57 protein-coding genes (2 of these 57 cut by a window edge) are annotated in these 55948 nt (G+C 68.0%); 23 read left to right on the top strand and 34 right to left on the bottom strand.

Features of this window, described 5'->3' with window-relative positions; translation table 11 throughout:
- The 4 genes in view from nirB to ACM6LU_RS00500 are tightly spaced (each overlapping or abutting the next) and all read right to left on the bottom strand, a layout consistent with a single transcriptional unit that may run on beyond the window.
- Window positions 1–1109, bottom strand: partial view of a nitrite reductase large subunit NirB gene (gene nirB, locus ACM6LU_RS00485; protein ID WP_414935577.1) — the beginning only. The gene continues 1396 nt to the left of window position 1, outside the view; only the first 1109 of its 2505 coding nucleotides appear in the window; the start codon lies at window positions 1107–1109; its stop codon lies off the left edge, out of view.
- The gene (locus ACM6LU_RS00490; RefSeq protein WP_414937040.1) at window positions 1109–2500 is read right to left on the bottom strand and encodes a nitrate/nitrite transporter; all 1392 of its coding nucleotides are present in this window, start codon (window positions 2498–2500) and stop codon (window positions 1109–1111) included. Before ACM6LU_RS00490 ends, nirB begins: the two co-directional genes overlap by 1 nt.
- Complete coding sequence (locus tag ACM6LU_RS00495; RefSeq protein ID WP_414935578.1) at window positions 2497–3924, bottom strand: FAD-dependent oxidoreductase; 1428 nt, start codon at window positions 3922–3924, stop codon at window positions 2497–2499. The genes ACM6LU_RS00490 and ACM6LU_RS00495 overlap by 4 nt, the downstream gene beginning before the upstream one ends.
- A complete protein-coding gene (locus tag ACM6LU_RS00500) occupies window positions 3921–5921 on the bottom strand; it encodes a molybdopterin oxidoreductase family protein (RefSeq protein WP_414937041.1) in 2001 nt (666 codons plus the stop codon). Before ACM6LU_RS00500 ends, ACM6LU_RS00495 begins: the two co-directional genes overlap by 4 nt.
- A 588-nt stretch (window positions 5922–6509) precedes the next feature.
- Here ACM6LU_RS00500 and ACM6LU_RS00505 point away from each other — a divergent pair.
- Genes ACM6LU_RS00505 through ACM6LU_RS00515 form a run of 3 tightly spaced genes read left to right on the top strand, consistent with a single transcriptional unit; the run spans window position 6510 to window position 9970 of the window.
- Window positions 6510–7034 carry a PadR family transcriptional regulator gene (locus tag ACM6LU_RS00505; protein WP_414935579.1) on the top strand — a complete coding sequence of 175 codons (525 nt, stop codon included), beginning with the start codon at window positions 6510–6512 and terminating at the stop codon, window positions 7032–7034.
- Window positions 7035–7049: 15 nt separating this feature from the next.
- Entirely contained in the window at window positions 7050–7730 is a 681-nt protein-coding gene (locus tag ACM6LU_RS00510; RefSeq protein WP_414935580.1) for an ABC transporter ATP-binding protein, read from the top strand.
- A complete protein-coding gene (locus tag ACM6LU_RS00515) occupies window positions 7727–9970 on the top strand; it encodes an FtsX-like permease family protein (RefSeq protein ID WP_414935581.1) in 2244 nt (747 codons plus the stop codon). Before ACM6LU_RS00510 ends, ACM6LU_RS00515 begins: the two co-directional genes overlap by 4 nt.
- A gap of 38 nt (window positions 9971–10008) precedes the next feature.
- Here ACM6LU_RS00515 and ACM6LU_RS00520 read toward each other — a convergent pair whose 3' ends face one another.
- The 4 genes from ACM6LU_RS00520 to ACM6LU_RS00535 all read right to left on the bottom strand — a co-directional run bounded on the left by ACM6LU_RS00520 (window position 10009) and on the right by ACM6LU_RS00535 (window position 14377).
- Window positions 10009–10806, bottom strand: a complete 798-nt coding sequence (locus ACM6LU_RS00520; protein ID WP_414935582.1) for a TIGR02569 family protein — start codon at window positions 10804–10806, stop codon at window positions 10009–10011.
- Between the two features lie 169 nt (window positions 10807–10975).
- Window positions 10976–12154 carry an adenylyltransferase/sulfurtransferase MoeZ gene (gene moeZ / locus ACM6LU_RS00525; protein WP_414935583.1) on the bottom strand — a complete coding sequence of 393 codons (1179 nt, stop codon included), beginning with the start codon at window positions 12152–12154 and terminating at the stop codon, window positions 10976–10978.
- Between the two features lie 117 nt (window positions 12155–12271).
- Window positions 12272–13438 (bottom strand): DUF3152 domain-containing protein, encoded by a 1167-nt coding sequence (locus tag ACM6LU_RS00530; protein ID WP_414935584.1) that lies wholly within the window; start codon window positions 13436–13438, stop codon window positions 12272–12274.
- An 81-nt stretch (window positions 13439–13519) separates the two neighbouring features.
- Window positions 13520–14377 (bottom strand): alpha/beta fold hydrolase, encoded by an 858-nt coding sequence (locus tag ACM6LU_RS00535; protein ID WP_414937042.1) that lies wholly within the window; start codon window positions 14375–14377, stop codon window positions 13520–13522.
- A gap of 244 nt (window positions 14378–14621) precedes the next feature.
- Between ACM6LU_RS00535 and ACM6LU_RS00540 the strand changes: the two genes are divergently transcribed.
- Window positions 14622–15245, top strand: a complete 624-nt coding sequence (locus ACM6LU_RS00540; protein ID WP_414935585.1) for a TetR/AcrR family transcriptional regulator — start codon at window positions 14622–14624, stop codon at window positions 15243–15245.
- A 49-nt stretch (window positions 15246–15294) separates the two neighbouring features.
- On the opposite strand, the gene ACM6LU_RS00545 is transcribed toward ACM6LU_RS00540, so the two are convergent.
- Window positions 15295–15537, bottom strand: a complete 243-nt coding sequence (locus tag ACM6LU_RS00545) for a hypothetical protein (RefSeq protein ID WP_414935586.1) — start codon at window positions 15535–15537, stop codon at window positions 15295–15297.
- A gap of 154 nt (window positions 15538–15691) precedes the next feature.
- Here ACM6LU_RS00545 and ACM6LU_RS00550 point away from each other — a divergent pair, with 154 nt between their 5' ends.
- Entirely contained in the window at window positions 15692–16222 is a 531-nt protein-coding gene (locus ACM6LU_RS00550; protein ID WP_414937043.1) for a carboxymuconolactone decarboxylase family protein, read from the top strand.
- Between the two features lie 77 nt (window positions 16223–16299).
- Here the strand turns inward: ACM6LU_RS00550 and ACM6LU_RS00555 are convergent, their stop codons facing one another.
- A complete protein-coding gene (locus tag ACM6LU_RS00555) occupies window positions 16300–17223 on the bottom strand; it encodes an alpha/beta fold hydrolase (RefSeq protein WP_414935587.1) in 924 nt (307 codons plus the stop codon).
- Window positions 17220–18128 carry an AurF N-oxygenase family protein gene (locus ACM6LU_RS00560; protein WP_414937044.1) on the bottom strand — a complete coding sequence of 303 codons (909 nt, stop codon included), beginning with the start codon at window positions 18126–18128 and terminating at the stop codon, window positions 17220–17222. The genes ACM6LU_RS00555 and ACM6LU_RS00560 overlap by 4 nt, the downstream gene beginning before the upstream one ends.
- A 50-nt stretch (window positions 18129–18178) precedes the next feature.
- Here ACM6LU_RS00560 and ACM6LU_RS00565 point away from each other — a divergent pair, with 50 nt between their 5' ends.
- Both ACM6LU_RS00565 and ACM6LU_RS00570 read left to right on the top strand, forming a co-directional pair.
- Window positions 18179–18946, top strand: coding sequence for a TetR/AcrR family transcriptional regulator (locus ACM6LU_RS00565; RefSeq protein ID WP_414935588.1), 768 nt, complete (start codon window positions 18179–18181; stop codon window positions 18944–18946).
- On the top strand, window positions 18943–19269 hold the full coding sequence (locus tag ACM6LU_RS00570; RefSeq protein WP_414935589.1) for a DUF4873 domain-containing protein: 327 nt from the start codon (window positions 18943–18945) through the stop codon (window positions 19267–19269). The genes ACM6LU_RS00565 and ACM6LU_RS00570 overlap by 4 nt, the downstream gene beginning before the upstream one ends.
- A gap of 418 nt (window positions 19270–19687) precedes the next feature.
- On the opposite strand, the gene ACM6LU_RS00575 is transcribed toward ACM6LU_RS00570, so the two are convergent.
- The 3 genes from ACM6LU_RS00575 to ACM6LU_RS00585 all read right to left on the bottom strand — a co-directional run bounded on the left by ACM6LU_RS00575 (window position 19688) and on the right by ACM6LU_RS00585 (window position 22025).
- Window positions 19688–20968, bottom strand: coding sequence for a heparan-alpha-glucosaminide N-acetyltransferase domain-containing protein (locus ACM6LU_RS00575; RefSeq protein WP_414935590.1), 1281 nt, complete (start codon window positions 20966–20968; stop codon window positions 19688–19690).
- Window positions 20969–21081: 113 nt separating this feature from the next.
- Window positions 21082–21312, bottom strand: a complete 231-nt coding sequence (locus ACM6LU_RS00580) for a DUF3107 domain-containing protein (protein WP_414935591.1) — start codon at window positions 21310–21312, stop codon at window positions 21082–21084.
- A gap of 59 nt (window positions 21313–21371) precedes the next feature.
- Window positions 21372–22025 carry a ferritin-like fold-containing protein gene (locus ACM6LU_RS00585; RefSeq protein ID WP_409492784.1) on the bottom strand — a complete coding sequence of 218 codons (654 nt, stop codon included), beginning with the start codon at window positions 22023–22025 and terminating at the stop codon, window positions 21372–21374.
- 432 nt (window positions 22026–22457) lie between these two features.
- On the opposite strand from ACM6LU_RS00585, the gene ACM6LU_RS00590 reads away from it, so the two are divergent.
- Together ACM6LU_RS00590 and ACM6LU_RS00595 are read left to right on the top strand one after the other, a co-directional pair.
- Window positions 22458–24092 (top strand): DEAD/DEAH box helicase, encoded by a 1635-nt coding sequence (locus ACM6LU_RS00590; protein WP_414935592.1) that lies wholly within the window; start codon window positions 22458–22460, stop codon window positions 24090–24092.
- 209 nt (window positions 24093–24301) lie between these two features.
- Entirely contained in the window at window positions 24302–25696 is a 1395-nt protein-coding gene (locus tag ACM6LU_RS00595) for a hypothetical protein (RefSeq protein WP_414935593.1), read from the top strand.
- A 49-nt stretch (window positions 25697–25745) separates the two neighbouring features.
- On the opposite strand, the gene ACM6LU_RS00600 is transcribed toward ACM6LU_RS00595, so the two are convergent.
- From ACM6LU_RS00600 to ACM6LU_RS00630, 7 genes are all read right to left on the bottom strand, one after another.
- Window positions 25746–26357, bottom strand: coding sequence for a hypothetical protein (locus tag ACM6LU_RS00600; RefSeq protein ID WP_414935594.1), 612 nt, complete (start codon window positions 26355–26357; stop codon window positions 25746–25748).
- A gap of 116 nt (window positions 26358–26473) precedes the next feature.
- Window positions 26474–26818, bottom strand: a complete 345-nt coding sequence (locus ACM6LU_RS00605; RefSeq protein ID WP_414935595.1) for a hypothetical protein — start codon at window positions 26816–26818, stop codon at window positions 26474–26476.
- A gap of 31 nt (window positions 26819–26849) precedes the next feature.
- Entirely contained in the window at window positions 26850–27710 is an 861-nt protein-coding gene (locus ACM6LU_RS00610) for a PD-(D/E)XK nuclease family protein (protein ID WP_414935596.1), read from the bottom strand.
- A gap of 607 nt (window positions 27711–28317) precedes the next feature.
- Window positions 28318–28947, bottom strand: a complete 630-nt coding sequence (locus ACM6LU_RS00615; protein ID WP_409492778.1) for a MarC family protein — start codon at window positions 28945–28947, stop codon at window positions 28318–28320.
- Window positions 28944–29807, bottom strand: coding sequence for a PHP domain-containing protein (locus ACM6LU_RS00620; protein WP_414935597.1), 864 nt, complete (start codon window positions 29805–29807; stop codon window positions 28944–28946). The genes ACM6LU_RS00615 and ACM6LU_RS00620 overlap by 4 nt, the downstream gene beginning before the upstream one ends.
- Before the next feature lie 205 nt (window positions 29808–30012).
- The gene (locus tag ACM6LU_RS00625) at window positions 30013–30573 is read right to left on the bottom strand and encodes a PH domain-containing protein (RefSeq protein ID WP_414935598.1); all 561 of its coding nucleotides are present in this window, start codon (window positions 30571–30573) and stop codon (window positions 30013–30015) included.
- A 24-nt stretch (window positions 30574–30597) separates the two neighbouring features.
- The gene (locus ACM6LU_RS00630; protein ID WP_169812906.1) at window positions 30598–30759 is read right to left on the bottom strand and encodes a hypothetical protein; all 162 of its coding nucleotides are present in this window, start codon (window positions 30757–30759) and stop codon (window positions 30598–30600) included.
- 186 nt (window positions 30760–30945) lie between these two features.
- On the opposite strand from ACM6LU_RS00630, the gene ACM6LU_RS00635 reads away from it, so the two are divergent.
- A complete protein-coding gene (locus ACM6LU_RS00635; RefSeq protein ID WP_414935599.1) occupies window positions 30946–31374 on the top strand; it encodes an NUDIX hydrolase in 429 nt (142 codons plus the stop codon).
- A 104-nt stretch (window positions 31375–31478) separates the two neighbouring features.
- On the opposite strand, the gene ACM6LU_RS00640 is transcribed toward ACM6LU_RS00635, so the two are convergent.
- The gene (locus tag ACM6LU_RS00640; RefSeq protein ID WP_414935600.1) at window positions 31479–32585 is read right to left on the bottom strand and encodes a DUF2332 domain-containing protein; all 1107 of its coding nucleotides are present in this window, start codon (window positions 32583–32585) and stop codon (window positions 31479–31481) included.
- A gap of 31 nt (window positions 32586–32616) precedes the next feature.
- The gene (locus ACM6LU_RS00645) at window positions 32617–33120 is read right to left on the bottom strand and encodes a MaoC family dehydratase (RefSeq protein ID WP_414935601.1); all 504 of its coding nucleotides are present in this window, start codon (window positions 33118–33120) and stop codon (window positions 32617–32619) included.
- Between the two features lie 324 nt (window positions 33121–33444).
- Here ACM6LU_RS00645 and corA point away from each other — a divergent pair, with 324 nt between their 5' ends.
- The 3 genes from corA (at window position 33445) to ACM6LU_RS00660 (ending at window position 36195) form a co-directional block, all read left to right on the top strand.
- Window positions 33445–34533 (top strand): magnesium/cobalt transporter CorA, encoded by a 1089-nt coding sequence (gene corA / locus ACM6LU_RS00650; protein ID WP_414935602.1) that lies wholly within the window; start codon window positions 33445–33447, stop codon window positions 34531–34533.
- Between the two features lie 178 nt (window positions 34534–34711).
- The gene (locus ACM6LU_RS00655) at window positions 34712–35359 is read left to right on the top strand and encodes a metallophosphoesterase family protein (protein ID WP_414935603.1); all 648 of its coding nucleotides are present in this window, start codon (window positions 34712–34714) and stop codon (window positions 35357–35359) included.
- On the top strand, window positions 35356–36195 hold the full coding sequence (locus tag ACM6LU_RS00660) for a chromosome partitioning protein ParB (RefSeq protein WP_414935604.1): 840 nt from the start codon (window positions 35356–35358) through the stop codon (window positions 36193–36195). Before ACM6LU_RS00655 ends, ACM6LU_RS00660 begins: the two co-directional genes overlap by 4 nt.
- 79 nt (window positions 36196–36274) lie before the next feature.
- On the opposite strand, the gene ACM6LU_RS00665 is transcribed toward ACM6LU_RS00660, so the two are convergent.
- On the bottom strand, window positions 36275–37789 hold the full coding sequence (locus ACM6LU_RS00665) for an MFS transporter (RefSeq protein ID WP_414935605.1): 1515 nt from the start codon (window positions 37787–37789) through the stop codon (window positions 36275–36277).
- Between the two features lie 122 nt (window positions 37790–37911).
- Here ACM6LU_RS00665 and ACM6LU_RS00670 point away from each other — a divergent pair, with 122 nt between their 5' ends.
- Complete coding sequence (locus ACM6LU_RS00670; protein ID WP_414935606.1) at window positions 37912–38589, top strand: TetR/AcrR family transcriptional regulator; 678 nt, start codon at window positions 37912–37914, stop codon at window positions 38587–38589.
- A gap of 280 nt (window positions 38590–38869) precedes the next feature.
- Here ACM6LU_RS00670 and ACM6LU_RS00675 read toward each other — a convergent pair whose 3' ends face one another.
- Window positions 38870–39796, bottom strand: coding sequence for a hypothetical protein (locus ACM6LU_RS00675; protein WP_414935607.1), 927 nt, complete (start codon window positions 39794–39796; stop codon window positions 38870–38872).
- A gap of 230 nt (window positions 39797–40026) precedes the next feature.
- Here ACM6LU_RS00675 and ACM6LU_RS00680 point away from each other — a divergent pair, with 230 nt between their 5' ends.
- Window positions 40027–40227, top strand: a complete 201-nt coding sequence (locus ACM6LU_RS00680; protein WP_414935608.1) for a PspC domain-containing protein — start codon at window positions 40027–40029, stop codon at window positions 40225–40227.
- 77 nt (window positions 40228–40304) lie between these two features.
- Here the strand turns inward: ACM6LU_RS00680 and ACM6LU_RS00685 are convergent, their stop codons facing one another.
- The 6 genes from ACM6LU_RS00685 to ACM6LU_RS00710 all read right to left on the bottom strand — a co-directional run bounded on the left by ACM6LU_RS00685 (window position 40305) and on the right by ACM6LU_RS00710 (window position 46686).
- Window positions 40305–41483: an ABC transporter ATP-binding protein gene (locus ACM6LU_RS00685; protein WP_414935609.1), complete on the bottom strand. Its 1179-nt coding sequence runs from the start codon at window positions 41481–41483 to the stop codon at window positions 40305–40307.
- A gap of 3 nt (window positions 41484–41486) precedes the next feature.
- Complete coding sequence (locus tag ACM6LU_RS00690; RefSeq protein WP_414935610.1) at window positions 41487–42329, bottom strand: carbohydrate ABC transporter permease; 843 nt, start codon at window positions 42327–42329, stop codon at window positions 41487–41489.
- Entirely contained in the window at window positions 42329–43279 is a 951-nt protein-coding gene (locus tag ACM6LU_RS00695) for a carbohydrate ABC transporter permease (RefSeq protein WP_414935611.1), read from the bottom strand. Before ACM6LU_RS00695 ends, ACM6LU_RS00690 begins: the two co-directional genes overlap by 1 nt.
- On the bottom strand, window positions 43276–44598 hold the full coding sequence (locus ACM6LU_RS00700) for an ABC transporter substrate-binding protein (RefSeq protein WP_414935612.1): 1323 nt from the start codon (window positions 44596–44598) through the stop codon (window positions 43276–43278). Before ACM6LU_RS00700 ends, ACM6LU_RS00695 begins: the two co-directional genes overlap by 4 nt.
- 244 nt (window positions 44599–44842) lie before the next feature.
- The gene (locus ACM6LU_RS00705) at window positions 44843–45352 is read right to left on the bottom strand and encodes a general stress protein (RefSeq protein ID WP_414935613.1); all 510 of its coding nucleotides are present in this window, start codon (window positions 45350–45352) and stop codon (window positions 44843–44845) included.
- Window positions 45353–45489: 137 nt separating this feature from the next.
- The gene (locus tag ACM6LU_RS00710) at window positions 45490–46686 is read right to left on the bottom strand and encodes an acyl-CoA dehydrogenase family protein (protein WP_414935614.1); all 1197 of its coding nucleotides are present in this window, start codon (window positions 46684–46686) and stop codon (window positions 45490–45492) included.
- A 158-nt stretch (window positions 46687–46844) separates the two neighbouring features.
- Here ACM6LU_RS00710 and ACM6LU_RS00715 point away from each other — a divergent pair, with 158 nt between their 5' ends.
- The 3 genes from ACM6LU_RS00715 to ACM6LU_RS00725 all read left to right on the top strand — a co-directional run bounded on the left by ACM6LU_RS00715 (window position 46845) and on the right by ACM6LU_RS00725 (window position 48237).
- Window positions 46845–47162 carry a DUF4190 domain-containing protein gene (locus ACM6LU_RS00715; RefSeq protein WP_414935615.1) on the top strand — a complete coding sequence of 106 codons (318 nt, stop codon included), beginning with the start codon at window positions 46845–46847 and terminating at the stop codon, window positions 47160–47162.
- A gap of 207 nt (window positions 47163–47369) precedes the next feature.
- Entirely contained in the window at window positions 47370–47564 is a 195-nt protein-coding gene (locus tag ACM6LU_RS00720; protein WP_414935616.1) for a DUF4190 domain-containing protein, read from the top strand.
- Window positions 47565–47613: 49 nt separating this feature from the next.
- Complete coding sequence (locus ACM6LU_RS00725) at window positions 47614–48237, top strand: DUF4190 domain-containing protein (RefSeq protein ID WP_414935617.1); 624 nt, start codon at window positions 47614–47616, stop codon at window positions 48235–48237.
- Window positions 48238–48405: 168 nt separating this feature from the next.
- On the opposite strand, the gene ACM6LU_RS00730 is transcribed toward ACM6LU_RS00725, so the two are convergent.
- Complete coding sequence (locus tag ACM6LU_RS00730; RefSeq protein WP_414935618.1) at window positions 48406–49233, bottom strand: slipin family protein; 828 nt, start codon at window positions 49231–49233, stop codon at window positions 48406–48408.
- 92 nt (window positions 49234–49325) lie between these two features.
- Here ACM6LU_RS00730 and ACM6LU_RS00735 point away from each other — a divergent pair, with 92 nt between their 5' ends.
- The 4 genes from ACM6LU_RS00735 to ACM6LU_RS00750 are packed head-to-tail and all read left to right on the top strand — an operon-like array spanning window position 49326 to window position 53246.
- Window positions 49326–50237 (top strand): aminoglycoside phosphotransferase family protein, encoded by a 912-nt coding sequence (locus ACM6LU_RS00735; protein ID WP_414935619.1) that lies wholly within the window; start codon window positions 49326–49328, stop codon window positions 50235–50237.
- Window positions 50238–50281: 44 nt separating this feature from the next.
- Entirely contained in the window at window positions 50282–51589 is a 1308-nt protein-coding gene (locus ACM6LU_RS00740; protein WP_414935620.1) for a magnesium transporter MgtE N-terminal domain-containing protein, read from the top strand.
- Window positions 51582–52091, top strand: a complete 510-nt coding sequence (locus tag ACM6LU_RS00745; RefSeq protein ID WP_409492754.1) for a DUF1003 domain-containing protein — start codon at window positions 51582–51584, stop codon at window positions 52089–52091. The genes ACM6LU_RS00740 and ACM6LU_RS00745 overlap by 8 nt, the downstream gene beginning before the upstream one ends.
- Window positions 52092–52100: 9 nt before the next feature.
- Entirely contained in the window at window positions 52101–53246 is a 1146-nt protein-coding gene (locus ACM6LU_RS00750; protein WP_414935621.1) for an Mrp/NBP35 family ATP-binding protein, read from the top strand.
- Between the two features lie 113 nt (window positions 53247–53359).
- Here the strand turns inward: ACM6LU_RS00750 and tatB are convergent, their stop codons facing one another.
- The gene (tatB, locus tag ACM6LU_RS00755; RefSeq protein WP_414935622.1) at window positions 53360–53785 is read right to left on the bottom strand and encodes a Sec-independent protein translocase protein TatB; all 426 of its coding nucleotides are present in this window, start codon (window positions 53783–53785) and stop codon (window positions 53360–53362) included.
- Between the two features lie 55 nt (window positions 53786–53840).
- Entirely contained in the window at window positions 53841–55382 is a 1542-nt protein-coding gene (locus tag ACM6LU_RS00760; RefSeq protein WP_414935623.1) for a S1C family serine protease, read from the bottom strand.
- Between the two features lie 163 nt (window positions 55383–55545).
- Between ACM6LU_RS00760 and ACM6LU_RS00765 the strand changes: the two genes are divergently transcribed.
- Window positions 55546–55948 carry the 5' portion of a hypothetical protein gene (locus ACM6LU_RS00765; RefSeq protein ID WP_414935624.1) on the top strand. 242 nt of this gene lie beyond the right edge of the window, so the window shows 403 of its 645 coding nt (coding positions 1–403); the start codon lies at window positions 55546–55548; its stop codon lies off the right edge, out of view.

The following is a 55948-nucleotide window of genomic DNA, read 5'->3' on the forward strand; positions in this document are numbered from 1 at the left end:
CCCAGCAACGTTTTCGAGTCGTCCGACACGACGAGCTTCTTGTAGGTCCTGGCGACAGCGTCGTTGAACGCGACTTCGAGCGCGCCCTCGGTCGCCGCGTGCGCGTCGCCGAAACTGGCGACGTCGACACCCATGAGCTTCAGCTTCGTCGACATGTCCGGCTCGGGGAACGTGCCCTCGCCGCCGGTCAGCCGCGCGGCGACGATCTCCGCCATCGCGTAGCCGGGCGCCACGATGCCGTACACCTTTCCGGCGACGGCCGCGCATTCACCGATCGCGTACACCGCCGGGTCGGACGTCCGGCACGCGTCGTCGACCAGGATGCCGCCCCGCGCGCCGACTTCCAGCCCGGACGACCGGGCGAGGTCGTCGCGCGGGCGGATCCCGGCGGAGAATACGACCAGGTCGACGTCCAGCTCGGTTCCGTTGCCCAGCCGGGCGAGGTACCGCTCACCGTCCGGTTCGATGGCGTCGGTCGACGTTCCCGTGTGGACGGTCACGTCGAGTTCGGTGATCAGCCGCCGCAGCAGGCCACCGCCGCCCTCGTCGACCTGCAGTGGCATCAGCCGCGGCGCCATCTCGACCACGTGCGGCGAGAGACCCATGTCCCGCAACGCCTTCGCGGCTTCGAGACCGAGCAGGCCACCGCCGATGACGACCGCCGACCGCCGACCTCGGCCGGGCCGGTGAGCGGCTGCCCGGATGGCGTCGAGATCTTCGATCGTCCGGTAGACGAAGCAACCGGGAAGATCGTGACCGGGCACCGGCGGAACGAACGGCCTCGAACCGGTCGCGAGGACGAGCGCGTCGTACGACTGCTCGTACCCGGACTCGGTGACGACGACCTTGCGCTCCCGGTCCACCGAGACCACCGCGTCACCGAGCCGCAATTCGACCAGTGGGTCGTCTGCGTAGTCCGCGCCGGGAAGTGCCAGCGAAGCCGGATCCCAGGTGTCCACATAGGACGTCAGAGCGACGCGATCGTAAGCGGGCCGCGCCTCCTCGGCGAGGACCACCACCTGCCATTCGCCCGTCTTGTCCTCCGCGCGCACCGCTTCGACGAGCCGGTGCGCGACCATGCCGTGTCCCGCGACGACGAGTTTCCGCATCAGACCTCCGCTCCGGCGAGCGCCAGACCTCGGGTGCCCGCCACCTCCGTCTGCTGTTTGCGCAGGTACACCGCCCAGGTGACGGTGAAGCACAGCCCGTAGAAGACGAGGAAGGCGACGAACGCCGGCACCCCGCTCTTCGTGTCCGCGAACGACTGCCGGAAGGCCAGGTTGATGAACAGCCCGCCGAGCGCGCCGATCGCCCCGGCCAGCCCGATCAACGCGCCGGAGAGCTTGCGTGCCTTGAGCATCTCGAGGGTCTCGTCGGCGCCCTCGCTGATCGCCACCCTCGCCTTGGCGCGGAAGATCGCCGGGATCATCTTGTACGTCGAGCCGTTGCCGACGCCGGTGAGCACGAACAACACGATGAACGCGACGGTGAACAGCGCGAGCGAGTTCGACGTCGACGCCAGGATCAGCACCACGGTCGCCGCGGCCATCCCGGCGAACGTCACGAAGGTGACCTTGCCGCCGCCGATCCGGTCGGACAGCCAGCCGCCGGCCGGCCGCGAGAAGGAGCCGAGCAGCGGCCCGAGGAACGTCACCGCCGCCGCCTGCAACGGGGTCCGGCCGAACTGGTTCTGCAACACGAGGCCGAACGCGAAGCTGTAGCCGATGAACGAACCGAACGTGCCGACGTAGAGTAACGACATCACCCAGGTGTGCGGATCCTTGACGACCTCCCGCATCGCCTTGGTGTCGCCCTTCATCGAGGCGAGGTTGTCCATGAAGAAGTACGCGCAGGTCGCGGCGAGCACGATCAGCGGGAGGTAGATCGCGAGCACCAGCCGGGGCGCGGTCGCACCGACGGTGCCGATGACCAGCAGCCCGATCAGCTGGATCGCCGCCACGCCGAGGTTCCCGCCGCCCGCGTTGAGTCCGAGCGCCCAGCCCTTGTGTTTCTCCGGGTAGAAGGCGTTGATGTTGGTCATCGACGACGCGAAATTCCCGCCGCCGACCCCGCCCAGCGCGGCGATCAGCAGGAACGTGCCGAGCGAGGTGCCCGGTTCCATCGCGATCGCGGCCAGCACGGTGGGCGCCAGCAGCAGCATCGCGCTGACGATCGTCCAGTTCCGGCCGCCGAACCTCGCGACCGCGAAGGTGTACAGCGGCCGCATGAGAGCGCCGACCAGCGTCGGCGTGGAGACCAGGAGGAACTTGTCGGCTGGCGAGAAACCGTACTGCGGCCCCATGAACAGGACCATGACCGACCACAGTGTCCAGACGGAGAAGCCGATGTGCTCGGCCAGGACGGAGAACCAGAGGTTCCGCCGGGCCACCTTCTTCCCGGTCTCTTCCCAGAACCGCTCGTTCTCCGGATCCCAGTGCTCGATCCAGCGCTTTCCACGAGCTGCCACGAGGTCCTCCTTGGTGGATGCGTTCGGGTTCATTGGGCGGCCAGCCATTTCGCGACCCCGCCGACGGCGTCCTTGCAGCCACCGCAGCCGGTCGTCGCGCGGGTCGCCCCGGCGAGGGCGGGAACGTCGGTGGCACCGGCGCGCCAGGCCTCGACGAGCCGCCCCTTGGTCACCGCGTTGCAGCGGCAGATGACCGCCGACGCGGGCAGATCGGCCGGGCTCGACGCCGACGGCGCCCCGGCGGGCAGCGCACGTCCCAACAGGACGGCGAGCCGGTCTTCTGGGACCGGGGTACCCCGGTCGTAGAGTTGCGCGATCGTCGCGGCCGCGTCGGGCAGGCCGAGCAGGATCGCGCCCGCCACCCGGTTTTCGCGGACGACGAGCTTGCCGTAGCGGCAGCCGGCCGGGTCGCTGAAGGTGAGCACCTCCGCGGTCGGGTCGTCGGCGCCGGTCATCGTCTCACCGAGCGCGGTGAGGTCGATGCCGCGGGCCTTCAGCCGGGTCACGGGCTGGGTGCCGCGATAACGCGACGCGGACTTCGTCCCGGTGACCAGGTCCGCGACGACGGCGGCCTGTTCCCACGCGGGTTGCACGAGGCCGCCGAACGAGCCGGGATGCCGGGCGCAGTCACCGATCGCGTGAATCCGGCCGTCGCTGGTGCGCAGCAGATCGTCGACGACGATGCCGCCCTCGACGGTCAGCCCGGCGTCCACGGCCAGTTTCGTCTCGGCACGGACGCCGGTCGAGACGACGATCAGGTCGGCGGGCACATGCGTGCCGTCGTCGAGTTTGAGCCCGTCGCCACTGACATAGCGCGCGGCCCCGACACCGAGCCGGAAACCGACGCCGAGTTCTTCGAGCTTCCTGGTCAGCACCCGCGCGGATTCCGCGTCCAGCTGACGCTCCATGACGTGCGGCATCGGATGCACGACGGTGACGAGGTTTCCGCGTCCCGCCAGGCCTCGCGCGGCTTCCAGGCCGAGCAGCCCGCCGCCGAGCACGACGACCGGGGCACCCAGTTTGGCGGCGTCGAGAATACGGGCGCAGTCGTCGAGAGTGCGGAACGCGACGACGTCCGGGCCGGGTTCGAGTCCTTCGACCGGTGGCATCCACGGGTTGGCGCCGGTGGCGAGCACGAGCGCGTCGTAGTCCACAGTGGACCCGTCATCGAGGTGCACCCGCCGCGCCGCGCGGTCGATCGACGTCGCGGCGACCCCGCGTCGCAGGTCGGCCCCGGTACGGGACGACCAGTCGTCGTCGTGGAGCCGGACGACCTCGGGCCGCATGGTCCCGGCGACCACCGACGACAGCAGCACACGGTTGTAGGCGGCGTGCGTCTCCGCGCCGACGACGGTGAGCCGGACGCGTTCGCCGTCGGGATCGCGGCGGCGGATGTCGTCCGCCAGCCGCGCGCCCGCCATCCCGTACCCGGTGATGACCACCGACCGGGGGCTCACGCGACGACCTCGGCCGGGGCGAGCGCGACCGCGCACACCTTGAACTCGGGCATCCGGCTCGTCGGGTCGAGTGCCGGGTTGGTCAGCAGGTTCGCCCTTCCCGCACCGGGGAAGTGGAACGGCAGGAACACCAGGTCCGGGCGCAGTGACGGCACGCAGCGGACGCGGGCGACGGTCTCCCCTCGCCGGGACCGCACGACCGCGAGGTCGCCCTCCGCCAGTCCCGCGTGCGCGGCGGTGTCCGGATGAACTTCCACGAAGGCCTCCGCAGCGACGTCGTTCAGTTCCTTGACCAGCCGGGTCTGCGCGCCGGACTGGTAGTGCTGCAGGATCCGGCCCGTGGTGGCCTGCAAGGGGAATTCGGCGTCGGGTACTTCGGCTGGGCCGACGTGGTCCACCGGAACGAACCGTGCGCGACCGTCCGGGTGGGCGAAGGAGTCGAGGAACATCCGCGGCGTGCCGGGATGCGATTCCGAGGGAACGGGCCAGTACAAGGCCTCACCGTCACGGAGCCGGTCGTAGGTGATGCCGGAGTAGTCGGCGACGCCACCCTTGGACGCCCGGCGGAGTTCGGTGAAGACGGTCTCGGCGTCGGAAGGGAACCGGCCGTCCGGCTGCCCGAGCCGCCGGGCGAGTTCCGAAAGCACGTACAGGTCGGTCTTCGCTCCGGACGGCGGGTCGATCGCTTTGCGCCGAAGCAGGATCCGGCCTTCGAGGTTCGTCATCGTGCCGTCTTCTTCGGCCCACTGAGTGACCGGGAGGACGACGTCGGCCATCGCCGCGGTCTCCGAAAGGACAAGGTCCGAGACGACCAAGAAGTCCAAAGAGGACAACTTTTCTTGGATGCTCCCCGCCCGGGGCGCCGAAACGACGAGGTTGCTGCCGAACACCATCAACGCGCTCGGTCCGTCGTCGGTGCCGAGCGCTTCCAGCAGCTCGACGGCCGAGCGGCCCGGACCCGGCAGGGATTCCGGTGGCACACCCCAGACCCCGGCGACGTACTCGCGGGCGGCTGGGTCGTCGATCTTGCGGTACCCCGGAAGCTGGTCGGCCTTCTGGCCGTGTTCGCGGCCGCCCTGGCCGTTTCCCTGCCCGGTCAGGCAGCCGAAGCCGGAGCCCTGACGCCCTGGCAGGCCGAGGGCGAGCGCGAGGTTGATCCACGCGTTCACCATCGCCGTGCCGTTGGCGTGCTGTTCGGTGCCCCGCGCGGTGAGAACGTAGGCGTTGCGAGCGGCGGCGAGTTTCGCGGCGACGCGGCGCTGGTCAGCGGCGGAGACCCCGGTGATCTGCTCGACGCGCTCCGGCCACCAGGCCGCGACCGACCGCCACAGCTCCTCGAAACCGTTCGTTCGGGTGTCCACATAGGACTGGTCGAGCAGGCAATCGGCGACGACCGCGTGCAGAATTCCTTGCGCGAGGGCGACATCGGTACCCGGCGCGGGCGCGAGATGCAGTCCGGCGAGTTCGGCCGTCGGGGTACGTCGAGGGTCGATGACGATCAGGTCCGCGCCACGCAGATGCTGCGTGAACGGCGGCATCGTCTCGGCCGGGTTCGCCCCGACGAGCAGGACGGCGTCGGCGTCGGCGAGATCCGTGACCGGGAACGGCATCCCGCGATCGGCGCCGAACGCCATGACCGCGGCGGCCGCCGCCGACGACATGCAGAACCGGCCGTTGTAGTCGATCTGCGAGGTGCCCAGCGCGACGCGGGCGAATTTCCCCAGCAGGTAGGCCTTTTCGTTGGTCAGCCCGCCGCCGCCGAAGACGGCGACCGAGTCGGCGCCCTCGGCCGCCCGGATCTCGGTGAGCCTTCGCGCGACGAGGTCGAGCGCCTGTGCCCAGGTCGTCGGCCGGAGTTCGCCGTCGACCCTGATCAACGGTGTCGTCAGGCGGGAAGGTGAGGTCAGGAGCTCTCCCGACGTCCAGCCCTTCTGGCACAGGCCGCCGGCGTTGACCGGGAAGTCGCGCGGGGCGACGCGGGCGCCGTCGAGGCTCATCCCGCACTGCAGTGCGCAGTACGGGCAGTGCGTGGCCACGGCTCGGGCGGGGGCGGCGAGCGGCACGGGCACCTCCTCCAGGCGTCGATTTCGCTTGAAGGTAGGGAGGCCGTGTTACCTGAGAACTCCTGAATGTTTCAGGCGTTTGACATTGCCCGCCGCCGGTGGACGTCACACCGTGAGGTGAGCGTGGGGCGTGGAACGTGGGGCTGAAGGCTCCCTTCACCTCATGCGACGCGGCGAAGGGAGCTTTCACCTCATGCCACGCGGCGAAGGCTCCCTTCACCTCCAGACCTGGTGGCGGTCCGCCGCAGACGTCGCGAAAGCCACTTTCAGGACACCAGACGTCGCGAAAGCCACCTTCAGGACACCAGACGTCGCGAAAGCCACCTTGAGGAACCCCGAGCCCGCAAGGAGGCCTCAACCTCCCCGCCCGCACCCCGCACCGCACCCGAGCTGAAGGGGACTTTCCCCGCATGTCACGCGACGAAAGCTCCCTTCACCGCATGACATGCGGGGAAAGTCCCCTTCAGCAACTAGGCACTGGATGTATAGAGCGAGCGTATACACACTGTGTATAGTTGCCGCATGTCCATCGGGAACACCCTGCTCGGCCTGCTCGAAGCCGGCCCCAAGCACGGTTACGACCTCAAACAGCTCTACGACAAGCAGTTCCGGCAAGATCGCCCACTGCACTACGGGCAGGTCTACTCGACGCTGAACCGCCTGCTGAAGAACGGTCTCGTCGAAGAGAACGGCATCGAGGCAGGCGGCGGTCCGGACCGGAAGCGGTACGCGATCACCGAAGCCGGCGTCACCAACGTCGAGGAATGGCTGAAAAGCCCGGAGAATCCCTCCGTTTACCTGCAGAACACGCTCTACACCAAGGTCGTACTCGCCCTACTGTCCGGCCGAGGCGCCCAAGACCTGCTCGACGCCCAGCGCGGCTCCCACCTCCGCGCCATGCGCGAGCTCACCGCCCGCAAGACCGACGGCGACCTCGCCGACCAGCTCATCTGCGATCACGCGCTGTTCCACCTCGAGGCGGATCTGCGATGGCTGGAACTCACGGCCGCCCGTCTCGACGACCTCGCGCGTCAGTTGACGCGCTGACCTGGGGACCACAAAGTGGAAACACTGTTGTTACAAGGCTTGGGCCTGTACAAGGCTTTCGGCCCCGATCAGGCGCTGGCCGGGGCGGGCCTGACGCTCGAAGCCGGGGAGATCGTCGCGATCATGGGCCCGTCGGGCTCGGGGAAGTCGACCCTGCTGCACTGCCTGTCCGGCATCGTGCGGCCCGACGAAGGACGGGTGCTGTTCCGCGGCCGCGCGCTCTCTCAGATGGCCGACGCAGAACGCAGTGCCTTGCGGCGCACCGAGTTCGGCTTCGTCTTCCAATTCGGGCAGCTCGTCCCGGAACTGACGTGCCTGGAGAACGTCGCGTTGCCACTGCGGCTCGGCGGGATGAAACGCCGTCCCGCCGAGCGACTCGCGAAGGCCTGGCTCGACCGGCTGGAAGTCGGCGACTCCGAGGACAGCACACCCGCCCAGGTGTCGGGTGGGCAGAGCCAGCGGGTCGCCATGGCAAGAGCGCTGATCACCGAACCGTCGGTGGTCTTCGCCGACGAACCCACGGGCGCACTGGACACGCTCAGCGGCGAGCTCGTCATGCGCCTGCTTTCCGAGACGGCGAAACAGACGAACGCCGCCGTCGTCCTGGTCACCCACGAACCGCGGGTGGCCGCCTACTCAGACCGGGAGGTCATCGTGCGAGACGGCCGGACACGTGAACCGGTGGTGACCCGATGAGCGGGCGCGAAGACCTGCTGCTGGGGTTCCGGCTGGCCGTCGGGGGCGGCCGGGGCTCCATCGTCAGGCTCGTCCTGAGCGCCTTCGGCATCGGGCTCGCGGTGGTGATCCTGCTGACCGGCGCCTCCACGGGCACCGTCAAGGAGAACCGGGACCAGCGGGCGTTCGCCTCGTACGTGCGGAGCGAACCGATCCCTGGCGTCGCCCCGCTGGCCTACCGCCCGGCGACGACCGACTTCCGCGGTCAGGCGATCGCGCTCGTCCACCTGCGGCCCACCGGGCCGAACTCGCCGATCCCACCGGGCGTGGACCGGCTGCCCGCGCCGGGCGAGGTCTTCCTTTCGCCGAAACTGGAAGAACTCGTCGCAGCCGATACCAGTGGCCTGCTGCGGCCACTGCTGCCAGGCGAGCCGGTCGGGATCATCGCCGCGGGAACCGTGCTCAATCCGAACGACCTGGTCGCCTACGTCGGCTCGGACACGTTGCGGTCCGGCTCGATGGTCTACGGCTTCGGCGCCGAACGCGGCTACGACTACACGATCGAACAGGAAGTACTGGCGCTGCTGCTGATCGGGCTCTTCGTTCTGCTCACGCCGGTGTTCATCTTCATCGGGACGATCTCCCGGCTCGGCGGCGCCACCCGGGACCGGCGGCTCGCCGCGTTGCGGCTGGCGGGCTCGTCCGTCCGGCAGCTGCGCCGGATCACCGCGGCGGAATCACTCGCGGGCGCCGCCGCCGGGCTCGTCGTCGGCGCCGCGTTGTTCCTGCTCTTGCGCGGTGCGGTGACGAACTTCCAGGTGTTCCGCTTCGGGCTCTACCCAAGCGACCTCACCCCGCCGTGGCCACTAGTGGTGCTGATCGTGCTTCTCGTCCCCGCCCTGACCGTGGTGACGGCGTGGTTCGCCCAGCGGCACACGATCGTCGAACCACTCGGCGTCGTCCGCGAGGCCACGCCGCCGAAGCGGCGGTTGTGGTGGCGACTGTTGCCGATCCTCGCCGGAATCGCCTTGGTGCTCCCGGATTTCGGCATGGAAAGTGGTCTCGGCCGGGCGGCGCTGATCGCCGGGGTGGTGCTGCTGATGCTCGGGATCCCGGCGCTGCTGCCGTGGCTGCTGGAACGCGTCGTGTCCGGGATCAAGGGTGGGCCACCGTCGTTCCAGCTCGCGATCCGCCGGCTGCGGAGCGACAGCGGGACGCCGTCGCGGGTGGTCGCGGGGCTCTGCGTGGTGCTCGCCGGGGCGATCGGGCTGCAGAGCCTGGTGGCCGGCCAGGCGGCGCTGCAGGACGAGTACCAGGACACGACGGCCGGTCGGACGATCGTCACCGCGGAGGGCCCGGTGGCCGACAAGGCGGTGGCCGCGGTGCGCGCGGTTCCGGGCGCGGCCGATTTCCAGGCCATGCGCTCGATGTTCGTCACCACGGCCGGCGGGGACCACTCCTTCTCCTCGTTCGCTGTCGCCGACTGCCCCACGATCGAAGCGTCGACGGGGACGACGGGTTGCCGCGACGGCGACGTGTTCGCCGAAGCCCCTTCGTTCCACAAAGGACAGTCGGTGACGCTCACCGACCTCGACAAACATGAGCAGCCCTGGTCCGTTCCGGCCACACCGCGACCGCTCGACCCGAAGAAGTCGGGGATCGCCGAATACCTCGGGGTGCGCGTGCTCGCGACACCGGGCGCGGCAGGGGGCATCGATCTGACGGCCGCCTCGGTCACGGTGAGCCTGCGTGACGGGGCCGCGAACCCGGACTTCGTCGAACTGGTGCGGAATTCGGTCGCCCCGCTCGGCTGGGAGGCCACGGTGGCCACGTACAACAGGGAACGGGTCACCGACGAGGCACAGATGTTCGGGGACGCGCGGAACATCCTGCTCGGCGGCGTGCTGTTCGTCCTGCTGCTGGCGGGGGTGAGCCTGCTCGTGCTCGCCCAGGAACAGGTCCGGGAACGGCGGCGGGCCCTCGGCGCGCTGTCCGCCACCGGGGTCCCGGTGCGCGTGATCCTTCGATCAATGGTGTGGCAGAACGGGATCCCGCTGCTGCTGGGGATCGTGATCGCGACGGCGACCGGGATCGGCATCGCCGCGGTCGGCAGGCGGATGTTCTGGGACACGTTGTACATCGACTGGGCCGCTGTCGGGGTGCTCGCCTGCGCGGCGGTCGTGATGGTGCTGCTGGTGACGGCGTCGACGCTGCCGTCGGTGCGCTCGGCCGCGCGGTCGGAGAATCTGCGAACCGAGTGAAAGTCCGGGCAGGCCCCGGTTTCGGGGCCTGCCCGGCTCTACAGCACAGCGCTGACGTCGCGGGCCGCGGCGCGGAGCCCGTCGTGCGCCGCTCGCGTCGACCGCGGGTCGAGGGCGTTGGCGGCCAGGCGGAAAAGGATGGCCCGCAGGAGAAGCTGGGGCCATTCCGGCAGATGCGCCCAGCGTTCGAGAAGATCGATGGTGGCGCCGCCCCAGGCCAGCGCGTCGACCGCGACGATCGCGGCGCCCCATTCACCCGGCCGGTAGTACGGCACGAAATCGACGATGCCGGGGGCCGCGTCACCGTCGAACAGCACGCCGGCGAGAAGCTCCCCGTGGACGACTTGATCCGGCAGCTTGACCGGTCTTCGGGACCCCGCCAGCACCTCGAACCAACGGCCGCCCTTGTTCTCGTCGAGGGACATGTCCGCTTCGCCCCACGCGAGTTTGTCGGCCAAAGCCTCGATATCGGTGCGCCGTCCCAGGAAATCCGGCCGAGGCAACCCCGCCGTCGTCCGGTGCAACTTGACCGCCGCGTGCACGACCTCGTCGTAGCGGTGCTCTGCCGTCCCGGACACGAACCGGTTCGCCGACCAGCCGCCGAGCACCCACCGGCCGTCACTGGACCGGACGGGCTTCGCGACCCTCAGCCCCGGCTCGTCCACGGCTTCCAGCGCTCGGGCCGTCCACAGGGTCCGCGACTTGTCCACGACCGGCTTCAGCACGAGATCGCCGTAGCGCCAGGCGGTGGTGCCGGGCAGCGGCTCCCCGTCACCGGTACGTCCGCCGAACGCCGCGCGGACGTGAGCCGGAGGGCTTTCCAGGGTGGCACGCACGGCTCGGCACGTTACCCCGTCTTCCGCGCCACGAACGAGAAGACGCGCTGGTGGAAGGGCAACGTTCGGGGCGGCAGCCGTCGGCCCGTGATGGCTTCCTTGCCCAGTACAGGAAGGCCCCCTTCCTGTACCCAGACGCAAGGAAGGGGGCCTTCCTGTACTTCGACCGTCAGTAGGTCGGCAGGCTCTGGTCGATCTGCCGCGCCCAGGCCAGTACGCCGCCACCGAGGTGGGTCGCGTCCTTGAACCCGGCCTGGTGCAACGCCGCGAGCGCCTCCGCCGAACGCGCGCCCGACTTGCAGTGCAGCACGATCGGCTTGTCCTGCGGCAGTTCCGACAGCGCCTCGCCCGAGAGGATCTTGTCCTTCGGGATCAGCGTCGCGCCCTTGATGTTCACGATCTCGTACTCGTGCGGCTCACGGACGTCGATGAGGGCGAAGTCGTCGCCGTTGTCGAACTTGGCCTTGAGCTCCGCAGGAGTGATCGTGTGCCCCGAAGCGGCCGAAGCGGCTTCGTCGGACACGACACCACAGAACGCTTCGTAGTCGATGAGCCCGGTGATCTCCGGGGTCTCCGGATCCTTGCGGATCTTGACCTCGCGGTACTTCATCTCGAGCGCGTCGTAGCTGACGAGCCTGCCCAGCAGCGGCTCACCGATGCCGGTGATCAGCTTGATCGCCTCGTTGACCATGATCGAACCGATCGACGCGCACAGCACGCCCAGCACGCCACCCTCGGCGCACGACGGGACCATGCCGGGCGGCGGCGGCTCGGGGTAGAGGTCGCGGTAGTTGAGGCCCTTGCCGTTCGGCGCGTCCTCCCAGAACACGCTCGCCTGGCCCTCGAACCGGTAGATCGAGCCCCACACGTAGGGCTTGCCGGTGAGCACGGCGGCGTCGTTCACCAGGTAGCGCGTGGCGAAGTTGTCGGTGCCGTCGAGGATCAGATCGTACTGCTCGAACAGTTCCAGCGCGTTCGACGACTCGAGTCTGTCGGTGTGCAGGTGCACCTTCACGAAGGGGTTGATCTCGGCGATCGACTCCTGCGCCGACGCGGCCTTGAGCTTGCCGATGTCGGACTGGCCGTGGATGACCTGGCGGTGCAGGTTCGATTCGTCGACCTCGTCGAAATCGACGATGCCGAGCGTGCCGACCCCGGCCGCGGCCAAGTACAGCAGCGCGGGGCTGCCGAGGCCACCAGCACCGATGACCAGCACCTTGGCGTTCTTCAGCCGCTTCTGCCCGGTCATCCCGACGTCGGGGATGATCAGGTGACGGCTGTACCGGGCCACCTCTTCCTTGGTGAGCTCGGCGGCCGGCTCGACGAGCGGCGGCAGCGTGCCTGACATCGGGTCCTCCATCTCGCGTGGATCGCGGGTCGCATCCCAGTATCTACAACACCGACAGGCGGAAACGACTTCCCCTGTTTCAAATCCTGGGAAATTCCAGCAGATGGGAGGGCGTGACTAAGGTGTCTGATTCGGCCAGGAGCCCGGCTTGCAGACCTTGCCGTCCGCCGGCACCTTGCCGCGATCACCGCCGGGGAGATTGTTCAGCTGCGCCACGAAGTCGTTGGAGACGCCGAACGTCTGCTGCATCATCACCGGCGCGATCCCGCCGTTCACCTGACAACCCACGTGCTTTCCGCCAAGTGCATGCCCGACCTCGTGGTTGATGGCGTACTGGCGATACCCGGTCATGTCGCTCTCGAAGGCCAACGCTCCCCGCACCCAGCGGGCGAGGTTGATCACCACGCGCTTGTCGAAGCTCGATCGATAGCACGACGTCTCGTAGGTGATCTGGAACATGCAGACGTCCGCGCGGTGCGTCGTGTTCGGTGTGGTGAGACTCACCCGGAAGCTGGGGTTCGGGAAACTCGCATCCACGCGCTGGAGCGCTCTCTTTCCGTCCCACGTCCAGCTCTTGGAATTGGACAGGATGCCCTCCACCGTCGTGGCGAAGCTGTCGTCACCGGTGTAGCTGGCCGGATCAATGCCGTCCTCGACCTCGATCGTGTAGGTGAACAGCTGCCCCGTGCCCACCTTCTCGCCCTTGCCCGCCACCACGTGATAGGTGCCCTTGCCGGACTCGGTGAAGGGACCGCCCTTGGGCAGGTCCGCGGTCGGGATCTTGAGATCCACCGGTTTGGCCGGATTCTCCGGGAGGACGTCGCCACCCCCGTCGACACCCGCGCCCGGCTCGCCGCCGTTTCCCGCGGAGCCGTCGGCCGAGGCGAGACTCGCCCCGCCGGGGGCGATCGGCTCGGCCGGGCCGGTGGCGGTGTTGAACACGACCAGCGCGGTGATCACCACGAGGATCGGCAGCGCGTACACACGCCAGCCGTAAGTCTTGGCGAAGTGGCCGATGCCGCCTTTGCTCTTGCGCCTGGCGGTTTTGGCGGCGCCGGGCTCGTGCGGCTTCCAGGACGCGCTGAGCGGCTGGGCACTGGTCCGGCGACTGCCAGGGCGGTAGCGGTCTTCGTCGAGCCGCTGTGACGGCGGCGGCGACGGCCGGTACTGGCCGGTGCGCGGGACGTCGGAGGTCCGGGGCTGGGCGCGTGGCGAACGACGGGCGGAAGCCGGGTACTGAGACCGCCGACCTTCGCCCTGCGCGCCATGCTTCACCCGATCCACGGGCACCAGGGTGCCATAACCGAACTGTGATGTTGTGAGCGACCGCCGCATCGCACGGCGTGTCCTCCTCACCCGAATGGGCTACCAGGTGCCCGATTCGACCGATTCCCACATTCCCAAAACGGCCTTTGCCACCACATTCGGGCGTTCCATCTGCGCCACATGGCCGGTTCGGGGCAGAACCAGCAACCGGGCGTGCGGAAGTAGCCGAGCGGTGCGCTCGGCGCGCCGGACGGAGATCACCCGGTCGTGCTGCCCCCATACGACGAGCGTCGGCGTGGCGACCGTCGGCGCGACGGCCCACAGCGACGCGGGTCCGCGCGCGGACCACGTCCGGAAGATGCCGAACGTGCTGCGGGCCAGCGCGGGGGCGGCCCAGGCGAAGCCGGCACGGGCGTTGTGCTCCTCCTCCAGTTCGCTCAGCCTGCTCTCGGCGAAGCGGGTCGGATCGGCGAAGCACAGCTTGATGACCTGCATGGCGCGTTCGCGCGGACCGAGCGCGGCCAGTTGACGGCGCACCCTCGGACCGATCAGCGGCAGATACGCGAACGCCATCCGCGGATCGGACAGCCGGCTCATGCTGGGACGGAGATCCGGCATCGCGGGCGAGATCAGCGTCAGCGTCTTCACCAGCTTTGGACGGCGGGCCGCGACGAGCAGTGCGACCGCGCCACCCATCGAGTTGCCGAGCAGGTGCACCGGCCCGGTTCCGAGGCTCTCGATGTGGCTCGCGACGATCTCGGCGTGCGCGTCGAGACTGAAGCTGAAACCGTTCGGTGGCTCCGAATAGCCGAATCCCGGCAAATCGACCGAAGTGCCGGCCGCCTGGGGCGCCAAGAGCGCGGCGAGGTCGGTCCAATTCGTGGACGAACCGCCGAGCCCGTGGACGTAAACCGCCGTTTCGGGGCCGCCTGGAGTCCGGCGGATGTGCAATTTCACCCCGCCGACATCTATTGTTTCCCCGGGCCACGGCGGCGGCGCGGGATCCAGCGACGGCAATGACCTGCGCGACAGCGGTACGTGGGTCAGCGGTGAGCGGCCCACGGCGGCACGGGAAACTGGAGAAGACACAGCATCAAGGATGCCCGACCCTTGGCGGTTCGGCCGTACCGGCGAGTAATCTCGAGTTCACTTCACGCGGCGGTGATCCCGCCCTGCGGAGCCCCGCTCGACTGGAGGAACGATGACCGAAATGGCGCGACTGCAAGCCCGAGGCGTCCGCCTGCCCAGGACGGAACGCCGGGCCCAGCTGCTGGCCGCCGCCCAGCGGGTGTTCGCCGCGAACGGATACCACGCCGCCGCGATGGACGAGATCGCCGAAGAGGCCGGGGTCAGCAAGCCCGTCCTCTACCAGCACTTTCCCGGCAAGCTCGACCTCTACATCGCGCTGCTGGAGAGCCACGTCGACGAACTGGTGCGGCGGGTCAAGGACGCGCTCGACTCCACGACGGACAACAAGCAACGTGTCCCGGCGACCGTCGGCGCGTTCTTCGACTTCGTCGACAACGACGCCGGCGCGTTCCGCATGGTCTTCGAGTCCGACCTGCGCGGCGAGCCTGCCGTGCAGGAGGCCGTGGACCGGGCGACGTCGGCCAGCGTCGACGCGATCACCGAGACCATCACCGCCGACGCGGGCCTCGACGAGGACAAGGCACGGCTGCTCGCCGTCGGCCTCGTAGGTCTCTCGCAGGTCAGCGCGCGGTTCTGGCTGGCGCACCACAAGTCGATGAGCAAGGACGAGGCCGTCGCGCTCACCGCCAACCTCGCCTGGCGCGGCATCGGCGGTGGTTTCCCGCTGCAGCACTGACCCGCGTTTAGTCCTCTAGTTGCGATCCTTGCGCGTGCAACTACCGCAACTAGAGGACGAAACGCGTGGGTTCACCGGACGCGGACGCCCCGCAGGATGACCGCGACGGGGTGCTCCAGCCGCGCCAGGTCCTCACACGGATCTTCCGCATGGACGACGGCCCTGGCACCAGCCAGCCCTCCGCGACCGGCTCCGCACCGAGGACCGGATCGGCCGTCCAGCGGTCACCATCGGCGTGGAGATCGACGTACCCGCCGTCGGGAAGTGCTCGGCCTCGGACTCTGACGATCACGGTGCCCCCTCGTGAGTGGTGATTCGACTCAACCACGGACTGCCGGGGAGCAAGGGACCTTTGCTACCGCTTTCCACCATCCAGCGGCACCGCGACGGGCCGGGTTTCGGCTATGACTCGATCGACCGCGTTGCCGACCGGCGAGGAGTTCCCCATGCCCCACATCACGCTCGACGAGAACCTGCTCGGTATCAGAGCCCTGTTCGCCTACCGGCCCGAGACGGCGGCGCCGCTCGGACAACTCGCCGAAGTCCTGCTTCGCGGGCCGAGCAGCCTCAGCATTGGCGAACGCGAGCTGATCGGCGCTGTCGTTTCGCGCGGTAACGACTGCACGTTCTGCTCACGCAGTCACGCCGCCGTCGCCGCCGAAGCGCTCGAAGGCGGCATGCCGGTTGTCGAAGCAGCCTGGGAGGACATCGACGGCGCGCCCGTCTCGGCGAAGGTCAAGGCGCTCCTGCACATCGCGCTCGCCGTCCGTGAAGGCGGGAAATCCGTGAGCGAAGACCTGATCGCGGCGGCCCGTGCGGAAGACGCGACGGACATCGAAATCCACGACACGGTGCTGATCTCAGCGGCGTTCTGCATGTTCAACCGGTACGTCGACGGGCTGGGGACCATCGCCCCGGACGACCAAGACGCCTACCAGGGCGCCCGCCTCCTGGCGGGCGGCTATACCCGCCTCTGAGACAGCGAAACAGAGCAGGGGACCTTTGCTACCGCTTGCCCCACCGAGAGCGATAGCAAAGGTCCCCTGCTCCCTCTTCAGACCCTCGCGGCGCGGCGGACGAGTGCCGCGACGCGGTCCGAAACCTCCTGTGCCCGTTCCTGCGGAAGCATGTGCCCGGCACCCGGGTAGCGCACGAATTCGGCGTCCGGCAGCGCGTCGGCGATGACCTTGGCGTGGGTGGTCGGGCAGAGCCTGTCCCGCTCCCCCGACAGCACGATCACCGGTTTCCCGAGCAGCGCGGCCAGCGTGACACGGCAGTCGTGCCGTGAGATCGCGTCCTGGAATCCGGCGACGCTCGCCGGATGCGCGCACAGCAGCTGTTCCGCCACCGAATTGACGTCCTCCCGCCGCGGGCGCCGCCCGAAGACGAGCATTCGCGCGCCGGGGCGCACCACCGACAGCGGCAACGGCAAGGCGTCCCGGCGCTGTTTCGCGAGCAGTTTCGCGAGGCGCCGTTCGAACCTCGCCGCGCCGCTGCCCGCGATCCCCGGCAGGCCGAGGGTGATCCGGTCCATCTCACCGGACGACGTGGCGACGAAGGCGACACCGGCGACCCGCCGGGCCACGAATTCGGGGTGACTACGGGACAATTCCATGATCGTCATTCCGCCCATGGAATGGCCCGCGAGCACGATCGGCCCGTTCGGTACACGGTCTTCGATCAGCTCGGCGAGGTCGTTCGCCAGCGTCGGGATCGTCGCCGTGCCCGGTTTCGCCGGCGCGGAACCACCGTGCCCGCGCAGGTCGTAGCGCAGGATCCGGACGGAGTCGCCGAGCCGGGCCACCACGCCGTCCCAGGTCCGGAGGTCCTGTGTCCAGCCGTGCACCAGTACCAGCGTGAGTTCGGAGTCGGCGGGGCCGCTCGTCTCGACGTGCAGGGCGGTGCCGTCACCGGTCACGAACCGGTGTTCCCTGGACGGGTCCCAGGAAACGGTGCCGCGCTGTTCGACGCTCCTCATCGCTTCCCCGGCAGCAGGAAGGACTTGCGCCAGAAGTACATTCCCGGCTTCCCGACCAGACCGGCCTCCTGCAGGAACGGCATGATCTTCTCGCCGGCCCAGCGCACGCTGTCCTGCCAGTTCGGGTTGTTCATCGCGGCTTCGACGCCGTCACGCGGACGGATGCCGACGGCCTTGTAGACATGCGGGTTGATGAACGCCCGCGTCACGAAGTACGAGATCAGCGCGATGATGAACTGCTGATAGACGATTTCCTTCTTCGACAGCTTCGCCATCCCGCGAGTGACCTCTTCGCGGGCGAAGGTGACGTGACGGGCTTCTTCGAGCACGTGGATCCGGTTGACCATCCGCACCAACGGCTGGATGTCCGGGTCGTTCATCTGCTCGCGCTGAAGCCGGTCGAGGACCTCTTCGGCGACGAGGATCGCGCCGTAGCGCGCGGGCCCGTAGCTGATCGACGGCATCAGTTTCGCGAGGCGCCGCAGCCAAGGTACCGGCCCGTAGGACGGGCAACCGATCCGCGACGCCATCCGCGCGAACATCGTCGAGTGACGGCATTCGTCCGCGATCTCGGTCAGCGCGTACTGCGCGTGCGAACTGGTCGGGTCTTCTTCGTAGACCTCTTTGAGCAGCATCTGCATCAGGAGGATTTCGAACCACAGCCCGGTCGTCGCCACACTCGCGACCTCGTGCTTGCCGAGCTCGATGCGCTGCTCTTCGGACAGCGAGTCCCACAGCTTGGTGCCGTAGAGCGAGGAGCGATGTGCCGGGATGAAGTGCTTCCCGTCCACCAGCGGAGCGTTCCAGTCGATGTCGACGTCGGGGTCGTAGAACTTGTTTGCGGAGGACTTGAGCAGCCGCTCGGCCGTCTTCTCCCGGTCTGTTTCCTTCAGCGCCCGCGTCATGGCCGACACGCCCCTATCTGTAACTCGCGGTAACAGTTACCTCTGGTAGCATGACCGGGGTGATCGAACGTGTCAAGCGCAACAGCAAGCAGTCGAGCAAGCACCCCACGGCGGGTGAGGCCGACACGGGTGACGCCCGTCGCGATCGCTGGCGCAAGCACCGGATCGAGCGCCGCGCGGAATTCGTCGAGGCCGCCCTCCGCGCGCTCGACACCCACGGGCCGGACCTCGGCATGGAAGACGTCGCCGCCGAAGCGGGCGTCACGAAGCCTGTGCTGTACAGGCACTTCGACGACAAGGCCGACCTGTACGTCGCGCTCGGGCAGCGTGGCACCGAGATCCTCTTCCAGCGGCTGATCCCGGCCATCAACTCCGAGCTGGCCCCGGTCCCCCGGATCCGGATGGCGCTCGACGCGTTCTTCAGCGTCATCGAGGAGCACCCCAACCTGTACCGCTTGCTCGCGCGCGGTGGCCTGCAGGAGAAGGTACTCGTCAAGTCCGACGTCGTCGCCGAGGACAAGGAACTGATCGCCACCGCGCTGACCGCGCTGCTCGGCGACTACATGCGGATGTTCAACATGGACTCCGGCGCCGCCGAACCGTGGGCGCACGGCATCGTCGGCATGGTGCAGAGCACCGGCGAATGGTGGCTGGACCGGCGCTCGATGGGCCGCGACAGCGTCGTCGAATATCTGACGCAGATCATCTGGGCCGCGATCGACGGCCTCTCCCGGCAGCAGGGCATCGTCATCGACCCGAACCTGCCGCTCGAAGAGAACAAGGTCGTCCAGATGCGGAAGGAAGCAGAAGCACAATGAGCGAGCACGACGAAGACGGCTACTCCGGCGAAGCGGTCCTCGTGATCGACGGGACCGAGATCGCGGCCACGGTCGAACTGCGGGGCTACTTCCAGCCGATCGACGGCTACTACCGCTGGTACGGCCGCGTGGCCACCAGCGAGCAGGTGTCCGCGGCCGCCGACGGCAAGAAGACCGCTGTCGAGATCCGCGCGGGCGAGTACAGCGCGAAGGGCGAACTCTCCGACCCGGACCCGTGGGACCGCTACCGCATCATGGGCACCAGCACGCCGCCCTTCCACGTCCCCACCAGCCTCGAAGAGCTGAACGAACTCAACGCCTGACCGCGGCAGTACGTGAAGGCCCACTGGTCGGCGCCGCTCCCCGGCCCGAGGGCCGGTGATGTAGGAATGGGGACGTTCAGTGTCCCAACTCCTCCATCGTCACGAGGTCGCGCCGGTCTCGGACCTCGAGCAACGGAAGATCGAGCTCAGGCCAGTGGAGTGGGGAGGATTGGGGACGTTCACCGTCCGAAATCTTCCCCGCTCAGGCGTGTGCCGGGTACATGTCCCCGAATCTCTGTCGAGCAAGGTCCGCAACCGGTGTGACCTCGCAACGATGGAGAAATCGGGACACTCAACGTCCCCATTCCTCCATCGTCAGCCTCACGCAGCGACCACTAGCCGCCTGAACCGCAAGACCTCGACATTGCCGGGACCCTGCCTTGAGCCGAGGGAAGGGGCGTTCCCGCGAGAGGCCCCTTCAGCCCCGCCGCTGAGCAGGCACCTGCGTCACCGCTCCCAGATACTTCGGCCAGCTCGACAGCTTGTTCATCGCCCATTCGAGCGGCCCGCGCCCGATGAACTTCCGCCACAGCACCGCGGCGGTCAGCGCGACCACCGAGAACTCGACGAAATGCAGCACACTGAAGATCGAATCGCCGTCGCTCTCGTCCCACAGCACAGCGATCGCCACGAAATGCAGTACGTACGCGCTCAGCACCCGCCCGCCCAGGTCCGAAAGCGGCCGCAGCACGCGCCCGAACCTCGGCATCAGCAGCTGGCAGCCACCGATCACCGCCGCCGCGATCCCGATCGAGATCAGCAGGTCGAACGGCGTGTACGAGGTTCCGGTCGGCAGCAGCTCCCAGGCCCAGCTGGTGGTCGGCGGCGTGCCGTGGATCCAGGTCTGGTGGAGCCGGAAGAACTCCGGCGGCGTCATCCCCGCCTGCGCGGCGGCCGGTTCCAGCGAGCGGTAGACGGTCTGCATGCCGCCGAGCGGCCCGGTCGCGATCCAAGACACGAGGTACCCGCCCACCGCGAGCGCCGTTCCGCCGAGGAACAGGCGGCGGCACACGCTGCGTGAGGTCAGGTCCATCCGCCCGAGGGACATCCCCGCGAACACGTACGCCATCAGCGTCAACGCGGGGAAGGTCCCGGTCAGGACGAGCACACTCGCGGCCTTCAGCAGACCTGCCGAGGTGACGTCGTCCGCGGTCAGGTCCGGAGCGAAGAACAGCAGGTCACGGGGTAGCACTTGGGCCCTGATCAGATGCGAGGACAGCGGGCCCGCCACGGCGACGACGACCGCGGCGATCGCCAGCGCCTTCGCGCTCGCGCGCAGCCACGGAATCGCGAAGAGGAAACAGGCCCCGTAATAGGCCAGGATCACCATGTAGCCGGTTTCGAGGCTGGTCAGCCAGAGTCCCAGCGCCACCAAAAGCGGTGCGCGGGTCGCCAACTTGAGCACGACGCGGGTCCGGTCACGGCCCAGTTTCGGACGGCGACCGCCGGACATCAGCGCGATCGAGACCCCGGCCAGCACCGCGAACAGCGCCGCTGAGTGGCCTTCGAACGGTTTGAACAGCACCCCTACGCCGCCCTTGGCGGGATCAGGGCCGACATGCACCGCGTACATGCCGAGCACGGCCAGGCCGCGGGCGACGTCGATACCGGTCAGACGCCCAGCGCCCCGTCTGCCTCGTTCGGGAACAGTGCGCGCGCCGTCGACCAGCGCGCGGTCCATCACAGTGACGCCGTCCACCTCATTCCTCGGCTAGCCCCCGCCGTCCCCGCCTTAGCGTGACGATCAAAACTGAGAGCTGGCTGAGACACGGCGGTGACGCCACTGTGACATCGGACTACAACCCGATCGGGTCAGCCACCAACGGCGAAGCCGACCTTGCGAACGTCCGACGGCGCGATCTCGACGTAGGCGATCCGGTCGGTGGGCACGATGTACTTGCGGCCCTTTTCGTCGTCGAGGCGGAAGATCCCGTCGACGGCCCCCAAGGCGTTCGCGACCAGTGCCTCGACCTCGTCGGGCGACTGGCTGCTGGACACCACGAGCTCCCGCGGCGTGTCCTTGATGCCGATCTTGACCTCCACGTGGGACCTCCGCTTGAAAGTTCGAAATTACTTGTCCGACAAGGCTAGCCGAAGAGACCTCAGCCGAGCCCCAGTACCTGCATGCGCTTGGTGTGCCCCTGCTGCAACCGGCGGAACAGCGCGGCGATTCCCGAAAGGTCGCCCGATCCTTCGACGATCAGTTCGGCGAGCCCGTCCCGTTCGGCGACGACGTACTGGGCCTGCGTCAGCGCCTCGCCCAGCAGGCGACGGCCCCACAGCGCGAGCTTGTCGCGCGCCTTCGGGTCGGCTCCGATCCCGGCCGCGACCTCGCGCTCGGCGAAGGCCGAATGCCCGGTGTCGGCGAGCACGGTGAGCACCAGATCCTTGGTTTCGGGGTCGAGCCAGCTGGCCATCTCGCGGTAGAGGTCCGCCGCGAGCCCGTCGCCGACGTAGGCCTTCACCAGCGACTCCAGCCAGGAACGCGGCTTCGTGGAGGCGTGCCAGGCGTCGATGTGCCCGACGAACGGCCGCATCGCGTCCTCGATCGCGACGCCGTGTCCCGCGAGGTGCTTGGTGAGCAGGTCGTAGTGCCCGATCTCGGCGGCCGCCATGGACGCCAGCGCGGCCCGGCCGGACAGGGTCGGCGCGGTGCGCGCGTCCTCGGCCATGCGATCGAATGCGGACAATTCCCCATAGGCGAGTACGCCGAGCAAATCGACTACGCCCTCGCTGATCTGCTTTGCCTCCGTCACGGCGAAGAGGGTATCGCCGAACACACCCGCGGAGTGGTGAAGAGACCGATCACACCCACTCCGGCGCGGCGGGGACTATCCTGAAACCGCAGACCAGGTACACTGGCGGCCGGATACGACGGATCTTCCGTCCCGGATCGGGACGCTGCTGCGGCTGAAGGACAGCCGATGTGGCCCTGGTCAGCGCAAGAATGATGTGCGTGCACGCCATCCTGCGGCATTCCCACGAAGGGCCGCTTCAGCGCCAGTAGCGCGGAGCCGAGCGAATCCTCGTGGTCGAGTGTCGAACGGTGACCAGGGCAGTGCGCGCTGGTCACGAGAGAGGCGAGCACCCTGACCACGAACGAAATCACCACCGAAGAGAACACCACCACCGACGTCCCCGAGGCCGTCGCGCTGGAGCACAGCGAGACAGGCCCGGCGGCGCTCGACGTGTCGCACCCGCTTCAGGCGGGCGCGCCGGTGGAATCCGAAGCCGCTTCCTTCGCCTCCTTCGGCGTCAAGCCGGAGATCGTGAAGGCCCTGAGCGAAGCCGGGATCGAGCGCACCTTCGCCATCCAGTCGCTGACCCTGCCGCTGGCCATGGCAGGCGACGACCTCATCGGCCAGGCCCGCACCGGCATGGGCAAGACGCTGGGCTTCGGCGTCCCGCTGCTGCACCGCGTCGAGGTCCCCGGCGACGGCACCCCTCAGGTGCTGGTCGTCGTGCCGACCCGCGAGCTGTGCATCCAGGTCGCGAACGACCTCAAGGGCGCGGGCAAGCACCTCGGCATCCGCACGCTGGCCATCTACGGTGGCCGCCCGTACGAGCCGCAGATCGCGGCGCTCCGCAGCGGCGTCGACGTCGTCATCGGGACGCCCGGCCGCCTGCTGGACCTGGCCGAGCAGAAGCACCTGGTGCTGGGCAAGGTCCGCGGCCTGGTGCTGGACGAGGCCGACGAAATGCTCGACCTCGGCTTCCTGCCCGACATCGAACGCATCCTGCGGATGGTTCCGGACAAGCGGCAGACGATGCTGTTCTCGGCCACCATGCCGGGCCCGATCATCACGCTGGCCCGCACGTTCCTGACCCAGCCGACGCACATCCGCGCCGAGGAGAACGACGCCGGCGCGATCCACGAGCGCACCACCCAGTTCGTCTACCGGGCGCACTCGATGGACAAGCCCGAGCTGATCGCCCGCGCGCTGCAGGCCGAGGGCCGCGGCCTGACGATGATCTTCACCCGCACCAAGCGCACCGCGCAGAAGGTCGCCGACGAACTCGTCGAGCGCGGCTTCGCGGCCGCCGCCGTGCACGGTGACCTGGGTCAGGGCGCCCGCGAGCAGGCGCTGCGCGCGTTCCGCGCCGGCAAGGTCGACGTGCTGGTCGCCACCGATGTCGCCGCCCGCGGTATCGACATCGACGACGTCACGCACGTGATCAACTACCAGACACCGGAGGACGAGAAGAACTACGTCCACCGTATCGGCCGCACCGGCCGCGCGGGCCGCACCGGTGTCGCGATCACCCTCGTCGACTGGGACGAACAGCCGCGCTGGAAGATGATTTCCGACACCCTCGGGCTCGACATGCCCGAGCCTGCCGAGACGTACTCGTCGTCCAAGCACCTGTTCAGCGACCTGGGTATCCCCGAGGGCACCGCCGGCCGTCTCCCGCTCTCGAAGCGCACCCGCGCCGGCCTTTCGGCCGAGGTCGAGGAAGACCTGGGTGGCAAGCGCCGTGGCCGCGGCCAGGGCGTGGCGAAGGACAAGGACGAAGAGGCACCCCGCAAGCGCAACCGCACGCCGCGCAAGCGGACCCGTGGCGGTGCCGACGCGGCCGCCAAGATCGAGGCCGCCGACGCCGCCGCGAACGCTTCGGCGGACAGCGCCGAGGGCCAGAGCGAAGCCACTTCGGAGGGGCGTACTCGTACGCGCCGCCGCAGCCGTGGCGCCGCGAAGCCGAGCCCGGAGGTCAGTGGCCCCGCAGTCGAGAAGGAGGCAGGCGACAGCGCCGAGCGTCCGGCTCGCCGACGCCGCCGTCGCCGTCCCTCGACGACTTCTGATACACCTGCGTCGGCAGACTGAGCATCAGAACCGGGCGGCGGAGCTGAAGGCTCACTGCGGAACCAGCCACAAACGTGAACCTGCCCCGGCCGAAGGCCCCGCGATCCCTGCGGCAAGGTGCCTGGCTCGCACACGTGACCTGTGTGCCCGTCCAGCACCCTGGCGACGAGATCGCGGTCGCGGGTTCACCACTCAGAACGCAGACCGCGGACGTGGGGAGCTAAGGGCACGTGAGCGAACGTTGGGACGCCGCGCCGGACGAAGATCCGGCACGGCCCATGTCCGCTGATCCCGAACAGCCGTCGAACGGCGGCGAGCCGGACACCTCGGCCGCGATCGGCACCGAAGACGTACTGGACGCCGAACCCGCCCAGCCGGAGGCCACCGTGCCTCCGGCGGCCGGGAAACGCGCCCGGCGCTCGCCGTGGAACCGCACGCGGGATCGCGTGATCGTCGCGGTCATCGTGGTGGTCGTCGCGGTCACCGGTGTCGTGATCGGCGTGACCAGCGACAACGCGGCGACGGTCGCACAGGTCGCCGCCACTCTGCCGCCCGGTCTCCCGCCCGCTCCGGCGGAAGTACCCGGCTCGCTGACCGAACTGTGGCAGGCGCCCAGTTCGTCGACGCCCGTCCCGATCGGTGAGGCCAACAGCGTCGTCACCGCCGACAAGGGCGAAGTACTCGGCCGGGACCCGTACACCGGCGATGTCCGATGGCGCTATTCCCGCGATCTCGAGCTGTGCACCGTCGCACTCGCCGGGATCAAAGTGGACGCGGTGTACCGCAAGGACACCGGCTGCAGCGAGGTCACCCAGCTCGACGCCGGGACCGGGCGCCGCACCGCGCAGCGCAACGGCGACGCCGAACTCGGCACCCAGCTGGTCGTGGACGGCTCGCACGTCACCACGACCGGCAAGAAACTGCTCAACACCTGGCGCGACGACCTGGTCAAGAGCATGGAGTACGGCCAGGTCCCGGCCATCGTGAACGCGAGCAAGCAGCCGAGGACGGGCTGCACCTACGGCACGGTGGCCGCGGCGGCGGGCAAGATCGGCGTGATCGAGCGCTGCCCCGGCGACCCGGCCGACCGCTTCACCATCTACCGCGCGACCAACGACGAGGCCGACGACCCGAAGGTCGACTACAGCACCGTGCTCGCCGGGAAGAACGCCAAAGTCGTCGCGATGTCCGGCGACCTCGCGCTGATCGTGCTGCCGGAGCAGAAACTGCTGGTCATCTACGGCGGCGACGGCCTGCAGAAATCGGCGTACCCGCTCGACGCGCCCGCCGCGGACATCGAGCAGGATCCGTTGGGCGGCATCATGGCGACCGCGTGGACCGCGCAGGGCGTCTACTGGTTCACCGGCTCCAAAACCATGGCGTTCTCACGCGACGACCTCACGCCGCGCTGGACACTGAACAGCTCCGTCGGGCCCGGCGTCACCTTCGGGGATCAGCTGGTCGTGCCGATCCAGGGCGGGCTCGCCGTACTCGACGAGCTGACCGGCACCACGATCCGCACCGTCGGCGTCGACCGGCACGGCTACACCGGCCCGGTGCGGCTCTCGTCGGTCGGGCCTGTGCTGCTGGAGCAGCGCGGCGCCACCCTGGCCGCCCTCAAGTGACCGCCGGGCGATAGCAAAGGTCCCTTGCTGCGCTCGGTGGATCCGGTCACTACGTCGAAGATTTTGTACGAAGCCGGCTGACTTCTTTCCAGCACCATTTGCCGCCCTCGTCGGCGAGCGTGCCGGTGGCGGTGGCGGGTCGCCCCGCGATGCTCAGCGTGACGGCCACCGTGTACTTGGTCTCGGAGACCTTGGTGACCTCGCCGAGCATGGCGTTCGACGCTTCGCCGACTCGATCGATGACCTGGTCGATGTCCTTTTCCGCGTTCCCGCACTTGAGCGCCGTCAACGCGGTCCTGTCGCCGGCGTTGATGCCGTCGACGATCGCCCGCGCGGTCCCTTCAGGGCTGGTCACTTTGTCGGCCGCGTCGTCGCTGAGAAAGAACCCCGGAGCGACGAACCCGGTGATACCGAGCGTGACCAGCACCACGACAGCGGCGGCGATGCCCACCAGGAGGCCGGTCTTGCCGTTCTTCGGTGGCGCGGGCGGCCCGCCGAAGCCCTGCCCGTACTGCTGGTTCTGACCGTAGGGCTGCTGGCCGTAGCCGGGGTACTGCTGCTGGGGGTATTGCTGCTGGGGGTACGCGCCGCTCTGGTCGTAACCGCCCTGCTGGTACTGCTGCCCGCCATGGTCGTGGTGGGGCTGGGGTGGGTAGGTCATCAACGGTGCCTTCCGTGCTCGCTGTGCGGCAGCGTCTTCGTCTACGACGTGCCCAGTGAGCCACAGTTTCGCTGTGCCAGGTTACTTTTCCGGCAAGTGGCATTTTCCTGCCGTGTTCAGTTCCACCAGAACAGGCTCAGCGCGGCCGTCACGCTCACCACGACGCCGAGACCCGCGAAGCCCGCGACGCGACCATTCCGCGCATCGGCCACCCGCTGACAGAGCAGGGCGACCACCGTCGCGACCGGATGTCCGATCAGCATCAGCGGTCCCGGCCCCGGAACACCGGTGGACAGGCAGATCCCGGCGATCGAAAGCACGCACACCGCGAGGACGACCATCCCGGCCGCGAGCGAACCGGTCAGCCCGCGCCAGAACCGGCCGCGCCCGGACGCCGCGGAAACGTCCGGTCCCACGGGCAGCGGTGCGGTCGCGAGCTCTTCGGTGTCCGGTGACGACACGTCCTCGCCTGTCCAATCGTCGGGTTTCGAGCTAGGGCGCCAGCAGCTCCCACGGCTGGGATGCCGGTCCGGCCTCCTGGCCTGCCGCGCAGCTGGGCCGGAAGTCGCACCATGAGCAACGGCGGCTCGGGCGCGCGGGGAACAACACGTCCTCGTCGCCGCCGGCGTTCAGGGTATCCGTTGCCAGCCGTAGGTCCCCGGCGGTCTCATCGGCGCGCTGGAGATGCCGTTTGAGGCTCTGCTCGGTGTGCTCGGCGGCCGCGATGGTGCCCGTGGGCACGTGATGCAACTCGACCTGGTAGCACGGCGCCCGCAACGTTCTGGCGGCCGCGACCGCGTACAGCGCCAAAGCCTGCGAAGAGCGCGCCTCGTAGTCGTCCGGCTCACGACGACCGGTCTTGTAGTCGATGATCACCAGCTCCCGGCCGCGCTGGTCGATGCGGTCGGCGCGGCCTTCGATGATGAGGCTGGGCCCGCTGCCCGGTTCGAGCGTGACGGGCGCCGAAACCCAGCGCTCCAACCCGACCGGATCGACGCTGACGTCGTTGTGCTCGACGTACTCCGCCACCCACCCCTTGGCACGCGCGCGATAACGGGCGGCCTGGCCGGTGTCTTCGAACCCGGCGTCCTTCCAGTGCTCGGCGACGAGCGCCATCGCCCGCTGCGGCACGCGCTTGATCACCGGCAGGTCGAACAGCGCCCGCAACGCGTTGTGCACCACCGCGCCGAGCGTGCTGTGCGCCCACGCCCCGGTGCGGGTCGGGGACGGGCGGTCGAGGTACGACATGCGGTAACGGCGCGGGCAGTCTTCGAACGTCGCGAGGCGCGCGGGCGAGACCTTCGTCAGCTTGCGCGGTGCCTCGACGCCGAAGTCGAAACCAATCTGCTCCATCGGATCACCCCGCCCGCAACGCTACGCACCCCCACCGACACTTTTCGAGGGGATCCCCAGGGAGAGAGCAAGGGACCTTTGCTATCGCTTGCGCCTGGGCAGGGTCCGTGAAGGCCCCTTCCCTACCGTCAGGGTCAGGGGCCCCGGCAAAGTCGAGGTCTTGCGGGTCAGGCGGCTATCCGTCGCTGCGTGAGGCTGACGACGAAGGAATTGGGACGTTGAGTGTCCCCATTCCTCCATCGTCGCGGGGTCACACCGGTTGCGGAGCTTGATCAACAAGGGTTCAGGGGGATATGCCCCCCGGCACACGCCCGAGCGGGGAAGATTTCGGACGTTCAACGTCCCGAATCCTCCCCACTCGGGCCTGGCAGGCACTAGCGATGCCAAGCTCGAATCACCATCAGCAGCGCTGCGACTTTGCCGGGACCCTGACCCTCAAGTAGGGAAGGAGGCTTCACGGCATGCCAAGAGAGAGCAAGGGACCTTTGCTATCACCCGCGTTGTCGCCGGGGCACGCAGGTGGGCTGAAGGGGCCCATGACCGCATCCGACGCGGTGAAGGGAGCTTTCGCTTCATGACATGAGAGGAAAGTCCCCTTCAGCCCCCGTCACGTGCCCGCGATGAAGCCCTTCACCGAGTTCGCCACCAGCTCGACCGCGATGGCTGCCAGCAGCAAACCGGCGATCTTCGCCAGCAGTGTGATCCCGCTTTCCTTGATCAGCCGGATGACCACGCCCGAGTACCGCATGCACAGGTACAGCACGAAGTGCACCGTCACGATCGAAAGCGCGAGAGCCACGTACGCGCCGGGGTGCCCATCGGCCTGCCGTACGAAGACGATGGTCGCGGCGATCGCGCCCGGACCGGCGAGCAGCGGCGTTCCGAGCGGCACCAGCGCGACGTTGACGTCGTCCCCCGCCGCCTCGGCCTCACCGCCGGTGTTGCCGGTGAGCAACTGCAGCGCGATCAGCAGCAGCAACAGCCCGCCCGCGCCCTGCAACGCCGGGATGCCGATGCCGAGGTACGAAAGGATCGCTTGCCCGGCCACCGCGAACAGCGAGATCACCAGCAGCGAGACCAGTACCGCCTGCCGCGCGGCCTTGGCGCGGAACGCCACCGACTTCCGGCCGGTCAGACTCAGGAACACCGGCACCGTGCCGGGCGGGTCCATGATGACGATCAGCGTGATCGTCGCGCTCATGAACAGGCGCGCGTCGAAGAAGTCCGTGATCGTCACCGGGTCACGACCTCGTATCCGGTCGACCGCGAGACGAGTTCCTCCAGCGCGAGCGGGTCGGTGGTCTCGTCGCCGAGGTCGATGGTCTTGTTCGTGCCGTGGTAGTCGCTCGACCCTGTCCGCACGAGCCCCAGTTCCCCCGCCAGCCCGTGCAGCCGGACGCGGGTCTCCTCGTCGTGGTTCGGGTGGTCGACCTCGACGCCGGTGAGCCCGTGCCCCGCCAGCGCCGCGAGCACGTCGACGGTGATGGTCGCGCCGCGCGTGTAAGCGAAGGGGTGCGCGATCACGGTGACCCCGCCCGCGTCCGCGATCATATCGATCGCGTCCTCCACGAGCGTGTCCTGACGCGCCACGAAATACCCGCTGCCGTTGCCGAGATAGCTCCCGAAGGCTTCGTTCACCGACGAGACGACGCCGCCGCGCACCAGGGCCTGCGCGAGATGCGGCCGTCCGGCCGAACCGTCCTCCGGTAACAGCGACATGACCTCGTCGGGATCGACAGGCAGACCGTCGGCGGCCATCCGCTCGGCCATCACGCGCAGCCGCCACCGCCGCTCCGACCGCAGCCGGGTCTGCTCGGCGACCAGCGCCGGCGACGCCGGGTCGAAGAGATACGCGAGCAGATGGACGCTGACGTGCCGCCCGGTCACCGGATCGACGGAGATCGTGGACAGCTCGGCTCCGGGCACCAGGGAAAGCCCGGGCGGGAGGGCCTCGGCGGCCGGGGCCCAGCCGGTCGTGGTGTCGTGATCGGTGATCGCGACGACGTCGAGGCCCGCCTTCGCGGCGGCGGCTACCAGCCCGGCAGGGCTGTCGGTGCCGTCGGAGGCGGTGGAGTGGGCGTGCAGGTCGATGCGCATCAACTGTATTGTCTATCGCGCTGATCAGGGCCGCGCTGCCAGGGCGCGACTAAAGTGCCCTACGTCGCCATCGCGGTAAGGGCGCCCTGCCATCGCGCCCCTGAGGCCTGGCGGCCAAAAGGCGCGCGACTCCAAAAGATCAAAAAACTCCGGTCACCTCAGTCGAGGCAGGGGCTGCTGCGGCGTCGCCAGTCGGGATAGGCGGCTAGCCGACCTTCTTCTTGCCACGCGCCGCACGCTGCGCCTTGATCATCGAGAAGCGCTCGGCCTGCTTCTGCTTGTCGCCGAAGACGAGTTCGGAGATCGTGTCGTAGAACTCTTCCGGCCGCGGCAGGTAGTCGATGCGGTTCAGCGCCTGGATCTGACCGGCCGACTCGACCACCATCGTCCCGTATCCCACCATCCGGCCCCAGGCCGAACGCTCGTACGTGAGGTCGGTGACCTTGGTGATCGGCATCATCAGCACCTTGGTGGTGAAGACGCCGGTGGTCATCACGAAGCGTTTGTCCGTGACGACCAGCCGCTCGACCCACCACTCCATCACCACGTACGCGAAGCGCAGGATGACGAGCAACGCGGCATACCAGAGGATGTTCTGGATCACCCACGCGGCGGGCGGCAAGAGGTAGGACACCAGTACGCAGACGGCCAGCAACGCGGCCGTCTCGAAGGTTTCCCACAACAGCACAGCCCAGTGACGGCGGATCCTGATGACCCGCCGCTCGGTGTCGAGGAGATACTCGTCTGGATCGCGTGGTGCGAACATACCGATAGAGTATCCGCTCCTTCGCTAGCTGAAGACGCTGCTGACGAAGGTGATCACCGATTCGGCCGAGTCACGCAGGAAGCCGATGATGTTTCCCACGAGGCCCGCCGCCTGACCTGGCTGCGCGATCACGAAGAACAGCACCAACGCGATTCCTGCGAAAGTGAGGAGCTTTTTCGCGTTCACAGCGATCAATCCTGTCTCTTACGGTGACTGACTGCGGATACTGACCATTCATTTTGTACCGCACCTTCCACCCGCGCGGGAGGGAAGTCCCGCGCTTGGGTCAGTCGGCGAGGGGAAGTGTACCGTACGGCTACTCTCCGTGTACAGGACAGCCGTTGTCAGGGCGCCCGCGTCTACCATTCGGGAATGAACACCGTGTCGAACAGCACCGTCCGCTGTGTCGGCGGCATCGTCCACGACGAACGCGGTCGGATCCTGCTGATCCGGCGCGCGAACGAACCCGGACGGGGACTGTGGTCGGTCCCCGGTGGCCGTGTCGAACCCGGCGAAACGGACGAAGCGGCTGTCATTCGCGAGATGCGCGAAGAGACCGGATTGAACGTGATGCCGAGCACATACGTCGGCAACGCGCGCCGCGGCCGCTACGACATTCACGACTACGCCTGCTCGGTCACCGGCGGCACCCTCCGTGCCGGGGACGACGCCGACGACGCCCGCTGGATCGACGCCGTTACCTTGATCGAACTCGATGAAAGCGGCCGATTGGCCGAACTCCTGCTCGTCACTCTCCGCGACTGGGGAGTGCTGCCAACCGCCGATGGCTCACCGGAATGACAACCGCCGTGCCCGATTTGACGAATAGCATGTGATTAAACAGCGCAAGAGGTGAAAATTAACCTTGTCGATGCTTTACCGACGTCTCCCGGGGAGCCGAAACCTTAAACCGGGAGCCAGGTCATCCGCTGTCCGTGCGGCGCCGTCCTGGCCAGTGCGCGCGCGTCCGGGGTCCCGTCATCCCAATGGACGAGTCCGAGCACGGCCGATCCGCCGTTGGTAGCGGCCAGTTCGGTCCGGCCGGGGAGCAACGGCTCCAGCGCGGCGGCGTAGAACTCCTCGCTGACCCACCACAGCGGCCGCGCGGCCGCGAGTTCGCGCAAGGCGTCGAGGAAGTCGGCCCGCCGCTCCCCCAGATACGCCAGCACGTGACTGGTCAGCACCACGAGGGGGACATCCGAGGCCACGGTGGCGGCCGCCGAGGCGAGGTCGTCGACGGCGTCGCCGGTGATCAGCTCCGGCCGCTGCTTGGCCTGCGCGGCCGCGGCGGTGCGCAGGAGCCGGATCCGGTCCGGCTGGTCGGCCCAGACGCAGGCTTCGAGCCAGGCCAATTCGTCCTCGTCGGTCAAGTCCACCGGGGCACGGTCGAGGCCGGCGCGGGCGGTGACCGTCAGCTTCTTGGGCACCTTCGGTGTGACGGCGCCAGGCGCGAGGTCGAGCGCGCAATGCAGGCCCACAGCGGCCTTCGCGGGCCCTGCGGTGAGCTGCTCGCCGCCGTCGCACTGGTAGCGGTAGGCGTACCTGTCCAGGCCGAGGAGCAGCCCGGCGCTACAGCCGACCTCGAGCAGCGCGATCTTGCCACCTGCCTGCTTCGCCGCCGCCGTCACCGCGGGGTAGAGCAGTGCGGCGCGGCGGACCTCGTTGGTCTGCGTGTACCGCGAGGAGATGATCGCCCGTGCCCGGTCCGCCCGGTCCAGCAGGAACGAGCGGAACAGCGGCCACGTCTCCGAGTCCACGCCGTCGAAGCCGCCGACGGACGGGTAGTACCGCGAGAGCGGGTGGATCGGGTCGGCCTGGATGAGCCGGTGCGCGGTCGCCAGGAGCAGCGTGCCGCGCGCTTCACCGCCGCGCGCGTCGGTCAGCAGCCCGGCGACGTCGTCGTCCTCGGCCGCCTTCGCCGCCAGGTGCTCGTACAACGGCGAAACACCGGCCGCCTCGACCGTCGCGAACTTCCGCAAGCGGCTCTTGATCTCATCCAGCCCGATGGGCATCGACGCGCTCCCTCTTCGTTCGTGACACCCGTTATTCGTGCGGCACGGGACGGCCGGGCTGTTCGCCACCCCTGGCGTCACCGTAGGACTGTTTCGGCACCATCACCTTGCGACGGAACACACACACGATCGTGCCGTCCTGCTTGTAACCGCGGGTCTCGACGTAGACGACGCCACGGTCGTCCTTCGATTTCGAAGGCGTCTTGTCCAGCACCTCGGTCTCGCCGTAGATGGTGTCGCCGTGGAAGGTCGGCTTCACGTGTTTGAGCGACTCGACCTCGAGGTTCGCGATCGCCTTGCCGGACACGTCCGGCACCGACATGCCCAGCAGCAGCGAGTAGACATAGTTGCCGACCACGACGTTCTTGCCGAAGTCGGTGGTCTCCCCGGCGTAATGCGCGTCGAGGTGCAGCGGATGGTGGTTCATGGTGATGAGGCAGAACAGGTGGTCGTCGTACTCGGTGACCGTTTTGCCCGGCCAGTGCTTGTAGACGGCGCCGACCTCGAACTCTTCGTAATAGCGACCGAACTGCACCCAGTCCTCCTGCACGAGTAACGCGGCGTGAGCCTGGAACGACAGGCTTTCGTGTTGAGGAGTACCCTCGACCATTGGTGTCGGGTCGTCAACGCGACCCGCACCACTGTGCAACCGTCCGCCGAGCCGAGGAGGTGAGGAACCCGATGTCCAGTGGCGATACTCCGCTTCCTAGTAGTCGCAGCGTTTCCGCCTTCACGCCTCGCCGGATCCCCACCTGGCAGGGCTGACGAAACCGGGAACGCTGGCCTAGCCGAGCGGCCCCCCGACCGCTTGGCCCGTCGTCTTCGCGCACAAACGCACGACGTCTGCCCAGGAGATCCCATGCCTGCCATTCCCTCGCTCGGCGGCCTTCGCGGCCGGAGCAACGGCCGCGCCAAAAGCGTCGCCGAGCGCCCGCTGCCCGTCCCCCTTTCGGCGTACGTCGTCGACTGCGCGGTGTACGTGGAAGGCAAGCGCCTGCCCGGCCGCTGGTCGCACTCCGAGGCGATCAAAGAGGTGCGCAAACGGCACGCCGGGTTCGTCTGGATCGGCCTGCACGAGCCCGACGCGGTCCAGATCCAGGGCATCGCCGACACCTTCGGCCTGCACGAACTGGCCGTCGAGGACGCACTCGAAGCACACCAGCGGCCCAAGCTGGAGCGCTACGACGACACGCTGTTCATGGTGCTGAAGACGGTCCGCTACGTCGAACACGAGTCACCCGCGACGGCGAACGAGATCGTCGAGACCGGCGAGCTGATGGCGTTCCTCGGCCGCGACTTCGTGATCACCGTGCGGCACGGGAACCACTCGGGGCTCGCCAGGCTGCGCCGCGAACTCGACCAGGACCCGGAGCGGCTCGACCTCGGGCCGTCCGCGGTGCTGCACGCGATCGCGGACCACGTCGTCGACCACTACCTCGATGTCACCACCGCGATCGAATCGGACATCGACGAAATGGAGACGCACGTCTTCGCGCCGCGCTCCAAGGTGAGCGCCGAGCAGATCTACTTCATGAAGCGCGAGGTGCTGGAGCTGCGCCGCGCGGTCATGCCGCTGGGGACTCCGCTGCAGCGCCTCGCCGAGGGCTACACGCGGCTGATCCCGGACGAGGTCCGGTCCTACTTCCGCGACGTCTCCGACCACCTCACCACGGTCGCGGAGCGGGTCGCGAACTTCGACGAACTGCTGACCACCCTGGTGGACGCGACGCTGGCGAAGATCACGCTCCAGCAGAACACCGACATGCGCAAGATCACCGCGTGGGCGGCGATCATCGCGGTCCCGACGGCGCTGGCCGGCATCTACGGGATGAACTTCGACTACATGCCGGAGCTGCACTGGCGGTTCGGCTACCCGATGGCGATGACGGTCATCTTCGGCGTCTGCATCCTGCTTTACCGAATATTCCGGAAGAACCGCTGGCTCTGACCTTTCTTCCCCATTCGGTAGTTGCGGAGTTCCCTCATGCCAAGGATCCTGACCAACCTCAAGTTCTGGGCGCTGGCCTTCTGCGTCGTCTGGCTGGGCATCGTGATCGCGATCATCGCCAAGGACCCCGCGTTCGCGCACGGCCCCAAGTAGCGCCGCCGGCATTACCCTGGGGCGTATGAAGGCGCTGGTCGTCGCGGACGAGGTCGAGGAGCGGTTGTGGACGTCCGCCGTCCACCACCACCGGGCCGACCTCGTCATCGGTGCCGGCGACCTGCCGTACGACTACCTCGAGTTCCTGGCGAGCGCGCTCGACGTGCCGTGCGTGTTCGTTCCGGGCAACCACGATCCCGACCTGTCCGGCTACACGCGCTACGGCGGACTGTCTTTGAAGGACGGTATCCCCGCGGAGTGGCCGGGTCCGGCGGGCGGGGTGAACGCGGACGGCCGGATCGTCGACATCGGCGGGCTCCGGTTCGCCGGGCTCGGCGGCTCGGTCCGCTACAACGACGGCCCGAACCAGTGGACGCAACGCCAGCAGGCGCGGCGTGCGCGGCGGCTCGTGCGCCGGGCGCGGTTCCGCCGCTGGCGGGACGGGCGGGACGTCGACGTCCTGCTCACCCACGCGCCGCCACGGCACTGCGGCGACCGTGAGGACCCGCCGCACCGCGGTTTCGACTGTCTCCATCGCACGATCGAGTCACTGCGGCCGAAATGGTTGCTGCACGGGCACATCCACCCGCACGGTGCACCCGTGCCGGACCGGGTGGTCGGCGGAACCACGATACGCAACGTGGTCGGGCACCGGATCATGGAGTTCCTATGAAGGACACCGGATTTCCCCGGGCGGACGCGGAACACGACTTCCTCCGCGCACGACGGCGTCAGGTGCTGTCGCGGCTGGCGAACTGGCTGCGCGGCGAACCCGACGACGTCAACATCATGCTGCCGTTCCACGAGGTGGTCGACGCGCTCGGCTACCTCGGCGAACGGAAGATCGGGGCGCGGGTGATCCGGCTCGATTCGATCGTCGGCAGCGTCGACCGCGGCCGCGACTTCGACCGCCGCTTCCGCCCGACGTCCGGCCGCGTCCGCGAACGCTGGGAACGGCTGGCGCTCGCGACCAGACGTGGCGAGTCGATTCCGCCGATCCAGGTGTACCGCGTCGGTGAACTGCATTTCATCATCGACGGGCACCACCGTGTTTCGGTGGCGCACGCGATGGCACTGTCCACAATAGAGGCGATGGTCACCGAGGTGCGGACCAAACTGGACCCGAGCGGGATCCGGTACCGCGGCGACCTGATCGTCAAGGACTACCGGCGGCTGTTCCTGGAACGCGTTCCGCTTTCCGGGCACTCGCGGGCTTCGGTGGTGTTCACCGATCCGTGGGACTACGCGCGGCTCGGTGAGCACGTGGAGGCTTGGGGTTTCCGGCTGATGCAGGACGAAGGGCACTACTCGGACCGCGCGACGCTGGCGCAGCGGTGGTTTGACGAGGAGTTCGTCCCGGTGGTGGCGATGCTGCGGCAAGCGGATCTGATCGGCGACCGCACCGACGCCGAGGCGTATCTGTGGGTGGCTTCCGAACGGTACCGGCTGATCCGGACGCACCGGTGGGACGACGAGGTCTTCGAGGCCGTGCGCTCACAGTCCCGGTGACGCCTCCCCCGCGTGAGCTGAACGGGACTTTCAGTGCAAATTTTGCACTGAAAGTCCCGTTCAGCTCATCCTCCAGTTGCTACATGTGGACGGCGACCGGGGCGTCCGAAGAGGCGGCCTTCGCCGGGGCACCCGACCGCAGCAGCAGCCCGCAGATCACCGCACCCGTGACGAAGATCCATCCGCCCCACACGAAGGCGGTCGTGTAGCTGTGTACGGCCGCTTCAGCCGCGAGTTGCGGCGAAGGCGTCTTCCCGACCATAAACGACGTCGCGGCGTTTCCGGCCAGCGTGCTCAGCAGCGCGGTCCCGATCGAGCCACCGACCTGCTGCGCGGTGTTGACCGCCGCCGACGCGACACCGGCGTCGTGCGTGTCGACCCCGAAGGTCGCGACGCTCATCGCGGGCGCCATGGCGAGGCCGATACCGACACCCATGATCATCAGCGGGAACAGCACGCCGCTGGAGTAGGTGCTGGTGGTGTCGATCGCCGAGAGCCAGAACAGGCCCAGACCGGCGATCAGCATTCCCAGTGAAACCAACGGTTTCGCGCCGAACTTCGGCAACAGGACGGCTGTCGCCGACGTCGCGCTGGCCATCAGGGTGGCGACCATCGGCAGGAACGCGACCCCGCTCTGCACCGGCGTGAACCCGAGGTTCAGCTGGATGTAGAAGGTGAGGAACAGGAAGATCGAGAACATCCCGATGGCGAGCAGGAACATCGCGAGGTACGAACCGCCGCGGTCGCGGTCGAGCAGGACGCGCAGCGGCAGGAGCGGGTGTTCGGCCCGTTGCTGGATCGCCACGAACGCCACGATCAGCACGACACCGGCGGCGAGGAAACCCCACACCGAGATCGCGGACCATGAGTCGCGTTCGGCGTTCGCGAAGCCGTAGACCAGCGCGAACAACCCGGCCGACGCGGTGATCGTGCCCGGGATGTCGAGCTTCGGGCGCGGTCCGTCGGTCTCGGAGTCCTTCAGCAGCACGGCCGAGCCGGCGAACGCGATCACCGCGAAGACGATGTTGACGTACATCGACCAGCGCCAGTCGAGGTACTCGGTCAGCACGCCGCCGAGCAGCAGGCCAATCGCCGCACCGCCACCACCGATCGCGCCGAAGACCCCGAAGGCCTTGCCTCGTTCCTTCGGGTCGGTGAAGGTCGTGGTCAGCAGCGAAAGGGCGGCCGGGGCGAGAAGCGCGCCGAAGACACCCTGTGCGGCGCGGGCGATGAGCAGCATTTCGATGCTGGTGGCGGCGCCGCCGATCGCGGACACGATGGCGAAACCGGCGAGTCCGACGAGGAACGCGCGTTTGCGGCCGAAGAGGTCCGCGAGCCGCCCGCCCAGCAGGAGCAGGCTGCCGAACGCGAGCGCGTAAGCGGTGACGACCCATTGGCGGGCGTCGTTCGAGAAGCCGAGGTCCTGCTGCGCCGACGGGAGCGCGATGTTCACGACGGTGGCGTCGAGTACCACCATCAGCTGGGCAAGACCGATCATCACCAGGATCAGCCATCTCCTGGCGTGGTGCGGGTTGGCGTGCTGCGCGGCCGCGTCCCCCGACGGCGTGACGACAGCGGCGGATGAGTCAGACATACGGGTGGTTTCCTCACCGATAGTGACCAAGAGGCTATGTGGAGTAGGTATCTCCCCTTTTCGTCGCCAAGGTACCCGAAAAGCGGAGAAGCGTCCTCTACTTCATTTGTTAAGCTGGACGAATGGCTCGGGACCTCGCTCCCGCCGCATCGGCGCGGCCGCTGCGGCGCGACGCTGAACTCAATCGGCAGCGCATCATCGCGGCGGCACGCGATGTCTTCGGCGAGCGCGGGCTCGAAGCGACACTCGACGACGTCGCGCATCACGCCGGCGTCGGCGTCGGCACCGTCTATCGGCGCTTTCCGAGCAAGGAACACCTGGTCGAGGCGATGTTCGTCGACCAGTTCGAGACGATCCGCGAGTTCGCCGAAGAGGCGCTTCGCGCCCAAGATCCGTGGGAGGGCTTCACCGGCTTCACCTGGCGCGCGGCCGAACTGCACGCCGGTGACCGCGGGTTACGCGAAGTCATGCTGTCGAACGTCTTCGGCCACGAGCGCGTCGCCGAGGCGAAAGCACGCATGGTGCCGTTGATCACACAGCTCGTCGAGCGGGCTCAGTCGGCGGGCGTCCTCCGCGCGGACGTCGTGCCGACGGACATGCCGCTGCTGCACCAGATGATCGGCTCGGTCATCGAGTTCACGCACGGCATCCAACCGGACCTGTGGCGCCGGTGCCTCGCCTTGCTGCTGGACGGCCTGCGCGCCGAACCCGGCCGCGCCACCCCGTTGCCGCATCCGCCGCTGGACTTCGAGGCGCTGGACGAGGCGATGTGCTCCTTCCGGCTGCCCAAACTGCGCTGACCCGCCCGCAATTAGTCCTCTGGTTGCGGTCCCACCCCCGCCGCCAACCCCGAACTCGCGTGCTTGGACGCGGAACTCGCGTGTCCAGACGGACAACACGCCCGGCGCCACGCGTGTCGTCCACCCACTCACGCGAGTTCGCCATCTAGACACGCGAGTTCCGCCTTCAAGCACGCGAGTTCCGCGTCCAGTCACGCGGCGCGGAGCGAGGCCCACGCAAGTAGTCCTCTAGTTGCGGTAGTTGCGCGTGCAAGTACCGCAACTAGAGGACGAAACGCGGTCAGGGGAGCTTCGGGAACACCGCGACGGCGACTTCCCGGGCCGCCGCGCACGTGGCGTCCTCCGGCGCCCCGTCGACGCCGACCACCGAGAGCAGTGCCTGCTCGACTCGCTCCGGCGTGCCAGGGATCGGCCGGTGCGTGATCACCTGGCAGAACGCGCCCGACGTGGTGACCTGGACCTGACGCCCGCCCAGCGCCTCCGTCGCGCCCGGCGTGGTGTCCGCCCCCACCGACAGCGACACGCTGACCTTGCCTCGGATGCAGTTGTGCCCGGACAGCGCCGGGGCCGGTTTGGTCTCCGCCCCGGCGGCGTCGTCGAGTTCGTGCTGGTCGAGCAGTGCGCAGGGGGCGACGCGGCCCCAGGAGCGCTGGTCGAGGTTCAGCCGCCCGACCTTCCGCGCACCGATCACCCCCGCCGCGCTGCCGACCGTCGCGTCGGCGAACCGGCAACGGTCGGCCTGGTCGGACGGGTTCTCGTTGTCGGAGGTGACGACGACCGACAGCCGGATCCCGTCGGCGAAGGTCAGCAGCCGCGTGCAGGTGGTTTCCTCGTTGAACGTCGACTGCTGGACGCTGACGCCCTCCGGCAACGCCCCACCGTATTCGTAAGGCCGATTGTTCGGATCCTGCCCGGAAGTGATCGGGCCGGTGGTCACGGTGTAGCGATTGGCGCCCTCGACGAATTCCAGACGGCAGAACTCGAAGGAGGTCAACGGCGGTTTGACCGCGTTTCCCCCGCCGATCACCTTTTTCTGGTCGACCAGGCTGCAGTAATCGAGCGACGAGTAGTCCCCGAGCGCCTCGGAGGCGGTCAGGGCCTCGTCGCGAGCCGTAGTCGGCGACGACGTCGCCACCGGTTCCGGGGTGGTACAGGCCGCGGCCAGGAACAGGCCACAGAGGACCGCGATCAGTCTGTTCGAGGGCACCGGAGCAGTATCGTCAAAAGAACCGGGAACACCACCCCCTACGGGCGAAGAACACAGGGTCTTCGACGTTTTCCCAGGTGGGTGCTTTACCGCGATTTCACGCCCTTAGGGGTGTGTTTCGTTCCGTGGTGGGATGCGATCTCGCCGCCGGGCGACGAAAATGGGTTTCACACACACCGGATCGGATCCACCGATTCCGACCCACCGTGACGACCGAGAGGGAAGAACCCGTGAGCAACCCCGTAGCCGCCCGCCTGACCCGACCGCGACAGGGCCGCATGATCGGCGGCGTCTGCGCCGGTATCGCCAAACGCTTCGGCACCACGCCGGGCAAGGTCCGCCTGCTCGCCGTGCTCTCCTGCCTGCTGCCGGGCCCGCAGTTCATCGTCTACATCGTGCTCTGGCTCGCCCTGCCCGAGACCGACTACTGATCCAGGGCAGGACGAGCTTGAGTCAAGCCCGGGAACGCAGCTCCTCCTTTGAGAGCGGCGGCGGGGGCATGGATGGATCAGTCGGTGTAGGTCAGGTTCTTGCCGCTGGCCCCGTCGAACAGCTTGATCTTGTCCGCGTCGAACCACAGCTCTACGTTCTGGTTCTCCGCGGCCGAGGACGCCGCCGAAAGGCGGGCCACGATCTGCGACTCCGAACCGGGGACGTCCGAGGATCCGCTGTCGGCGGCGAGATCCGCGAGGTCGGATGACGACGCGGCCTCACCCTCGACCGAGAAGTGCGCGAACTTCTCGGAACCCATCGACTCGAGGACGTCCACATGGGCGGTGAACGTCGCGCCCTCGCGGGCGGACGCGTCCACCAGTGCGGCGTCCTCGAAGTGCTCCGGCCGGATGCCGACGATGACCTCGCGGGGCGCGTCGGCGGCCTCGACCAGCCGCCGGACCCGGTCGGTGAGCGGAATCTCGCCCAGCGCGCTGCGGGCGACACCGTTCTCCAGCGTCGCCGCGACGAAGTTCATCGACGGGCTGCCGATGAACCCGGCGACGAACAGGTTCGCCGGGTTGTCGTAGAGGAACTGCGGCGACCCGATCTGCTGCACGTAGCCCGCCCGGAGCACGACGACCCGGTCGCCGAGGGTCATCGCCTCGGTCTGGTCGTGCGTGACGTAGAGCGTCGTCGTGCCCAGCTGCTTCTGGATCTTCGACACCGAGGTCCGCATCTGACCGCGCAGTTTCGCGTCCAGATTGGACAGTGGCTCGTCCATCAGGAACGCCTTGGGGTTACGGACGATCGCGCGTCCCATCGCGACCCGCTGCCGCTGCCCGCCGGAGAGGTTGGCCGGTTTGCGGTCGAGGTGCCCGGTCAGGTCGAGGATCTTCGCGGCCTCTTCGACCTTCGCGCGCACGGTCTTGTCGTCGACCTTGGCCAGCCGCAACGGGAACGCCATGTTCTCCCGCACGCTCATGTGCGGGTACAGGGCGTAGGACTGGAACACCATCGCGATGTCACGGTCCTTCGGCGCCTTTTCGTTGACGCGCTTGCCGTCGATGCGCAGTTCGCCGGAGGAGATGTCCTCCAGGCCGGCCACCATGTTCAGCGTCGTGGACTTGCCGCAGCCGGACGGCCCGACCAGGATGATGAACTCACCGTCGGCGATCGTCATGTCCACTTCGGACACCGCGAGGGCGCCGTCGGGGTACTTCTTGGACACCTTCTCGAGAACAATTTCAGCCATGGGTCAGCCCTTCACCGCACCGGACGTCAGCCCCGCCACGATGCGACGCTGGAACAACAAAACGAACAAGATGATCGGGACGGTGATCACCACGGCGGCCGCGGAGATCGTCCCGGTGGGGTCTTCGAACTGCGAGGACCCGGTGAAGAACGACAACGCCGCCGGGACCGTCCGCGAGGCCTCGGTCGAGGTCAGCGAGATCGCGAACAGGAAGTCGTTCCAGCAGAAGATGAACACCAGGATCGCGGTGGTGAACACCCCTGGTGCGGCCAGTGGCGCGATCACCTTCCGGAACGCCTGTGCCGGGGTCGCGCCGTCCATCTTCGCCGCCTTTTCCAGCTCCCACGGGATTTCCCGGAAAAACGCGGAAAGCGTGTAGATCGACAGCGGCAGCGCGAACGTGATGTACGGCAGGATCAACCCCGGCCAGGTGTCGAACAACCCCAGCTCACGTTCGATGTTGAACAGCGGCGTCACCAGCGACACCTGCGGGAACATCGCGATCAGCAGCGACATCCCGACCAGCAGTTGCTTACCGGGGAAGTCCAGCCGCGCGATCGCGTACGCCGCCATCGTGCCGAGCACGACCGCGATCACCGTCGCGATGATCGCGATCCCGATCGAGTTCACCAGTGCTCGGATGAACTCCGTGGTCTCGAAGATGTCCGCGTAGTTCTGCCACGTCCATTCCTGCGGGATGAAGTACCCGTCGTCCAAGGTCTCCTTGGTCTTGAACGAGAGGGACACCACCCACAGCACCGGGAACAGCGCGAACACCAGGACCAGGAGGTCCACCACGCCCCATTTGAGTTTGCGGCCGGGAGTGACCGCTCCACCGATGGCCATCAGCGTTTACCCCCGTTGTCACTACCAGGTGCGGCCGTGCCGAACACCTTGATGAAGATGAACGCGATGATCGCCACCGTGATGAAGATCAGCACCGCCATCGTCGATCCGATCCCGAGGTTCAGCCCCTTGACCAGGTTGTTGTAGGTCTGCATCGACACCGACGACGTGTCCTGCGCGCCATTCGTGAGCACGAAGATGTTGTCGAAGATGCGGAACGCGTCCAGGGTGCGGAACAGCAGCGCCACCAGGATCGCCGGCTTCATCACCGGCAGCATCACCTTGGTGAACCGCTGCCACGCGGTCGCGCCGTCCATCGACGCGGCCTTGAGCAGGTCGTCCGGTACCAGCGCCAGCCCAGCCATCAGCAGCAGTGCCATGAACGGCGTCGTCTTCCACACCTCGGCCAGCACGATGATCGCCAGCGAGGGCCAGTACTCGGTCAGCGGCGCGGTGTCGGGGAAGAACAGATTGGCAAGATACCCCGTGTCCGGCGTCCAGGCGTAGTACCAGGAGAACGCCGCGACCACCGTCACGATGCCGTACGGGATCAGGGCGACCGTCCGCACGAGGCCCCGTCCGACGAGCGTCCGGTGCATGATCAGCGCCAGTCCCATGCCGAGGACGAACTCGATCACCACCGAAACGATGGTCAAGCCCATCGTCGTCCCGAACGCCGTCCACCAATAGCCGTTGGACAGTACCGCGATGTAGTTGTCGAGCCCGACGAACTCCTGCTGCGCGGGGAACCGGAGGTCGTAGCGCTGCAGGGAAAGCCAGATCGAGTAGATGATCGGATAGCCGGTGACGGCGATCATCACGAACGCCGCCGGGGCACACAGCCAGAGCCCGAGTCTGCGCTCGGCCTTCTTTCCTTCGCTGAGAACGAGTTTCGCCTTCTTGCCCGGCTCGCTCTCGGTCGCCGAACCGGCGGTTTCCTGCACGGTCACGGGATCACTCCCTTCGACTGGAGCGCGTCGGCGAGCTGCTCCCGCAGCTTCTCCGCCGTCTTCTGCGGATCGATTTCAGAAGGCGGGGAGAGTAACTTCGACAACACGGTCGAAGCGTTCTGGTACGCCGGGGTCAGCGGGCGCACCGCGGCGTCCTTGAGCGCGTCCAGGATCGTTTCCCGCATCGGGTACTTCGTGTCCATGCTCGGGTTGTCGTCGCTCTGCGGCGCGGTCGCGTCGAGCGGCACCGTGTCCGTGTAGAGCGATTCGAGCGTCGGCGGGACACCGTCCTTGAGCGCGGAGAACTTCTGGTTCTTCTCGTTGCGCAGGCACAGCGCGACCTCGTAGGCCTCGGTCTTGTGCTTCGAAGTCGAGCTGACCGCCAGGTTGTAGCCACCGATCGTGGTCTTGGCGGGCTTGCCTGCCTCGAACTCCGGATAGGTGGTCCACTTGAAATGCTGCAGCTCGTCCTTCTTCTCCTTGGCGTAGGAGGCGTAGACGAACGGCCAGTTCAATTCGAAGGCCGCGTTGCCGCGCTGGAAGGACTGGCGGACCTCGTCCTCCTTCGAGTTGGTCAGCGACGGGTCGGTGACCCCGGCCGTGGTGACCTTCTTGAGCATCTCCAGCGCCTTGATCGCGCCCGCGTCCATCACGACCGATTTGCCGTCGTCGGAGAGGATCTTGCCGCCCGCCGACTCGACGAGCGTGTTGTAGATGACGACGAGGCCTTCGTACTGCGCACCGGTGAACACGATGTTCGCCGGTTTGCCCTGCGCCTTGAGCGCCTGGGCCTGTTGGATCATCTCGTCCCAGGTCTTCGGCGGCGTCGGCGTCAGCCTGTCGTCGTACCAGAGCAGCTGGACGTTGGTGTTCTTGGTCGCCGCGTAGAGCTTTCCGTTCCACGTGGCGGTTTCGAGCGGCCCAGGCAGGACACCGGCGGTCGCCTCGGCTTTCGCCTCCCCGGTCCACTCGTCCGCCCAGCCCGCCTCGGCGAACTCGGAAACCCAGGTGACGTCCAGCCCCAGTACGTCGAGTGAATCATCGCCGGCCGCCAGCCGGCGCACCATCTGTTCCCGCTGGCCGTCGGCCGGTCGCGGGAGCTTGTTGTAGACGACCTCGTACCGCCCGTTCGAGGCCTTGGTGCATTCGTCCACAACGGACTGGAAGTTGTCTTCGGGCGCGTAGTAGACGTTGATCTTGAGTCCGGCGTCCGACCCGCAGCCCGCCAGCAGGCCGACCGTCAGCGCCGTCGCGCCGAGTAGCGAGCCGGTGCGGCCCGGTGAGCGGCCCCTCCGGCTCGCGCTCATCCTCTTCCCCATGAGGCCTCCTCGCCCGCGCACGCCTGGGAGATGGCGGCGCTAGGACGCGTTGAAGAAGCCGCGCGCCAGCACCCCGACGTGCTAGTGCTCGGGCGAGCACGCTGGAGTACGTGACCGCCCGACTGGTGTTGTGCAACCTATTCCGGGCGATCTACGCCCGCAAGCAGTATCGGTAACGATTCAGCGGACCGCACGACGAACAGGTGAACCAGTACCGCCGAATGTCAGTGGTCCGGTCCCCGCGTCACCCCGGCGAGCGCAGCGCGAGCTGGGCGAGGAGCTCGCGGCCCTGCTCGGCCGTACGCGGCTGGCAGAGCACGTCGTAGCGGACCGCGACCAGCTGGCTCGCGGAGGAGAAGTCGCGGCGGGACATGCCGTAACTGATCGCCGCGAAGACCGTCCACGCCAGGATGCCGAGCACGAGCCCGCCGATCATGGGCTGCCACGCGAAGCCCTGGTTGTCGAACATCCCCAGCAGCAGCCCGATGATCAAGCCGAACCACGCGCCCGACACCGCGCCGGTGCCCAGCACGCGGCCCCAGCTCAGCCTGCCGACGACGCGTTCGACGAGCATCAGGTCGACGCCGACGATGGTCACATCGGTGACCCCGAACTCCTTTTCCGCGAGGAAGCCGACGGCGTGCTGCGCTTCGCCGTACGTCGCGTAGGAGCCGATCGGCCAGCCGGAAGGCGGCGTCGGCAGTCGGGGCAGTCCGCCTGCGGCACGTCCGCCTCCGCCAAAGGGAGCACTCACGTAATCACCTCTCGCCCGTCCCGGTCCATCTTCTCAAGGACGGGCGAAAGGCGCGAACGTGAGCTGAAGGACGCCATCCCCGCATCGGACGCGGCGAAGGGAGCTTTCACCGCATGAGACGCGGGGAAAGCTCCCATTCAGGACCGGGACTTGTACTCGCGGAGCAGGCCGCGGCTGATGATGGTCTTCTGGATCTCGCTGGTGCCCTCGCCGATGAGCAGGAACGGCGCCTCGCGCATCAGGCGCTCGATCTCGTACTCCTTCGAGTAGCCGTAGCCACCGTGGATGCGGAACGAGTCCTGGGTGACCTCGGCGCAGTACTCGCTCGCGATCAGCTTCGCCATCCCGGCCTCGACGTCGTTGCGCTCGCCGGAATCCTTGAGGCGGGCGGCGTTGACCATCATCAGGTGCGCGGCCTCGACCTTGGTGGCCATCTCCGCGAGTTTGAACGCCACCGCCTGGTGCTCGGCGATCGCCTTGCCGAAGGTCTTGCGCTGCTGGGCGTACTCCACGGCCAGTTCGAACGCGCGGATCGCGATGCCGCAGGCACGCGCGGCGACGTTGACGCGGCCGACCTCGACACCGTCCATCATGTACGCGAAGCCCTTGCCCGGCGCTTCGCCGAGGACCTTGTCGGCACCGATCTCGTAGCCGTCGAAAACGGCTTCGGTGGTGTCGACGCCCTTGTAGCCCATCTTGTCGATCTTGCCGGGGATGGTGAGGCCGGGAGCGACCTCGCCGAAGCCCTCGGGCTTCTCGACCAGGAACGTGGTCAGGTTTTGGTGGGCCTTCTCGGCACCCTCGTCGGTCTTGACGAGCAGCGCGATCAGGTTGGAGCTGCCGCCGTTGGTGAGCCACATCTTCGAGCCGTCGATGACGTAACCGTCGTCGGTCTCGCGGGCGCGGGTCTTGATCGCGGCGACGTCGGAACCGAGGTCCGGCTCGGACATCGAGAAGGAGCCGCGGACCTCACCGGTCGCCATGCGCGGCAGGAAGTGCTGCTTCTGCTCCGGCGTCCCGTGACGGGTGATCATGTGCGCCACGATGAAGTGGGTGTTGATGACGCCGGAGACACTCATCCAGCCGCGCGCGATCTCCTCGACCACGAGCGCGTAGGTCAGCAGTGATTCGCCGAGGCCGCCGTACTCCTCCGGGATGGTGAGCCCGAACAGGCCCATCTCCTTCATCCCCTCGACGATGTCGGTGGGATAGGTGTCGGAGTGCTCGAGTTCCTGCGCGCGCGGGATGACCTCCTTGTCCACGAACTGGCGGACCGTGGCCAGGATTTCGGACTGCACGTCGGTCAAGCCGGCGGTCTGGGCGAGGCGAGCCATCGTTGCTCCCTAAATTCGCGCGCACCGGGCTCCCGGCGCTGGGTTACCGGTGAGTATGACGCGTGGCCGCGGACCTCGCTATGAGCGCAGTCACGCGTACGCCATCCGTGATCATGGCACTACAGTGACAGCCCGATCACAGTCCGAGGGGGACGAACGTGGCTCAGCAGCCCTTTGGTGGATTTCCACCGCACCAGCAGTACGGCTTTCCGCACCAGCCTCCGGCGCGGAGCAAGGACTCCGGTCTGGCGATCGCCGCCCTGGTCTTTTCACTCTTCGGGCTGATCGGACTGGTGTCGGTGATCCCGGGGATCGTCATGGGCCACGTCGCCTTCGCGAAAGCCCGGCGCGGAGAGGTGGGCGGCAAGGGCATCGCGCTGGCCGCTTTCGTCGTCGGCTACCTGATGATCATCCTGTACGCCATCGCGATTCCGGTCGTCCTGAACATCGCCGCGAAACATGGGGCGTTCCGCTAGCGATACGGTCCGGTGCCGGCGAGGGGACCATCATGACGAATCCGTACGACCCGTACGGGCACCAGCAGCAGGCTTCCGGGCAGTTCGAACAGCCCTACGGACTCCAGCCGTACCAGCCTCCGCAACACTTCTACGTCCAGCGGACCTACGTGCGGCCGCCGGACCAGGGCATGGCGGTGGCGTCACTGGGCTGCTCGGGCTGGTCATGTGCTCCCGGCGTTCCTGGGGTTCATCTTCGGGCACATCGCGCTTTCGAAGGCCAACCGCGGCGAAGCGGGCGGCAAGGGTATGGCACAGGCCGGGATGATCATCGGGTACGTCATCACCGGACTGTGGCTGATCCCGGTCATCCTGTGGTTCGTGGTCGTGGTGTTCGCGGTCGGTGCCGCGGGCGTCTCGTGACCCGTTGCCGGATACGGTGGGGTCTCGCACGAACCAGGGGGCCAACCGGATGAGCAGTTCCGACTCGCAGGACACGCCGTCGACGTCGTCCTGCACCGACTCGAACACCTTCTCGGATCCGACGTCCGCGTCGGAAACGGTGTCGAGCCCGACGCCGGCGGAACCGCGGCAGTTCCAGCCGCCCGCGCCCTTCACGCCGCCTCCGCCGTTCGAGCCGCCCGCTCCGTTCGAGGCTCCTGGTTCGGCTCCCGCTCCCGTGGAGCCGTACGCGCAGGCCATCGACCCACTGACCGCCGAGCCCGTCCCGCAGCCCGAGCCTTCCTTCGCGGCTCCGGACCCTTCGGTTCTTCCGGTGTACGCGCCCGCGCCTATGCCGGTCGCGTATCCGCCGCAGCCGTACAACCCGTACGCGGCGTCGGCACCGCAGCGTCCGCAGGACAACGGGATGGCGATCGCCGGACTGGTGTGCTCGCTCGTCGGGATCTGCTCGTGCGTGACCGTGATCGTCGGGCTGATCCTGGGGCACATCGGGCTGGCGAAGGCAAACCGCGGCGAAGCGGGCGGGCGCGGCATGGCGCTCGCGGCGGTGATCATCGGCTACGTCGTCCTCGCGCTGTACGTCGGGTTCTTCGGGACGTTGATCATTTTGGGTGTCAACGGCGAGTTGGACTGAAGGGTTGAGGTTCCCCGGAAACCGGACACCGGGGTTTTAGCCGCGAGGTCCGGTTCCCGGGGGGAACCTCATTCCGCCGCGTGTCGTCCGTCCAGTCACGCGAAACCGCCATCCGCGCACCGGCAAGTACGGACCTCAGACATGGTCGGTTCCAACCGTCGCTACCACTCACGAGCCCTGGTCCGCATCGTCTGGTGAGCGAGGCGCGGGCGCCACCTGACTATTGGCCTCCGGCGTCTCCCTCCTCGGCGTGTTCGCGTCGAGGAAGCGCAGCAGTTCCACCGGGAACGGCAGGACCAGCGTCGAGTTCTTCTCCGCCGAGACCTGCACGACGGTCTCCAGCAGCCGCAACTGCATCGCCGCCGGGGTGTCGGCCATGGTCGCGGCCGCCTGCGAAAGCTTGTGCGACGCCTGCAGTTCGCCGTCGGCCGAGATGACCCGGGCGCGCCGCTCGCGTTCGGCTTCGGCCTGGCGTGACATCGAGCGTTTCATCGACTCCGGCAGTGCGACGTCCTTGATCTCGACCCGGTCGATGTGGATGCCCCAGTCCAGCGCCGGGCTGTCGATCATCAGCTCCAGGCCCTCGTTGAGCCGTTCGCGGTTGGACAGCAGGTCGTCCAGCTCGCTCTTGCCGATGATGGACCGCAGCGACGTCTGCGCGACCTGGCCGACGGCCGAGCGGTAGTCCTGCACGTTCACCGCGGCCAGCACCGGGTCGACCACCTTGAAGTACACGACCGCGTCGACCCGCACACTGACGTTGTCGCGGGTGATGCCGTCCTGCGCGGGGATCGGCATCGTGATGATCTGCATGTTGACCTTCTGCAGCCGGTCCGCGAAGGGCACCAGCAGCGCGAGCCCTGGTTCCCGGACGGTCGCGCGCACCCGGCCGAACCGGAAGACCAGACCGCGTTCGTACTGTTTCACCACGCGCAGACCGGTCGCGAGCCAAGCGCCGCCCGCGACGGCGATCGTACCGAGAATCTCCACCACCATGGCCACTCCCCGGGGTTGCGTTCTCCCTGCTCACGGTACGCCTGGCCGGTCACGGGCGAAACACGGTGGACACGCCTGCCAAGGTGGGGATCGTGACCGGTTTCAAGATCCCGCCCCCATTCCTCGACCGCGCCGCCGGACTCGGCCCCGGAGCCGCCGAATGGCTCGACTCCCTCCCGTTCCTCGCCCAGAAGTACACGGCCAAGTGGAGTCTCACGCTCGACGGTAAGGCCATGCACGGCTTCGTCGGCGTCGCCCAGCCCGTCCGCCGCGCCGACGGCTCCCGCGCGATCCTCAAACTCGGCTGGCCGCACGAGGAATCCGACGACGAACCGCTCGCACTGTCCACTTGGGCCGGTCAGGGCGCGGTGCTGATGTACGACAGCGTGCCCGAGGACGGCGTGCTGCTCCTGGAGCGGCTCGACTCCTCCCGATCGCTCGAAACCGAGCCGATCCGGGAAGCCGTCGAGACCATCGGCGCGATGGCGCGACGGCTGGCCGTCCCGGCTCCCGAAGCGCTGCAACGTTCCCTTCGCGAAGAAGCCGAAGAGCTGGTCGCCGGACTTCCGAGGACCTGGAGCGAACTCGGCGAACCGTTCGACCGGAAGTACATCGACGCGGCGGTCGAAATCTGCGTGCACCTCGGGCCGGAAGCCGGCGAGCTGATGGTGAACGAGGATCTGCACTTCGAGAACGTCCTCGCCGGGGAACGCGAACCGTGGCTGGTGATCGATCCGAAGCCGCTGGCGGGCGACCTCGAGTTCGGCGCGATCTCGATCCTCTGGAACCGGGCGGCCGAGTCCACAATGGACGACAAGGTCGCGTGGTTCACCGCGGCGGCCGGAGTGGACGCCGAACGCACGCGGGCATGGACGCTCGTGCGCGCGGTGCAGAACTGGACCTGGCTTCACGAAGACCTCGCCGAGGGCGCCGAACCCGAGACCCTCGCCGAAGACCCGGCCTACGCCGCGGTCCCCGAAATCGCCGCCTGGGCATTGCGGTGATCACACGAATCGTCTCCCGGCCCGGGAGCCGATAACCTTCGGGCATGGCCACCGTGAACAGGGTATTCGCAGCTCAGTTGGCCGGTTTGCCGGTTTTCGGACCCGATGGCGAATCGATCGGCAAGGTGCGGGATCTGGTGGCGGGTCTCCGGCTCGACCAGCAACCACCGCGGATTTTGGGCATCGTCGTCGAGCTGACGACGAGGCGCCGCGTGTTCGTGCCGATGTTGCGCGTGACCTCGATCGAGCCCACCGCCATCACGCTCGCCACCGGTTCGGTCAACATGCGGCGGTTCCATCAGCGGCCCAACGAGGTGCTGGTGGTCGGGCAACTGTTCGACGCGTACGCCACGCTCGCGGGCTCGGACACCAGGGTCACCGTCGTCGACGCCGCCATGGAACCGACGAGGACCCGGGACTGGGTGCTCGCGAAACTCGCGATCCGCGAGCGCACGAGCAGGCTCGGCCTCGGCAGGCGTCGCGCGCCGATGCAGGTGCTGCCGTGGTCGGAGGTGTCCGGGCTCGGGCTCACCGACCTGACCGGCCAGACCCAGGGCGCGGCGCAACTGCTGATGCTGTTCGACACCATGCGCGCGGCGGACGTCGCAGCCACGGTCCGGGACCTGCCGCTGAAACGGCGGCACGAGGTCGCCGACGCGATGGACGACGAGCACCTCGCCGACCTCCTCGAGGAACTCCCCGAGGACGACCAGAAGGAACTGCTGTCCTACCTCGCCGAGGAACGGGCCGCCGACATCCTCGAAGCGATGAACCCCGACGACGCCGCCGACCTGCTCGCCGAACTGGCGCCCGCCGAACAAAGCCGGTTCCTGGAGCTGATGGAACCCGAAGAGTCGGCGCCGGTGAGGCGGCTGCTGGAGTACTCCTCCGACACCGCGGGCGGCCTGATGACGCCCGAGCCGGTGGTGCTGACACCGGACGCCACGATCGCGGAGGCGCTCGCGCACATCCGCAACGCCGACCTGCCGGTGGCGCTGGCGAGCATGGTGTTCGTCTGCCGTCCGCCGACGGAGACACCGACCGGACGTTTCGTTGGCGTCGTCCACTTCCAGCGTTTGCTGCGCGAACCACCCGCGGAGATGGTGGCGAGCGCCGTCGACACCCAGTTACCCGCGCTGCGGCCGAACGCCACCTTGTCCGAGGTCACCCGCTACTTCGCCGCCTACAACCTCACCTGCGGGCCGGTGGTCGACGCCGAGGACCACCTGCTCGGCGCGGTCACCGTCGACGACGTGCTCGACCACCTGCTCCCGGAGGACTGGCGCGAGACCGGGCTGCACGACATCACCGGCGAGATCACCGAAGAGACCGAGGAGGCCGAACGTGCCTGAACTGACGTCCGGGCGGCGGCTGGACCAGCCCCGAGGCCAAGGCCGGTTCAGGCTGAACATGGATCCGGACACGTTCGGCAGGCTCACCGAACGGGTCGCGCGGTTCCTCGGTACCGGCAAATACCTGTTCTGGCAGACACTGACCGTCATCGTCTGGATCGTGCTGAACCTGGTGGCGGTCTCGTTGCGCTGGGACCCGTATCCGTTCATCCTGCTGAACCTGGCGTTCTCGACGCAGGCCGCGTACGCCGCGCCGCTCATCCTCCTGGCACAGAACCGGCAGGACGACCGTGACCGCGTCTCGCTGGAGGAAGACCGGAATCGGGCCGAGCAGACCAAAGCGGACACCGAATACCTCGCGCGGGAGCTGGCGTCACTGCGGATCGCGGTCGGCGAGGTCGCCACCCGGGACTTCCTCCGCGGCGAACTCGACCGCCTCCGTGAGGATCTTGACGCCAAGCCGCGCAAGGGCAAACCCGACCGCACGGCTACCGGTACGTAACATGGACGTGTGACCAGTACGCAGCAACTCCCCAGCGTCGACGATGTCCGCACCGCGCTGAAGGCCGTGTACGACCCGGAGATCAAGAAACCGATCACCGACCTCGGCATGGTCAAGGGCGTGGAGGTGGGCTCGGACGGTGTGGTCACCGTCGGGATCTACCTGACGGTCGCCGGCTGCCCGTTGAAGGCGACGCTGACCAAGGACACGACCGACGCCGTCGCGAAGCTCCCCGGCGTCAGCGACGTCCGGGTCGAGCTCGACGTGATGAACGACGAGCAACGCACGGAACTGCGAAAATCGCTGCGCGGTGATGCCGCGGAACCGGTGATCCCGTTCGCTCAACCGGGTTCGCTGACGCGGGTCTACTGTGTCGCGTCCGGCAAGGGCGGGGTCGGCAAGTCCTCGGTGACGGTGAACCTCGCGGCGGCGATGGCCGAACGCGGGCTTTCCGTCGGCGTGGTCGACGCGGACATCTACGGGCACTCGGTGCCGCGGATGCTCGGCGCGCGGGAGAAGCCGACCAAGGTCGACACCATGATCATGCCGCCGCAGGCGCACGGTGTGAAGGTCATCTCGATCGGCATGTTCACCCCGGGCAACACACCCGTGGTGTGGCGCGGGCCGATGCTGCACCGCGCGCTCCAGCAGTTCCTCGCGGATGTGTTCTGGGGCGACCTCGACATCCTGCTGCTGGACCTGCCGCCGGGTACCGGCGACATCGCGATCTCGGTGGCGCAGCTGATCCCGAACGCGGAGATCCTGGTCGTGACCACCCCGCAGCAGGCGGCCGCAGAAGTGGCCGAGCGCGCGGGCGCGATCGCGTTGCAGACGCGGCAGCGGGTCGCCGGGGTCATCGAGAACATGTCGTGGCTGGAAACGCCCGACGGCGGCCGGATGGAGATCTTCGGGTCGGGTGGCGGACAGTCCGTGGCCGACTCGCTGTCGAAGTCGGTCGGCTCGACCGTGCCGCTGCTCGGGCAGATCCCAATGGACCCGCGCGTGGTCTCCCTCGGCGACGCGGGCACGCCGATCGTGCTGGCGGAGCCGGACGCGCCGGCGTCGCTCGTGCTCAAGGAGGCGGCGAAGAAGCTGACCGTCCGGGCGCGCGGGCTGGCCGGGATGATGCTGAACGTGACCCCCGCGGGGCGCTGACTTGCCTTTTCGCAATTAGTCCTCTACTTGCGGGCCTTGCGCCACGCAAATAGAGGACTGGTTGCGGTAGTTGCGCGTGCAAGGACCGCAACCAGAGGACTAAACGCGGGGGATCAGGTGGCGTCGGGGTCGACTGGAGGGCGCTCGCCCGGCTTCAACGGCTCGGGCTGCGCGGCGGTCGCCGCCGGGTAGCCGTTGGGCTTGGCCGTACCGTTCGCGCCGTTCGTGGCGCCATTGGTGCCGTTGACGTCCTTGAGCCCCAGCGGATCCGAGTCACCGTCGAACAGATGCTGGGTGACGACCCGCTTCGGGTCGAAGTTACGGAGGCCTCGCAGGTCCTCCAGCGGCTTGCGCAGCTGATCGAACTCCGGGCCCATCTCCTCGCGCAGTTGCGTCTTGGCACCGGTCGCGAAATCGCGGACCTTGCGGATGCTCTTCGCCGCCCATGACGCGGCTTCAGGGAGCCGCTCCGGACCGAGAATGAACAGACCCGCGACGATGATGATGAGGATCTCGCCCCAGCCGACACTTTCGAACACCCGTGTGAACCTCCGCCTCGGCGTCTTCCCCGTTCAGGGTACCCGGCTGGACTGGCTAGTCCGAGGCCAGTTTCACGTCCACCACGAGCGAAGACCCATCCCGGACGAGCCGGACAGGGACCATCTCGCCGACTTCGCGTGCGCGGACCGCGACGAGCAGTTCCGCCGAGTCCCGCACGAGCCGTCCGCCGACCTCGGTGATCACGTCGCCTTCCTTGATCCCGGCCGACGCGGCCGGGCCGCCAGGGGCGACATTGCGGACCTGCGCGCCCATGGTGCTGGAGCCCGCGACGGTCGACGAAGCGTTGATGCCGATGTCGGGGTGGACGACCTTTCCGTCCTTGATCAGTGTTTTCGCGATCTTCACCGCGTAGTCGCTCGGGATGGCGAACCCGATGCCGATGCTGCCGCCCTCGGCGCTGGAGGAGCGGATCGCCGAATTGATCCCGACCAGCGCACCGGTCGCGTCGACGAGCGCGCCGCCCGAGTTGCCGTGGTTGATCGCGGCGTCGGTCTGGATGGCCTCGTAGATCACCGGCGCGCTGCCGCCGTCGCCGCCCGCGGTCACCGGACGGTTGAGCGCGCTCACGATGCCGGCGGTGACCGAGTTCTGCAGCGCCAGCGGCGAACCTACGGCGATCACCGAGTCGCCGACGGCCAGGTCGGACGACTTCCCGACCTGCAGCGCGGTCAGGTTCTGCACGTTGACCTTGACCACGGCCAGGTCGGTCTTGGCGTCGGAGCCGACGACCTTCGCCTCGACGCGCCTGCCGTCGAAGAACACGGCCGTGACCTTGGTGGCCGAATCGGCCGTCGCCGCCGAGATCACGTGTTCGTTCGTGAGTACGTAGCCCTGGGGGTCGATGACGACGCCGGAACCCTGCTGCCCGGCGTCGGCGCCGGGCTTGAACACCTCGAGCGAGACGACGGCGGGCGCCACCCGGTGGGCGATGTCGGCGATCGAGCCCGCCGGACGCTCCTTGGCCGCGTCGGCCTCGGAGATGCTGGCCTGCCCGGTCAGTTCGGTGCCGGTGTCGGCGAACCACCAGCCGATCAGCCCGCCCGCGGCGCCGACGACCAGTGCGACGGCGGCGAGCATCGCCAGCGCCTTCGTCTGCACGCGCCGCCCGAAGAGGACTTCCGGGAGACTCAGCAGCGCGCCTTGCGGGCGCTTCACGCCCTTTTCCTGTTCTGATTCCGCCTGCACGGCGGGCCCGGCGAGCACCGCGCCGGACGAGGGGTCGCGCCACGGGTCCGAAGTCGTGGTCCAGAGCGGACCTTCCGCGCCGTTCTCGGACGGTTCGGGCCCGGTGCTCCCGTGCGGCCGCTCCAGCACGACACCTTCGGCACCCGGCGGGCGGCGGAAGGCCTCGGCGAGCGATTCCGGGGTCGGCGGTGCCAGGTTCATACCCGGCGTGGCCTGCCCGTTCGCGCCCGGCTGGTACAGCTTGTCGAAGGCGCCGTCGACGCCACGCGGCCTGCCGAACGTGGCCGCTTGAGCGGGATCGACGGCGGGCCGGGCCAGCGGGCGCGGCGCCAGCCGATCCCCCGCCGGGTCACCAGGCTGCTGCGGATTCGCGTTCGGCTGCTCGGTCATCATTCCCCGGGGCTGAGATCAGGTTGGCCGGACGCGAGAGTACGCCAAGCCTTGCCCTCCCGATTCTGCCGTGACCACGGTGAAGTGCGCGTTGATTTCCCCGGAACGACAAGAACTGTGACACTTGAGGCAACCATGTCTCACTTCTGGCAGTCTAACGACCATGTCAGCGAATCACGGGGGACAGTTCCCGCCTCAGCAGCATTGGCACCAACAGCAGCAATGGAACGAGCGGCAGGGGTGGCCGCTGCAACCACCCAAGAAGAAGGGCCTGTCCACGAGACTGAAAGTCCTGCTGCTCGTCGGCGCGCTCGTCTTGGTCGGCGGCGGGATCGGCCTGATCTTGGTGATGAAGGCGGCCACCGGGCCGGAGAAGCAGGCGAAGAGCCTGACCGAGGGTGACTGTGTCGTGCTGACCGGCTCCGGCAAGGAGGCCGACGCGGTCAAGACGCCGTGTGATTCCCCGCAAGCGCCCTACGCGGTGAGCCTCACCGGTGTCGACAAAGGCGAGTGGAACTGCAAGGAAGGCTTCTACCAGTACACCGTCCCGAGGCCGGTGCGCGGGG

Source organism: Amycolatopsis sp. cmx-11-51, assembly GCF_047608665.1.
Classification (GTDB): Bacteria; Actinomycetota; Actinomycetes; order Mycobacteriales; family Pseudonocardiaceae; genus Amycolatopsis.

Coding starts and splice junctions, on each gene's coding strand:
- ACM6LU_RS00490 (WP_414937040.1), bottom strand. CDS start 2,500: ATGAACCCGAACGCATCCACCAAGGAGGACCTCGTGGCAGCTCGTGGA.
- ACM6LU_RS00500 (WP_414937041.1), bottom strand. CDS start 5,921: ATGAGCCTCGACGGCGCCCGCGTCGCCCCGCGCGACTTCCCGGTCAAC.
- ACM6LU_RS00505 (WP_414935579.1), top strand. CDS start 6,510: ATGTCCATCGGGAACACCCTGCTCGGCCTGCTCGAAGCCGGCCCCAAG.
- ACM6LU_RS00515 (WP_414935581.1), top strand. CDS start 7,727: ATGAGCGGGCGCGAAGACCTGCTGCTGGGGTTCCGGCTGGCCGTCGGG.
- moeZ (WP_414935583.1), bottom strand. CDS start 12,154: ATGTCAGGCACGCTGCCGCCGCTCGTCGAGCCGGCCGCCGAGCTCACC.
- ACM6LU_RS00540 (WP_414935585.1), top strand. CDS start 14,622: ATGACCGAAATGGCGCGACTGCAAGCCCGAGGCGTCCGCCTGCCCAGG.
- ACM6LU_RS00550 (WP_414937043.1), top strand. CDS start 15,692: ATGCCCCACATCACGCTCGACGAGAACCTGCTCGGTATCAGAGCCCTG.
- ACM6LU_RS00555 (WP_414935587.1), bottom strand. CDS start 17,223: ATGAGGAGCGTCGAACAGCGCGGCACCGTTTCCTGGGACCCGTCCAGG.
- ACM6LU_RS00560 (WP_414937044.1), bottom strand. CDS start 18,128: ATGACGCGGGCGCTGAAGGAAACAGACCGGGAGAAGACGGCCGAGCGG.
- ACM6LU_RS00565 (WP_414935588.1), top strand. CDS start 18,179: ATGACCGGGGTGATCGAACGTGTCAAGCGCAACAGCAAGCAGTCGAGC.
- ACM6LU_RS00570 (WP_414935589.1), top strand. CDS start 18,943: ATGAGCGAGCACGACGAAGACGGCTACTCCGGCGAAGCGGTCCTCGTG.
- ACM6LU_RS00600 (WP_414935594.1), bottom strand. CDS start 26,357: ATGACCTACCCACCCCAGCCCCACCACGACCATGGCGGGCAGCAGTAC.
- ACM6LU_RS00610 (WP_414935596.1), bottom strand. CDS start 27,710: ATGGAGCAGATTGGTTTCGACTTCGGCGTCGAGGCACCGCGCAAGCTG.
- ACM6LU_RS00620 (WP_414935597.1), bottom strand. CDS start 29,807: ATGCGCATCGACCTGCACGCCCACTCCACCGCCTCCGACGGCACCGAC.
- ACM6LU_RS00625 (WP_414935598.1), bottom strand. CDS start 30,573: ATGTTCGCACCACGCGATCCAGACGAGTATCTCCTCGACACCGAGCGG.
- ACM6LU_RS00635 (WP_414935599.1), top strand. CDS start 30,946: ATGAACACCGTGTCGAACAGCACCGTCCGCTGTGTCGGCGGCATCGTC.
- ACM6LU_RS00640 (WP_414935600.1), bottom strand. CDS start 32,585: ATGCCCATCGGGCTGGATGAGATCAAGAGCCGCTTGCGGAAGTTCGCG.
- corA (WP_414935602.1), top strand. CDS start 33,445: ATGCCTGCCATTCCCTCGCTCGGCGGCCTTCGCGGCCGGAGCAACGGC.
- ACM6LU_RS00655 (WP_414935603.1), top strand. CDS start 34,712: ATGAAGGCGCTGGTCGTCGCGGACGAGGTCGAGGAGCGGTTGTGGACG.
- ACM6LU_RS00660 (WP_414935604.1), top strand. CDS start 35,356: ATGAAGGACACCGGATTTCCCCGGGCGGACGCGGAACACGACTTCCTC.
- ACM6LU_RS00665 (WP_414935605.1), bottom strand. CDS start 37,789: ATGTCTGACTCATCCGCCGCTGTCGTCACGCCGTCGGGGGACGCGGCC.
- ACM6LU_RS00670 (WP_414935606.1), top strand. CDS start 37,912: ATGGCTCGGGACCTCGCTCCCGCCGCATCGGCGCGGCCGCTGCGGCGC.
- ACM6LU_RS00685 (WP_414935609.1), bottom strand. CDS start 41,483: ATGGCTGAAATTGTTCTCGAGAAGGTGTCCAAGAAGTACCCCGACGGC.
- ACM6LU_RS00690 (WP_414935610.1), bottom strand. CDS start 42,329: ATGGCCATCGGTGGAGCGGTCACTCCCGGCCGCAAACTCAAATGGGGC.
- ACM6LU_RS00700 (WP_414935612.1), bottom strand. CDS start 44,598: ATGGGGAAGAGGATGAGCGCGAGCCGGAGGGGCCGCTCACCGGGCCGC.
- ACM6LU_RS00710 (WP_414935614.1), bottom strand. CDS start 46,686: ATGGCTCGCCTCGCCCAGACCGCCGGCTTGACCGACGTGCAGTCCGAA.
- ACM6LU_RS00725 (WP_414935617.1), top strand. CDS start 47,614: ATGAGCAGTTCCGACTCGCAGGACACGCCGTCGACGTCGTCCTGCACC.
- ACM6LU_RS00730 (WP_414935618.1), bottom strand. CDS start 49,233: ATGGTGGTGGAGATTCTCGGTACGATCGCCGTCGCGGGCGGCGCTTGG.
- ACM6LU_RS00740 (WP_414935620.1), top strand. CDS start 50,282: ATGGCCACCGTGAACAGGGTATTCGCAGCTCAGTTGGCCGGTTTGCCG.
- ACM6LU_RS00760 (WP_414935623.1), bottom strand. CDS start 55,382: ATGACCGAGCAGCCGAACGCGAATCCGCAGCAGCCTGGTGACCCGGCG.